The following is a 57,671-nucleotide window of genomic DNA, read 5'->3' as shown; positions in this document are numbered from 1 at the left end:
TGCGTGATACGATTCCTTTTGGTACTCAACTTGACGTTTATGCCGAAGGCTATGAATGGATTTGTCATTCAATAGCGCCAAAGGCTTTTGAAACGCTAGATCACGATCCCCGAGTAATAATTGGTAATAAAGATTGTACGCAACCGTATTCTGCTAGTATATTGAATATTTCAGCTATGAGTTTTGGTGCGCTTAGCTCTGCTGCAGTTGAGGCGCTTAATGGCGGCGCTAAAATTGGAAATTTCGCACAGAATACCGGAGAAGGCGGGTTAAGTGACTATCATTTAAAGCACGGTGGTGATTTGATTTGGCAAATTGGTACAGCTTATTTTGGATGCCGAACAGAAGAAGGAAAATTCAATCCAGAACTCTTTTCCGAAAAATCGCAACATCCTCATATAAAAATGATTGAACTCAAAATTTCGCAAGGGGCAAAGCCCGGACACGGTGGTATTTTACCAGCCGAAAAGAACTCCGAAGAAATTGCAAGAATCAGACATATTGAGCCGCATACTAAGGTTAGTTCTCCACCCTATCACTCCGCTTTTGATACACCAATTGAAATGGTAAAGTTTATTAAAGAACTAAGAGATTTATCGGGAGGGAAACCGGTGGGGTTTAAATTGTGTATTGGCTATAAAAGTGAATTTATATCCATTTGTAAAGCTATGGTAGATTTGGATATTTATCCTGATTATATTGCTGTAGACGGCGGTGAAGGCGGTACAGGCGCTGCACCACCAGAATTTAGTAATTATGTAGGTGCACCTTTGATTGATGGTCTTGATTTTGTCCATAATATTCTAACCGGAATGGGGATACGACAACATATTAAAATTATTGCTTCGGGAAAAATCACTTCTGCTTTTCATATTGCGCGTGCAATTGCTTTGGGAGCCGACGCTTGTTATCAAGCCCGCGCTATGATGTTAGCATTGGGGTGTATTCAAGCCTTACTGTGTAATACAAATAAATGTCCTACAGGTATAACAACACAGGATCCTAAACTTACTGTAGGCTTGGTTCCTAGAGATAAAAAAATCCGTGTCGCTAGTTATCACGAAAAAACACTTAAAAATTTCGTTGAACTTTTAGGAGCTACAGGTTTAGATGAAGTGAGAAATTTAACACGTTCTCATATTTATCGTCGTATTTCATTTAATGACATGATAACTTATGAAGAACTTTTCCCTTCAATAAAACCAGGATCGATGGTTAATGGAGAGATTCCAGAGAAATACAATATGGACTTTGCTTTTGCCGATAAAACACGCTGGGGAATTCATCCTGAAGCAGCCGTCTAATTTTAGTTATTAATTACTAGACCTCGTGTTTTGGTAAACTATACGTCCGTTACAGCGAAAGATTCAGAATTTTGAAGGCTTAATTTAGATTGGTTTTTATTTTCAAATCTGGAGGTATTGTCTAATTCACGTCATTTTTCCCTTATGAACTTTACGTTTGCGGTGTTAACGAGAATTAAAATTGCTGTGATGATTAATTAATGTTGGCCAAGGTATAGAAACACGCGTTTACAATTGTCACATCCAGATTGCTATTGGGTGATGCATATAGTAGTTCTCTAGTGAAAAATAAATGTGCTTTTTCTTGTTTTTTTACCACAGTACTTTTTATTAACTATGGCAAATACTTTTAAAAACACAGCCAATTCCTCTCTTTTTTATAGAAAATTTAAATGCGCTATTACCTAATGTGAAGACTCACAAAAGCCTTGGCATTCTATTATATACGTTGATTCACATAGTAATCTTCTAGTATCTTTTGCGATAAGGGTTGAGGCTTTGTTGGAGCTCTCTCGATTTTTTAAATCGGGAAGCGACTGCCGAAAACCTGTCCACTATTGTAGGTAGAAAATAGTGGAACGCCCAAATTAAAAATCACTTTTAAAAAGTAAATCAGCGCATAAAAAAAGCACGATTTAACGTGCTTTAATTTTTTAGTCTTCTAAATGTTTCGAATAGCCTCGCCATTTCTCGATACACTGCTGTATATCTTCTGGAATTGGAGCGCTAAACTGCATAAACTCTCCCGTTTTGGGATGCTCGAAACCTAAGGTTTTTGCGTGTAGTGCTTGACGCGGCAATATTTTAAAACAATTATCTACAAACTGTTTATATTTGGTAAAGGTTGTCCCTTTTAAAATGCGCTCTCCGCCGTAGCGTTCGTCGTTAAAAAGGGTGTGACCAATATGTTTCATATGCACACGAATTTGGTGCGTACGTCCGGTTTCTAACTTGCAAGTTACCAAGGTTACATACGTTAAACGCTCTATGACTTTAAAGTGCGTTACAGCAGGTCTTCCTTTGTCTTCGTCCTCGCCGAAAAACACGGTGTTTTGCAATCTATTTTTAGGATGGCGGCCAATATTACCTTGTATAGTCCCTTCATCCTCTTCCATATTACCCCAAACAATAGCTACATATTCGCGCTCGCTAGTTTTGTCTTTAAATTGCTTAGACAAATGTGCCATTGCGTGTTCGGTTTTTGCGACAACTAGCAATCCGCTAGTGTCTTTATCGATACGGTGTACCAACCCTGGTCGGTCGCTAGAGTTTTTCGGTAAATTCTCGAAGTGATAAATTAAGCCGTTTATTAAGGTTCCTGAATAATTTCCGTGACCGGGGTGCACGACAATTCCTGCGGCTTTATTTACTACTAATAAGGTATCGTCTTCGTACACAATATCGAGGGGCATGTCTTCGCCAACCAACAAATTCTCGAATGGCGGATGCGAAAAAAGCACCCGGATACTATCGTCTGGTTTTACTTTATAATTGGCCTTTACAGGGGCGTCATTAACATGTATATTGCCCTCTTTAGCAGCGGCTTGAATTTTATTACGCGTGGCGTTTTCTATAAAATTCATTAAATATTTATCGATACGAAGAGGTGTTTGCCCTTTATCTACGGTAAATGCGAAGTGCTCGTAAAGTGTCTCGTTTTCGTTTTCTGGTAATTCTGGTGTATAGTCTTCTGTCATTATAAGCTTAATTACCGTTTCCGTTTCCTAAAACGAAGTCAATAGTTGATGTTTTTGATAGTTGTTCTCCTGGCGCGATTGGGTTTCCTTCAAAACGTAAACCTAACACCATATCTTTACCAATATTATCGATATATGTTGTCTTTCCTATTTTAAAGCCTAGCGCTTCTAAGGTTGGTTTTGCTTGTCTAAAAGTACGCTGACGTAAATCTGGAACGGCTATTTTACGATATCCTGAAGGGTTTAAAGTAATATATATTTTACGGTCTTCTTTTACCTGACTTCCTGCTTTTGGCTCTTGTTCGATTACCGAATATTTTGGATAGTCTGGATTATAATTTGCCGAATCTTGTATTTCTAGGGTTAGCGTTTCTTGTTCGAGCTCTATTTGTGCTACCCCTAATGATTTCCCTGTTAAATCGGGCACAGATTTAAATTCGCCGTGATTAGTAGAGATGTTTAACCACTTTAAAACAAGAAAACATAAAACGATAACTACTACAACAGCTAATACGAGTTGTTTTACAAACACTTTACTCGTTAAAAATTTGACTAGACTCATTAAAAATTATTTAGTTCAACTATTTAAGTATTATATAATCGTTTTTTTACTCTAAATAGTATGGCAAATATATAAAAACTAAAAGGTTTCTGTTTCAAATAAAATAAATGATATTTTTACGTTCTGTAAATAAAATGCTTTATTTTAAAGTAGCGCAACTCAACAGACATTAAATACAGCTTCAATGAAAAAAAACATAGCGATAATTATGGGAGGATATTCTAGCGAATATCAAATTTCCTTAAAAAGTGGAAACGTTGTTTACGACACGCTAAAAGCGTCTAACTACACTCCATATCGCATACATATCTTTAAAGACAAATGGGTGCTTGTAGACCACCAAGACCAAGAATTTCCAGTGGATAAAAACGATTTTTCGGTAGTGGTAAATAGTACAAAAATAACATTCGATTGTGTCTTTAATGCTATTCATGGCTCGCCGGGAGAAGACGGGTTTATGCAAGCCTATTTTAAACTCCTTAACAGACCACAAACCAGTTGCGGTATGTATCAAGCAGCGCTGACTTTTAACAAACGAGATTGCTTAAGTGTTTTAAAACCGTATGGTATTTTAACTGCTGAAAGCTATTATCTTAATTTAGGCGATGCCATAAACGAAGAAGACATCATTAAAAAAGTGGGCCTACCGTGTTTTGTAAAAGCAAATAAAGCCGGAAGTAGTTTTGGTATTAGCAAAGTGTATAAACAAGATGCTTTACAAGAAGCAATTACCGTGGCTTTTAATGAAGATGACGAAATTATCATAGAATCGTTTTTAGACGGTACAGAAGTGTCTGTGGGTGTGATCACTTATAAAGGAGAAACAAAAGTATTACCACTTACTGAAATAGTAAGCGATAACGATTTTTTCGACTACAAAGCTAAATACCTCGGGCAATCGCAAGAAATAACACCGGCAAGATTAACAACGGTACAGGAAGAAAAAGTGGTTACCGTAGCTAAAAAGGTATACGAAATCTTAAAAATGAAAGGCTATTCACGTAGCGAATTTATTTTTAAAAACGGAGAGCCACATCTATTAGAAGTCAATACCGTTCCGGGATTAACCAACGAAAGCATTTTACCTCAACAAGCAACGAAAGCCGGCATTTCTATGCTGGAATTATTTAGTAGTGCCATTGAAGAAGCACTGAAGAAATAAAACTGCAATTTATCTAAAAGCTAATAAACAAAAGGATAACACGACAAATTATGAAACGAGCACTATTCCCGGGATCTTTCGACCCTATTACATTAGGACATTACGACATTATAAAAAGAGCCATCTCTCTATTCGACGAAGTAATTGTGGCCATCGGCATTAATTCAGATAAAAAATATATGTTTTCTTTAGAGCAACGTTTAGAGTTTATAAAAGAAGCATTTAAAGACGAGCCAAAAGTAAAAATAGAAACTTACAAAGGCTTAACAGTCCATTTTTGTCAGGAAATCGATGTGAAGTTTATTTTACGCGGATTAAGAAACCCTGCAGATTTTGAATTTGAAAAAGCCATAGCACATACCAATAGAGATTTAGCAGCCATAGAAACCGTGTTTTTACTTACAGCGGCAAGCACTTCTTACATTTCATCTTCTATTGTTCGCGATGTCATTAGACATCATGGAGACTACACCAAACTAGTTCCAGCTAGCGTTCGTGTTTAAATATTTATCTATAAAATAAAATTTACAAAAACAAAAAAAGTCTACAGTATCCGAAATAGGAAATGTAGACTTTTTTTTATGAGAAATACCGAACTTCGGTATTAGAATTTATACTCCGAGAGCGGTTTTGGAAACTCCTCTGGGTTTGCTGCCAAATGGTACCGCGGGTCTTCGACATCTTCGATGATTACATCTTTAAATTTCGGACTCGCCTTATACATTAGCACTTTACAATCTTCACTTAAATGCTTAAGCCTAATCGTTTTTCCTGCAGCTTCATATTTTTCAACCAAAATAAAAATAGCTTCTAGCGCCGAGTGGTCGCTTATTCTACTTTCAATAAAATCTATTTCTACGTGATCTGGATCGTTTTTAACATCAAATTTATCATTAAACGCCTGGATACTTCCAAAAAATAATGGTCCCCAAATTTCGTACACTTTCGTACCATCGGTTTTTACGCGTCTTCTAGCTCTAATTTTCTTGGCGTTTTCCCAAGCAAAGGCTAATGCCGAAATAATAACACCAACAAATACTGCAATGGCTAAATCAAAAATAACGGTTACTGCCGATACTGTAATCAGTACAAAAGCATCCGATCTTGGTATTTTCTTTAAGATTCTAAAACTTGACCACGCAAACGTTTCTATAACCATCATAAACATTACACCTATTAAAGCAGCAATTGGTACTTGTTCAATGAATTTATCGGTAAATAAAATAAACGTTAATAAAGTCACCGCCATCATAATCCCCGATAGGCGACCACGACCACCAGCATTAATATTAATTACCGTTTGCCCAATCATACCGCAACCACCAGTACCACCAAACAATCCGCTTACCATATTTCCTGCTCCTTGAGCAATACATTCGCGATTTCCGTTTCCTCGTGTTTCTGTTAGTTCGTCGACTAAGTTCATTGTCATTAACGACTCAATTAATCCCACCGACGCTGCTAAAAACGCATACGGCAAAATAAAAGATAAGGTATCAAGGTTAATTGGTAAGTTTTCCCAAAGCTCTAAATTAGGGGTTGGAAACTCTCCTTTTAATCCCGTACCACCACCTTCTATAATATAAGAACCTACAGTAGTAACATCAAGTCCAGAAAAAACAACTAACAGCGTCGTTACTAAAATCGCCGTTAAAGACGCTGGTATCTTGGTTGTTAATTTTGGTAATAACCAAATTATAGCCATGGTTAAAGCGACTAGCCCAATCATAATGTATAATTCGGTACCCGTCATAAACGTAGTAATATAATTTTTTACACCATCGCTAGAGACTTCCAACGATTTATGGGAAAACATTTTTACCTGAGCCCAAAAAATAACGATAGCCAAACCGTTTACAAACCCCATCATTACCGAGTGCGGAATTAAACGTACAAAACGTCCTAATTTAAAAACACCTGCAAAAATTTGGATAATACCCATTAAAATCACACAGGCGAATAGGTAGAAAAAGCCCATATTTTCCACAGGTTGATCAAACAACATCCCTCGCGTATGTCCTTCAGAAATCATTGTTACAAAAATAACGGCTACAGCACCAGCAGCACCCGAAATTAACCCTGGTCTACCACCAAAAACAGCAGAAATTAACCCTACAATAAAAGCCCCAGAAAGTGCGACTAGCGGATCTATTTGCGCAACGAATGCAAAGGCAACAACCTCAGGAATCATCGCTAACGATACAGTAATACCTGCAAGCACATCGTCTTTTGCATTGGGCACTATTTTTCTTATAAAATCTGTCATTTTTTAACTTTTTTCAGGGTGCAAAAGTACGCTTAAATAACAGATACCCAAATGCTATTTACTATATTTGTTTTTATAAAATTAATTTGGGCGTGCCCTAAAGGTCGCGCTCTCGCAAGTCGCTTCTCGATAAAAAAATTGGGAAAGCTTCAACAATTGCTCCATCCCTCACGCTAAGAATAAGAAAATTAAGACCTTATGAAGTTTATTATTTACTGTTTACTAAGCGTACTTTGTGCTTGTCATTCTTCCGAAGAAAAAATATTACAGCCTTTAAATGTGTCCACCCATTTCGAAGTATCTAACGGCACCGAAACAGGAACCTATTACGACGTAATTAAGTTTTACAGTAATTTAGCAGCCACTTACCCGAGTATTGCAATGGACTCTATTGGCAACACAGACGCCGGTAAACCACTTCACTTTATTACGTACAATCCTGATGCGGAATTTAATTTTGAACAATTAGCAAAACACAAAGCTATTGTCCTTATTAATAACGGCATTCATCCGGGAGAAAGCGATGGAATCGATGCTACGATGTTACTGTTTCGCGATTTGGCACAAGGCAAATTAGAGACTTTAAAAAACACCGTTTTGGTAACCATACCCATTTATAATGTGGGGGGAAGCTTAAACCGAAACACGGCGACGAGAACCAACCAAAACGGTCCAAAAGAATACGGGTTTCGCGGAAACGCTCGTAACTACGATTTAAATCGCGATTTTATAAAAAGCGATACTAAAAATGCTAGAGTCTTTGCCGCATTGTTTCATAAAATACAACCAGATATTTTTGTAGACAACCACGTCAGCAATGGCGCAGACTACCAATACACGCTTACCCATTTATTTACGCAGCACAATAAATTAGGCGGGGAATTGGGGGCGTATCTTCACGAGAAAATGATGCCCGATTTAGAGCTAAATCTTGCTAATAAGAATTGGGATATTACACCATACGTTAATGTTTTTAATACTGTTCCAGACAACGGCTTTTCTCAATTCTTGGATGCGCCTAGATATTCTACTGGATATACCACTTTGTTTAATACGTTAGGAATAATGGTAGAAACCCATATGCTAAAACCTTACAAACAGCGTGTGGAAGGTACTTATGAGCTAATGAAAACACTCATCGGTATTACAGAAACCGATTATGCTTTAATTAAAGAGGTCCGCAATAACAACATAAAGCAATTTAAGCGCGATACAACCTATAAGTTTAATTGGGTGGTGGATACCACTAAACATTCTGTATTAAATTTTAAAGGCTACGAAGGAGAAATAATAACAAGCGAAGTTACCAATCTAAAACGTTTAAAATACAACCGCGACAGACCATTTACCAAAGCCATTATTTACAATAATTATTTTAAAGCCACACAAAAAGTAACAATACCCGTGTATTATGTCATTCCGCAAGGTTGGCATAACGTGTTGTCATTATTACAGCTCAATAACATTAAAACAGAACCTTTAGCTAAAGATTCCATTATTGAAGTGGAGCGTTATAAAATTGAAGATTTCAAAACTAGAAGACAGCCGTACGAAGGCCATTATTCGCATTATGACACAACTGTGGTTACCGATACTTTAGAAATAGCTTTCCGTGCTGGCGATATTTTGGTTAACACAAACCAAGACGGCCTTCGTTATGTATTGGAAACATTAGAACCTTCAGCAATCGATTCCTTTTTTAATTGGAATTTCTTCGATACTATTCTACAACAAAAAGAAGGTTTTTCGCCTTATGTTTGGGAAGATAAAGCTTTAGCGCTTTTAGAGACTAATCCAGAATTAAAAACAGCATTTGAAAAACGTAAAACAGAGAACAAAGCGTTTAGAGAAAACTGGTACTCACAACTTGATTGGTTACATAAACGCAGTGTGAATTACGAAAAAGCGCACTTACACTACCCTATCTATCGTATTACAGAATAAGAGTGTGCTAAAAAGACACCTTCTATTAAAGACCAGTGATGCTCCTTTTCAGTTTGTTACTTAAGTTTTGAATGTTTTGTTTTCGTTCCATTAATTCGATTAATTCACCCTCGAATGATTTGCTTTTTCTAAGGTTTGGAAACGAGAGCTTTCCCTTTGCAAAAGAACTTGAAATCAATAGAGGTAAATAGTTAAATACAAGAATAAACTTTTGAAGGAAGTCTGTTTTAATAACTTTTAACCCTATTCTATTAGCAGTTCTTTCGTTAAGAATATAAGACGTTCCTTGTATTTTGACCGCTGTATTTTTCTTCGCTTCAAAATCATTTATCAAATTTAAAAGCCCTTCCAGGTATTGCTGAAGAATAAAATTAGTTCTTTGAGTTCCGTTTAAAGCTCTATCAATTACAAAAACATAATCAAATAATGATCCGCCGTGAATTTTCACTACTCCTTTTTTTTCTCTTTCAGCAACCAAAAGAGAGGAATAGTATACTAAACTTCCTTTTTGCTTAAGTGATGGTACATCAAAAAAAGGAGCAACTATAGAGAGTGTAATCGCTAATAACAAGAAAAAAACAAGATAGAATCCGCTAAAAAAAGACACGGATAGCGCTAGTGAATTAATGAGTAGCGCGAAGCTACCTATTTTTAATTGGATTTGATTTTGTTCTCTTTTAGATTTTGAATAGAAGTGGTGTTGCATTGTTTAGCGTTATACATTCTTCGTGTAAGAGAATGCGGATTTAAAACAACAATTTAATGTTAGCGTAAGAGTTTTCTAAGGCTTTTTGAGAGTTTTCGTTATTTAACCATTCTACTTTAGTAATCCCTTCATTTTCTTGCGGTAATAATTCACCAGAATACTTCGTTTTCATTTCGAACCAATGGGTGATCTTTATTTTAAGTTTACCGTTACGCTTAAAAATATGATAGGTAATGTCTAATGGTTTTATAATTTCAAGTCCAGAAACACCGGTCTCTTCCTCAACTTCTCGCAAAGCCGTTTCTTCAATAGTTTCCTTTTTTTCGGCTTTTCCTTTTGGCAAATCCCATTTATCATTTCTATAAATAAATAAAATGTCGCCGTTTTCATTGTGTACTTTTCCACCGCCAGCAATAACATTTGGTAATTTCTTTAGAAACTTTTTAAGCAGTGTTTCTTCGTTATGATGTATTAAGCGTACAGAACTCATTTTTTTCTTAGATAAAGTCTGCACTACAGTCTCCATATTAGCATCCTTTAAAAGAAAATTTTTAAAGTCGGTTTCTTTTTCTACTATTGTATTTAAAAAAATAGGTTTGTCATTAACAAAAATGCGATACATATATAGGTATAAGTGTTTATTTACTGCTTGTAAAAATATCATTTTTTAAAGAACTGAACAGATTATTAAAAATATTTTTTTTTATCGAACATATAACTAGTAAATTAAATTATTCCTACTTTTGTACTTATGATTATCGACAAATATACTGCCAGACAAACCGCTAAGGTATTACTACAAGTTAATGCCATTAAATTACAACCAAACGACCCGTTTACTTGGGCATCAGGTTGGAAATCTCCAATTTATTGCGACAATAGAGTGGTACTTTCTTTTCCGTTAATAAGAAATTATATTCGTGAAGAAATGGCCAAGTTTATTGAGCAAGAATACGGTAAGCCAGACGTTATCGCCGGTGTTGCTACAGGCGCTATTGCCATAGGCGTACTAGTTGCCGAATATTTAGGTGTACCATTTGTTTATGTACGCCCTGAAGCTAAAAAGCACGGTCGCCAAAACCAAATTGAAGGCTTTATTGAGAGCGGACAAAACGTTGTCGTTATCGAAGATTTAATTAGCACAGGAAACAGTAGCTTAAATGCCGTTAAGGCTTTAAGGGAAGCCAATGTAAATGTTAAAGGAATGGTTGCTATTTTTTCTTATGGCTTTGAAGTGGCTTCAAAAAATTTCGAAGACGCCAACATTACCTTACATACGCTAAGTAATTACGACAGCCTATTGCAAGAAGCTGTTGAGGCTAATTATATAAAACAAGCAGAATTAACAACTTTATCCGATTGGAATTCCAATCCGAGCGAATGGAACGCTAATTGATACGCTTGTAAAAAGAACATAAAAACACTACTATGAAATTAGAATCTCCTAAAGTAACGGTACCAAAATCAGTAGAAGACACTTTTGCTTTTTTAAGCGATGTGAAAAATTTTGAAACCCTGATGCCCGAAAACATTAGCAAATTTGAAGTTTTAGATAACGACAAGTTTTTATTCGCTTTAAAAGGAATGCCCGAAATTATATTGAAGAAAAAAGAAACCGTGCCACCAAATAAAATAGTTTTAGGGGCCGCTGGTGGTAAATTAGATTTTTCTTTAATAGCAGACATACATGCTATCGATGAAAATTCTAGCGATGTAAAACTGCATTTTGAAGGTGAGTTTAACGCTATGATGGCTATGATGATAAAAGGGCCAATAAGTAAATTTATTGAAACGTTAGCCACTAATATGAAAACGGCCGTTTAATACAGTAACGAAATTTCCTTTAGACTAAAAGTTTCTAAAATAGCATCTTCTAAGAGTACTTGAAGGTGCCCTGAAGGCGACACTCCTTTTATAAAACCAGAAAACACTAGACCTTCAGCATTTTTAAATGTTGAAGGTTTATTATTTCTAAACAGGTGGGTTTCGTAAGTTGTATGCAGCTTAGACAACAACCCCGCTTCCAAGTCCTTAAAATAGTCTTTTAAATGTTTCAAAAACACTAATAACACTTCATCTAACTCAAAAAGATGCTGTTCTTGTAAAGCCATTGACGTCGCTCTTGGCAAATTAATGAATATTTTTTGGTTAACATTTAACCCGACTCCTATTATAGAAGAGTCTAAGGCGTTGTTTTTTATGACATTTTCGATAAGAATACCACACAGTTTTTTATTTTCTGACAAAATGTCGTTGGGCCATTTCACACTTACTTTCTTAATCTTAAAAGCATTTAATGCGTCCACTAAAGCCAAAGATATAGCGATGCTTATATAAAACTGATGTTCTATTTTTAAGTCTAAAAAGTCCTTAAACACGCTAAAAGTTAAGTTTTCGCCTGGGTTTACATTCCAAACAGTTCCCCTCTGTCCTCGCCCTTGTGTTTGCTGTTTAGCAACCACAACCGTATAATCTTCTAAGCTATTTTTATTGCTTAAATCTCTTAAAAAAGAGTTTGTAGATTCGGTGGCATCAAGTTTGATTATACGCATATAAATTGGTTATCTTCGCGTTAAATATAAATCATAAAGATATTATGATTTTTTTAAAGTATAAAGAACTAAAAAATAATAACTTTGCACAAATTAAATTAGATTAATGGCAATAAAAGAAATAAATACAGATGCACTCATAACGTCTATTATAGGTGGAATTGAAGATGTAAAGGGTAACGAAATAAATATTCTAGATTTAAGAAAAATTGAAAACACGGTATGCGATTATTTTATTGTTTGCGAAGGAAACTCCAACACTCAAGTAAACGCTATTGTAAGCTCTGTTCAGAAAAAGGTAAGTAAAGAATTAAAAGATAAGCCTTGGCATATTGAAGGAGAGGATAATGCAGAATGGGTTTTAATGGATTATGTAAATGTTGTGGTACATGTCTTTCAAAAGCATATTAGAGAGTATTATGATATTGAAAGCCTTTGGGGTGATGCCAAAACAACTAAAATAGAATCAAACTTATAAAAAAAATTCATGGCAGAAAATAAAAAAAACACAACACCAAAGAAACCTAAATTTAATCCATATTGGATTTATGGAGGTATCATACTTGCTTTAATCGCAGTACAATTTTTTGGAAGTAGTAACTTTAATGAAAGTGCGAAAATATCACCTTCTCAATTCTTCGAATACTTAAGAAACGGCGATGTTGACAAAGTTGACATTGTAAATAAGAGAGAAGCAAAAGTTTATTTAACTAAAGATGCGGAAGGAAAATCGGTTCACGAAAAATCAATTTCTCAACCGTTTCCTTTTTCTTCAGCAAAAGAAGCTAATTATAGTTTCGAATTTGGAGATCTCCAAAATTTCGAAAACAGAATTCAAGAAACTAAAAATAACTCTACAATAAGTACCGTTATAAAATATAAAACAGAATCTAACCCTTGGGGAGATTTACTGTTTAGTTTACTTCCTTTTGTTTTACTAATAGGAGTTTGGATCTTTATAATGCGTCGTATGTCTGGTGGCGCTGGAGGAGGTGCCGGTGGTCAGATTTTCAATATTGGAAAATCGAAAGCCAAACTATTCGATGAAAACACAAAAGTAAAAACATCTTTTAAAGATGTTGCAGGATTAGAGGGGGCTAAAGAAGAGGTACAAGAAATTGTAGACTTCTTAAAGAACCCTGAAAAATATACTTCTTTAGGTGGTAAGATACCAAAAGGAGCCCTTTTGGTAGGATCTCCAGGAACAGGTAAAACACTGTTAGCTAAAGCCGTTGCCGGTGAAGCTAAAGTACCTTTCTTCTCCCTATCAGGTTCAGATTTCGTTGAAATGTTTGTGGGTGTAGGAGCTTCTCGAGTTAGAGATTTATTTAAACAAGCCAAAGAAAAATCACCCTCTATAATATTTATAGATGAGATTGATGCTATTGGACGTGCGAGAGGTAAAAACGCAATGTCAGGAAGTAACGACGAGCGTGAAAACACGTTAAACCAACTGTTAACAGAAATGGACGGTTTTGGCACAAACACAAACGTTATTGTTTTAGCAGCAACCAATAGAGCCGACATATTAGATAAGGCTTTAATGCGTGCTGGACGTTTTGACCGTCAGATTTTTGTAGACTTACCAGATATTCGTGAGCGTAAAGAAATTTTTGAAGTACACTTAAGACCGTTAAAGAAAGCTGAAGGACTAGACGTTACCTTTTTAGCAAAACAGACGCCAGGATTCTCTGGTGCAGATATTGCTAATGTATGTAACGAAGCAGCCCTAATAGCTGCCAGAAATGGTAAGAAAGCGGTAGATAAACAATCGTTTTTAGATGCTGTAGATAGAATTGTTGGTGGCCTAGAAAAGAAAAATAAAATTATTACCCCAGACGACAAAAAAGCCATTGCTTATCACGAAGCAGGACACGCTACGGTAAGTTGGATGCTAGAACATGCAGCACCCTTAGTAAAAGTTACTATTGTGCCTCGTGGTCAATCTTTAGGAGCAGCTTGGTATTTACCAGAAGAGCGTTTAATTGTTAGACCAGAACAAATGCTAGACGAAATGTGTTCGGCACTGGGTGGTCGAGCAGCCGAGAAGGTTATTTTTAACCGCATCTCTACTGGAGCACTAAGCGATTTAGAAAAAGTAACGAAACAAGCACGTGCTATGGTTACTATCTATGGTCTAAGTGAGAAAGTTGGAAATTTAACGTATTACGATTCTTCAGGAGAACAAGAATATGGTTTCTCAAAACCTTATAGTGAAAAAACTGCTGAATTAATAGATCAAGAAATCTCAAGTATTATTGAAGAACAATATTTAAGAGCAATCAAGTTGTTGGAAGACAATAAAGATAAATTGACTGAATTAGCTAATGTATTATTGGAGAAAGAAGTTATTTTCAAAGATAATCTAGAAAAGATATTCGGAAAAAGAGCTTTTGAAAAAGACATTCAAAGAGACCTTGAAGAAATCGAAGATGCTAAGGTAGCTGAGGCAAAAGAAGAATAAACACTATAAAATATAGTTGCATTACTTTAAAAATCTTAAATTAACTCTTTAGTTAGTTTAAGATTTTTTATATTTGAATAAATCGGTAAAAAATTTGATAATAGCAAGATCTTAATGAGTCTATTTAGAAAACTATTTCCTTCTAAATCTGATAAAGAAAAGGAAGAAGTAACAGCTGCAAACAGGGGTAAGTATATGCCTCCTGTAAAATTACCAATCGACGAGAGTTTTACAATAAACTTTAAAGATAATGGAGGTAAGTTCTTGTACTGTGATAATATGAATGAGGTTTACGATAACTTGTCTTTAATTATTGAAGAAAATAAATGGCAAGATAAAACGGCCTACTTCTACGACCAAAATTTAAAACAACGCTTTAACGATCTGTACTTAAATCCAGGCACTTTAAATGATGCTACGTACTTTGTAACGACTTGCGAGAATTTAATTTCAGACGATGGTGCTATATTAATTTCTTCTAATCAGCTAGCTGAAAAGAAGTTGGCGGAATTTCCAGGCAACATTATAGTTTTCGCCACGACGAGCCAGATTGTAGGTAATATAGGTGAGGGCTTAAAAGAAATCAAGATTAAAAACGCCAATAAAATCCCTACCAACATTACGACAATAAAACTTTTTAAACCTGTTGCCGAAAAAGATTTTTTAACCTACGGTAGTCCTTCAAAAAACTTATATTTGCTGCTTTTAGAAGACTTATAATACATGAAGGAAACACTTACTCGATCCCTTTCAGGTTTACTTTATGTAGCCTTACTCATTATATCGTTATATAATATTCATACTCTAATTATTTTGTTTTTTGTCTTCGGGTTAATCTCCTTACAAGAATTTAATAAATTAATAGGGGTAAGAAACGGTGTTCCCTACATTATTTTCACCGTCTTATACTTCATTTTCGGGTATTGGCAGCTTCTTATAAAAACAGATGTCGCTATAGACGCCGCAACTCAAGTACTACAAGTAATTACTATTTTTGTACAATTATTCTTAATAAAGGACTTGTTTTCAGAAAAGGAAATCCCTCTATTTTCTTCTAAACGCTTCCTACTCACTACCTTCTATTTATCTAGTGCTTTTGTCTTTCTTATTCTCATTGCCAACTACGATAACAACTTTAACCCGAAACTTCTATTAGGTGCTTTCATTGTGGTTTGGGTTAATGATACCTTTGCCTATTTTGTAGGTAAAAATTTTGGTAAGCAAAAGTTGTTTCCTAGCATTTCACCTAAAAAAACAGTCGAAGGTTTTCTAGGCGGTTTGTTTTTTGCTTGTGTTTCTAGTTATTTTATTGCTACCTTTACTGGCACATTAACAACAAACCAATGGCTCCTTTTAAGTGTAATAATTAGTGTTTTTGGCACAATTGGCGACTTAATAGAGTCTAAGTTTAAAAGACAAGCAAATGTTAAAGATAGTGGTGTTATAATGCCAGGTCATGGCGGTTTATTAGATCGTTTTGACAGTATTATTTTTGCCGCTCCTTTTATATATTTATTCTTAAGAATTTTAAAATATGTTTCATAAAGAAGGCCATAAAATTATAGCACTAACATTTATTATTGTTATTGGCTTATTTTTAATTGTAGACAACTTTGTTAGTACAACTTGGTTAAACTATCTACTAATGTCGTTTCTTTTTGTTTTTTTAATTTTAATTCTTCAGTTTTTTAGAAACCCTAAAAAGAAATTAGTGATTAACGATAGCACGATAATATCTCCTGTAGACGGTAAGGTTGTAGTTATTGAAGAAGTTTTTGAACCCGAATATTTTAAAGATAAACGTTTACAAGTTAGTGTCTTTATGTCTCCGATAAATGTTCATGTTACACGATATCCTGTTGCTGGTAAAATTACGTACAGTAAATACCATCCTGGAAAGTTTTTAGTGGCTTGGCATCCTAAAGCTAGTGAAGAAAACGAGCGTACAACAGTTGTTGTAGATAATAAATTATATGGTGAAATACTATACCGCCAAATTGCTGGCGCTTTAGCGCGACGTATTGTTAATTATGCTGTGAAAGATCAAGAGGTTGAAAAAGGATCAGATTCTGGTTTTATTAAATTTGGTTCGAGAGTAGATTTATATTTACCTTTGGACACCAAAATTAAAGTTCAGTTAAACCAAAAAGTAAGTGGTGGAGAAAGTATTATTGCGGAAATGTAAACAAATGACTTCAGAAGATCTTGAAATACTATTTAAAGAGACTGTGGATCGTATTAACGATCATACAGAACCTTTTCCTGCAGATTTCTTATTAAGGCTTTATGCGTACTACAAGAAGGCTACAAATAATTATGAAAGACCAAACAGTCGAACGCCAATTATTAATGCCTTTAAAACAAATGCCCTTTTCCAGATAGAAAACATCTCTACAGATGATGCAAAAAAAACGTATATTGAATTAGTGAATAATTATTTTTTATACCGAAAATAACAACTAATTTTTAATTCGTTCATGAATTTTGTTGCTTCTATCTTACCTATGCCAGCCCTAGTGGGAGTAATTTTTGTACTTGTGGGTTGTATAATGCATCTCTTTCCTCCTAAGATAATTAATCCTCTCTATGGGGATAGAGCCAGACGCCCTATGAAAAACCAAGACCAGTGGGATTTCGCACAAACATACGCTTCTAAACTTTTAATCTTTTGTGGAGTTACACTCACTTTCATTTCTCTATTAGGATTTGTTTTAGAGGTATCCCATGATATCGCGGCCATCCTGAGTACTCTTTTAATTATAGGTTCGATAATACCGGTCTTAGTAAAACAGAAAAAGCCATCAAAACTAAATTTGACGGCTAATTTTTTATTATTTTTTTTTAATATTATCTCATTCTAGAACAAATTCTAGAGGCTGACCTGTAGCGGCATTTGGAAAATTAATCCCCAATAACGCTGAAAGTGTTGGCGCAATATCAGTAATAATTGTTTTCTTTAAAGTATTTCCTTTTTTAATTCCGTTTCCATAAAACAATAAAGGTACGTGTGTGTCATAGTTTAAAGTCGACCCGTGTGTAGACCCCGTTCTACTATAACTAATAACCGCAGGATCCAATACATAAATAACATCCCCAGAGCGTTTTTGGTTGTATCCGTTTTGAATTAACTCTTCTATACCTGTGGTAAAAGACGCATTTTGCATTGTTTTTGCCGTGTAGGCTTTGTCAATTTTTTCGTAGTGAATAATTTCGTTCACAAGTGCCTCTTCAACAGTTGCTAAATCTAAATCCAATTCAATAATCCGTTTATGATTCAAAAATATTTGATTATTACTAATACTTTCAACCAATTCTGAATCAGAAAAACGGTCCGCTATAAACCCTTTCACGTGCTTTCTAAATAATTTATTATTAAAATAACCTGAAGGTATTTTTAAACTCTGCAAGTAAGCAGGCACATTTACTGCAGCATGATCTGCGGTTAAAAACACCGTATAATTTCCTTTACCTACTTTTTCATCGAAGGCATTTAATAACCGTTCAATATCTTGATCTAAACGAATGTAAGTATCTTGCACTTCTTTAGAATTCACTCCAAAATTATGACCAATATAATCGGGGCTAGAAAAACTTATTGTAAACACATCGGTAACCTCATCTTTACCTAATGCTTCGCCTTCAAGTGCGGCAATAGCAAAATCGGCCAAAATACTATTTCCGTAAGGCGTGCTTTTTAAAATATCATAGCCTCCATTCTCGGTACTTAATGCTTTTAAATCGTAAGGAAATGTAGCGTCTTCTTTTCCTTTAAAACCACCTTCAAACGTATTTAAATCAGTTCCACTTTCAGTATAAGAATTAATATCATATAATGTATTCCACGTTTTTAAATAACTGTCACTTTTTCCCGAAGCATTAAAATTAGATACCCATTTTGGTAAAGCATCCACATAAAAACTGCTCGTTACAAAAGCCCCTTCATCATCGCCAACAAACCAATAAGCGGCATTAGCAGAATGCCCTGCAGGTAAAATAGCACCACGATCTTTAATAGAAATCCCTATTGTTTTTCCTTTGGATTGCGTAAATAATCTATTTTCATCACCAATAGTCGTTGTTTTCATTCTATGCGGTGACATTTTACCCGCAGCTGTCGTTGTCCCCACAGAATTAACAATAGAATCACCAACACAATATACGCGAGATCCTTCGTGCTTGTCATACCAGTAGTTGGCTATAATACCGTGGTATTTTGGTGTTGTACCCGTATAAATAGAGGCATGACCTGGCCCTGTATACGTAGGGGCATAATTGTAATGATTATTTTTACAATTAAAACCTTCACTAATCATTCGCTTAAATCCGCCCTCCGAAAATTTATCATTGAAACGTGTTAAATAATCGTAACGCATTTGGTCGACTACGATTCCAACAACAAGTTTTGGCTGCGTAGACGTCTTTTCTGCCACGCTAACTAAAGGAGTTTGATTCAATTGACTTTGGGCACGACACCCAAAAAGTATGGTTATTAAAAATATACTGACAAAAATTCTCATAGTATTCGTATTTGTTAAGAACTACCAAAAATACAGCTTTAAACACATCTTAATTTAAAATTATCGTTAAATACGACCAATAATTTTATACTTTAGCAGTATATTTTTTTCTATGCAGTACCTACATAATATTGGAACTTATTTTTTAATGATTGTTGAGATGTTTCGTAAACCGACCAGATGGTCTGTAATGAAACAACTGATTTTAAAGGATATAGACGACTTGGTAATTGGATCTATTGGCATCGTAGCTTTTATCTCTTTTTTTGTGGGAGGTGTTGTTACCATACAGACCGCCTTAAATATGGATAACCCACTTATCCCCAGATCTTTAGTCGGTTTTGCTACGAGACAGTCGGTTATTTTAGAATTTGCACCTACTTTTATCTCCATAATAATGGCTGGAAAAGTGGGCTCTTTTATAACCTCTAGTATTGGTACGATGAGAGTTACCGAACAAATTGATGCTTTAGAAGTTATGGGAATAAACTCATTAAACTATTTAGTATTCCCTAAATTTATAGCACTTACACTCTACCCTTTCGTTATTTCCATCGCCATGTTTTTAGGTATTGTCGGGGGATTAGCCGCTTGTGTTTTTGGAGGTTACGCTAGTATAGATGATTATATTACGGGATTACAACAGGATTTCGAACCTTTTCATATGGTGTATGCCTTTTTAAAGACCTTATTATTTGCCTTTGTCTTAGCAACCGTTCCTTCCTATCACGGTTTCTATATGAAAGGTGGTGCCTTAGAAGTAGGAAAAGCGAGTACGACCTCTTTTGTTTGGACAAGTGTTGTAATTATTCTTTTAAACTATATACTAACCCAAATGTTATTAAGCTAATGATAGAAGTTACTAATTTAGAAAAATCGTTTGGTGATGCTCATATATTAAAAGGCATCAGCACCACATTCGAAAAAGGTAAAACAAACCTAATTATTGGCCAAAGTGGCTCCGGTAAAACCGTGTTTTTAAAATGTCTCTTAGGACTTTTCGATTATGAAAAAGGAAAAATCGCCTACGAAGGGCAAGTTTTTGCCGAATTATCTGAAGCTGAGAAAAGAGATTTGCGTGCTAAAATAGGTATGGTGTTTCAGGGCGGTGCCTTGTTTGATTCTATGACTATTGAAGAGAATGTAATGTTCCCTCTGCAAATGTTTACTAAACAAAGTAAGAGTGAAATGCAAGACCGCGCTAACTTTGTTTTAAACAGAGTAGAATTGAAGGACGCTAATAAAAAAAAGCCAAGTGAGGCCTCTGGAGGAATGCAAAAACGGGTGGCTATTGCTCGTGCTATTGTAAATAACCCTAAGTATTTATTTTGCGATGAACCGAACTCTGGTCTAGATCCTAAAACAGCTATTGTTATAGATAATTTAATTAAAGAAATTACCGAAGAATACAATATTACCACGGTTATTAACACACACGATATGAACTCGGTGATGGAAATAGGCGAGAAAATAGTGTTTTTAAAAGATGGCTTAAAAGCTTGGGAAGGATCGAAAGACACCATTTTTCAAACCGATAACGAAGTGGTTACTGATTTTGTTTACTCCTCTAACTTATTTAAAAAAGTGAGACGCATGTATATTGAAGAGAATGAAAATTCTTAACTAAAAAAATCTGAGATAAATAGTTTATCTGATATGTTGAAACTTTAGTGATTTTTAGAATCTACTCTCTTACCCTTGTACAGATGCGGGCCTACTAGAATAATTTCACCTTAAATGTTTCTTTACTAATATAGAATCTGTTTTAACGGTATTCTTCAACCATATTTTTAATTCTTTCTCTTTTCTTAATTTTACTGAGTCCTGTAATCGTTTATCCCATTCTACATCAATTACAGAAACCGTGTCTATTTTAATAAAATCTTTTGTTTCTAACATTTTAGAATAACCGAAATATTCTAAATCTCTAAATCTAATTTTAGCATCCTTAGCTAAAGTAGTAAATGAAATAGTTCCAAAAGGATTCCCCTTCTTCTCCATCTGGATATTTAAGTTCTTAACAGTTTCCTGTAAACTTTCAATTTCTGTTTGAAGTCCGTGGATTACGTTATCCTTTCTATCTAAATCAGCATAAGCGCGATCCAGAGACTCAGAAATACGGTCTACGCTTCTGGTTTCATTACTATTAATAACCAATTCGAAATCTTTAATATTATTATAGTCTGAGCCGTTTCTTAGTTCATTTCGTAAAGCGGTAATAATAGCATCGCTCATTTCACCATTAAAATAAAGACTAATTTTATGCTCTTTAATGTCTAACTTTTTGCGTTGCAACCATAAATCGTCGTTAGTTTCAATCTCGTTTTCTATGAAGTTTTTATAAGACATTTCGTACTTACTTTCTTGTAATACCGTGTAAAATGAAATCGCCGCAGGAATCATTACAATAATTGCTACTACTGAAGCTATTTGAGAAATACGTTTCCTTTTTGCCGAGTTAGCATATTTAAGCATTGGAAATCGCAATATTTTTAGTACCAAGAACGTCGCTAATGCAATAAATATAGTATTGATACTAAACAAATACATCGCACCACTAAAATAGCTCCAGTTTCCTTTTGCCAAACCATAGCCGGCCGTACATAAAGGCGGCATTAAGGCTGTTGCAATAGCCACCCCAAATATTACCGAGGCAATCGTTCCTTTTTTGGTACGTGCAATAATTAAAGCCAAACCACCAAAAAAGGCAATTAAAACATCGCGAATATCTGGTCGTGTACGTCCTAGAAGCTCGGAAGTATCTTCACTTAACGGGAAAAATTCAAAGAACAAATACGCTGTTAATAAACTTAAAATAAGCATTATAGCTAAGTTTATTAGAGACCGTTTTAAAGTGTCAATGTCGTTAATGGCAATAGATAAGCCTATTCCTAAAATAGGCCCCATTAACGGAGAAATTAACATCGCGCCAATTACCACTGCTGTAGAGTTAGCATTTAAACCAATGGAAGCCACAAAAATAGAACAAATCAAAATCCAAGCTGTTGCGCCTTTAAAAGGAATATCCGCTTTAATCGCTGCTATAGTTGCATCGCGATCGGTATCACTTCTAAAGTCTAAAAGTTCGACTAGAAAGGCTTTTATACTTTCAAAAAGTCCTTTGGCATCTTCTTTTACTGCTTCTTTAGAAGATCCTGTTGCTTTTCCTTCAGTCTTTGATTCCGCGTTACCCTTGGATCCATTTTCTTCCTCTTCAGAAAAATTAAATTTATGTTCTTCGCTCATATTCTAACCTAAATGATCACCAAAATTCTCTTTTACTTTATTTAATACAATTTTAATATCTTGCTCTTTGTCTTTAGGAAAGATAAGCAAAACATCTTTTTTATCTACAATGATGTAATCTTTTAATCCGTCGACAATAACCACCTTATCGTTTTCGGTTCTAATCATATTACCAGTGCTATTTTCGACTAACGTTTTCGCATTTACAATGGCATTATTATTATCGTCTTTTGGTAATTTATCGTATAAACTTCCCCAAGTTCCTAAATCGTTCCAGTCGAATGCGGCTGGAAGTACAAACACATTTCTCGATTTTTCCATTATGGCGTAATCGACTGATATGTTTTCGGCTTTAGGATAGTTTTCTTCAATAAAAGCGGCTTCTTCTTTAGTGTTATAAAGGGCTTGCCCCGATTTAAAAAGAGTAAACAAATCCGATTGATTCTCTTTAAATGCTTTTAGGACATTTTGAACACCCCACATAAAAATTCCAGCATTCCACACAAAATTACCTTTGGCTATAAATTCTTTTGCCGTGTTATAATCTGGTTTTTCTCGAAATTGCTTAACCGGTTTAATGGTATCTGTATTTTCTTTATCGAATTCGATATAGCCATACCCTGTATTAGGAAATGTAGGCTTAATACCTAAGGTCATTAATGCATCGTTTTCTTGGCAAAACTCGAACGCTTCTTCAACATTGTTTGTAAACGCCATCTCATCTTCAATCCAATGATCGCTAGGTGCTACAATAACGACCGCATTGGGATTTATTTTTTCAATTTTAAGGGACGCGTATAAAATACAAGGCGCTGTATTTCGCATTGCAGGCTCTAACACCACTTGCTTGGACGATACTTCTGGCAACTGTTCTAAAACCAAATCGTTATAACATTCATTGGTTAAAATAAAGATATTTTCTTTGGGAATAATTTTAGATAAGCGACTAAATGTTTTTTGAATTAATGTTTCGCCTGTTCCCAACATATCGTGAAACTGTTTTGGAAACTCTTGAGTACTTACTGGCCAGAATCGAGATCCAACACCACCAGCCATTAAAATAGCGTAATAATTTTTATTCATATTTATAATTTCTTTGTAAGAGAAATACTTTTAATTTTAATTTAATTAAGCTGAAGCTATGATTTCAACTTCTGCATTGGGATTGAAAAGATACACTTTTCCCGACTTAACTTCTACACATTCATAACGTTTTGTGCGTATCCCCCCTTTTTTAAACACTCTGCCATTATATAATTTAAAAGTGCTTCCTAAAGGCACCTCAAACACAAGGGTTTTGTCATTTGGGGAGTCGTATTGTTTAAGCGCATAAACCAATGCCGTATCAGTATCGCTACTGGCTTTAGGATTCTTAAAATGGTGTGCTAATAAGGGCAATAAAGTGACAGGAAAAATAGCTGGATTTAAAAAGGGCAACATTAAATGCTGAAAGGTGTACTTCCATTCTTTACCGTGCGGTTTTATAAATTTACCATAGGTTTTATACGCTTCGTAATGTGCTATTTCGTGTATTAATGTAATTAAAAACCGATAGCTATTTAAATTGCTATTTATCGTTATTTGATGCTTTCCGTTTGGTAACTTTCTATAATCACCATGACGTGTTTTACGCTCTTTTTTTACTAAAACACTTAAACCATCTTCTTCTAAAAGTTGTACAACTTGAGCTTTTGCTTGTTTAGGAATATGGTTTGAAATAGTATTTTGCATGCGTTAATTTTAAGCATTTATGTGATAAAAGAACGAAGATTTTAAAATTTTAAAATCGCATATAGCGTTCCGTTAACACTATACACGAATCGCTTAACTGTTTAGGCTTCTGTAAAATTACAGACGTTATTACATACGTTCTGGCACATTAATGCCCAATAAACCGAAAGCATTTTTTATAGTTTGCGCTACCATATTCGATAATTGCACTCTAAATACTTGAGATTGCGCGTCGTCGTTACCTAAAACAATAGGTACGTTTTGGTAAAAAGAATTAAAATCTTTTACTAAATCGTAAGTATAATTGGCTAATAAAGCAGGACTATGTTGTGTTGCCGCATTCTGAATGACTGCTGGAAACACTTGTAATTGCTTTAGTAATGCTTTTTCTTTATCGTGTAATTCGTAAGCAAAATCTGTAACAAGACCTTCAGTTTCTAAATTCGCTTTTCTTAAAATAGACTGAATTCTAGCATACGTATACTGAATAAAAGGCCCTGTATTTCCTTGAAAATCGATAGATTCTTTTGGATCGAATAAAATTCGTTTTTTAGGATCTACCTTTAAGATGTAATATTTTAAGGCGCCTAAACCAATAGTGCTAAATAATTCGTTTTTTTCGTCTTGAGAATAACCGTCTAACTTTCCTAATTCTTCTGAGATTTCTCCTGCTGTGGTAGCCATTTCAGCAACCAAATCGTCGGCATCGACCACTGTTCCTTCTCTACTTTTCATTTTTCCCGAAGGTAAATCTACCATTCCGTAACTTAAATGAAATAAGTTTTTAGCCCAATCAAAGCCCAATTTCTTCAATATTAAAAACAATACTGAAAAGTGATAATCTTGTTCGTTACCCACAGTATAGACCATTCCACCAACATCTGGATAATCTTTAATACGCTGTATTGCCGTACCAATATCTTGCGTCATATAAACGGCTGTACCATCGCTTCGTAACACGATTTTTTCGTCTAAGCCATCTTCGGTTAAATCGCACCACACCGAACCGTCTTCTTTTTTAAAGAACACCCCCGTTTTTAAACCTTGATCTACGAATTCTTTTCCTAAAAGGTACGTTTCACTTTCATAGTACAAGCAATCGAAATCCACCCCGAGGTTTTTATAGGTTACATCAAAACCTTTATACACCCATTGGTTCATCGTTTTCCAGAGTGTAACCGTTTCTTCATCTCCCGCTTCCCACGCTAAAAGCATTTGTTGCGCTTCAATTAAAATAGGCGCCTCTTTTTTTGCTTCATCTTCAGTTTTTCCTTCCGCTTTTAAAGCTTCAATCTCTTTTTTATATTCTTGGTCGAACTTTACGTAGTAATTACCAACTAGTTTGTCGCCTTTCAATCCTGTAGACTCTGGTGTTTCATTATTACCATAACGTTTCCAGGCTAACATACTCTTACAAATATGAATACCACGGTCGTTTATAATTTGAGTTTTATAGACTTTTTTTCCCGACGCTTTTATAATTTCAGAAACACTATATCCTAATAAGTTGTTTCTAACATGGCCTAAGTGAAGTGGTTTGTTGGTATTAGGTGAAGAGTACTCGACCATAACCGATTTACCTTCTACTGAAGGCAACACAAAGCCGAAGGTACTATTATCTTTTACCGCATTAAAAAACGCGATATAATAACTATCTTCAATCTCTATATTTAAAAAGCCTTTAACAACATTAAAGGCTTTTACGTCTTTAACATTATCGACCAAATAGCTACCAATTGCTTCACCAATTTGTACCGGATTGCCTTTTATTACCCGCAGCATCGGAAATACAACTATAGTAATATCTCCGGCAAACTCCTTACGAGTCGCTTGAAATTCTACCGTTTCTAGGTTCGCTTGATACAGTTCGTGTACCGCTTTTTGTACTTGTTTTGATACTGTTGCTTGAAGGCTCATTTATAACGTTTTTTAGACTTGCAAAGATACTATTATTATTACAAAAATACCGGATTCCGCTTGCATTCAGTCTTAAGAAATTAAAGAAACCGTCTTCAAAGAACCTTGTTTTAAGCGTCGTTATAAAACGTTAAAAGAAGTACGGCATTTTAACGTTACCACCGAATGATTATATTTCACATCTTAATTCAACGAGGTAATCCTACCGTATGTCTGTTTAATCTGATTTACTTGTTTTTTAACCTTTAAATTAGTTTTTTTATAACATTTTTCTAATTTTTGTTACTGCTAATTAACTGACTTTAAATACTTTTACTTTTTTTAACCCCGAATATGATTTAACATTTGTTAATTAGCGATAAATGTATGAAGCATCTATTCGTTTTATTTTTAGCTCTAGTTTCCTTAAACTGTTTTTCTCAAACTGAAGAATTAGATAATCTTGCTATACAATTAGCTTACGAAAGCTCTGAGTCCTCAAAAGTTGCTATTTCTATTGAAATTATTAAAAACTTAATAGCTCTAAAGGATTTTGATAAAGCCCTAAAGCATATTAAGCAAAGTGAGAAATTATCTAAAAAATTAAATTCGGATAAAAAACTAGCGCAACTGCTGTACTATAAAGCATTAATTCTTTCTTTAAAAGACGACTATATTACTTCGGTAAACCTACTAAATAAATCAAAAGCACTTTCCATTAAATTAAACGATTCCCTTTTCACTGCGGAAATTAACAGCAAATTGGGAGCTATACAAATTGAACACGGCGATTATAAGCAAGGTATTATTAATATTAAAAAAGGAATTATTCAATTAGAAAGTAAAAACGATTCGCCTACGCTTTCTGAGGCTTACAATACACTGGCTTCTGCTTATAAAAACATTAATCAATTTAAAAATTCTCAAAAGTTTTATCTTAAAAATATTGAAATAAATAAAAACCTGGGAAACCGAGAGGCCATACTACAGACACACATTGATTTAGCAGAATTATATATTGAACACAAGCACTATAAAGAAGCTGTATTTAATTTTGAAAACGCACTAACCCTCCTCGACACTAAGAACGAGGAATATAAAGGTAGAATACAGCCGCAACTGGGTACAGCATATATTAATTTTAAAAATTTAGATTTAGCAAATAGACATCTTATTGAAGGATTAGAAATTAACAGACGATTAAAAAACACAGAAGGAACGATACACTCTTTAAATGGTTTAGCCGAATTAAATAGGATAAAAAGACGTTTTAAAACGGCGAAAAAATTAGCCTTAGAAGCCAAAACACTGGGAGAATCTATTAATGATAAACAAAAACTATTATATAGTTACAGACTTTTAAAAGATTTAGATTCGTTACAAGGTAATTTTAAGCAAGCGTATTTATGGCAATCAAAATACTTCACTATTAAGAATCGTTTAGACCGAGAAAAAGAGAAAAAAGAGCAACTCGCGAGAACTTTAGATGCTATTACTATCGAAAATGATGACCTTAAAGTATCGACCTTATCAAAAATAAAGGTTAGCACTGTTGCTAACACGCAAGCTAATACCCCCTTTAAACTAGCTTTTTACGTCTTAATTATTGTATTTGCTATAGCCCTTTTATTTTTAATTTCAATTTCAATAAAACGTAATGGTCTATTAAAAGACATAAGACGCCTCGAAACAAAAAATAGAGACATAGAACTTGAGAATAAATCAATATTAGAACAAAAAGAACATTTGGAAAGTATTAATGATATTAAAGACAAGCTGTTTTCTATTGTCTCTCACGATTTAAAAGATTCCTTAATTTCAACAAAAGAGTTTATAGATTTATTAAAGGATGGGTCTATCTCACAAGATGAGTTTCGCAGTTTATTACCGGAATTGAGTGATAATGCTAATAATGCATCGCTACTCCTTTTTAATTTATTAAACTGGTCCAAATCGCAAATGCAAACCTTAGTATCTAATCCTTCCCTATTTGATATTCAAGAGGTGTTTTACGAGAAAATTAAACTAATCGATTTAAAACTACAGAGTAAAAACATTCAACTCGTTGATAAAACGGTAAAAGACGTCGTGTATGCCGATAGAAGTATGGTTGAAATAATTATACAAAACCTTTTAGCGAATGCTGTTAAGTTTTGTAAATCTGGAGATATTATTACGCTTTCAAACCACATAAGTAACGGCTACGCTTTGATTACAGTTGCCGATTCGGGAATTGGTATTACAGAAGAAAATCAACGCCAATTATTTAGCAAAAATTCAATTTCAACTATTGGCACAAACAACGAAAAAGGTACCGGTTTAGGATTAAGTATCTGTAAAGACTTGGTAGAATTAAATAATGGAAGAATCTGGGTGGACAGCACCATAAATAAAGGGAGTTCGTTTTACATAGAACTCCCTAAAGATAAGGTTAAAACACCCGAATTAGTTTAAATTAAACTTTTGGCAAAAACACTTCAGCCATCATACAACGTGCACTTCCGCCACCGCAAACCTCGATAGTTGGTAACGGACTATTAATAATCTCACAATGTTTTTCTATTAAAGTAATCTGTGCTGGTAATAACGACTTGAAGGCCGCTTCACTCATTACCAAATAGCGCTTATCTTCAGCACCAAGCACTTGTAACATATTTCCTGCGAAGTGCTCCATTTGCTCCACAGAAATGTTAATAATTTCTTTATTATCTTCTTGTAGATTTTTAATAACGAGATTGCGTTCTTTTTTATCGTCTATAGTATCTAAACAGATAACGGCAAATGTTTCTGCTATACACATCATAACATTAGTGTGGTAAATAGGCAATCGCTTTCCCTCTACCGTTTGGTATGCTGTAAATACTATTGGAGTAAATTCAAAATCTTCGCAAAATTCTATAAATAACGTTTCGTCTGCTCTAGGAGATAATGCGCAATAGGCTTTTTCGTTTGCGCGGTCTAACAATAAGTTTCCAGTACCTTCTAAGAAAACACCTTCTGCTTCCGCAGACGTGTAATCGATAATATTTTTTATTTCGAAACCTTCTTTTTCAAGACGTTCTAAAACCTCTTCTCTTCGTTCTCTTCTTCTATTTTCTGCAAACATTGGATATAAACCAACAGTTCCATTCTCATGAAAACTCACCCAATTGTTTGGGTAAATAGAATCTGGAGTATCTAATTCAAGAACATCATTTTCAACAATTACAGTTACACCAACCGCTCTTAGTTTTCCTACAAGATTATCAAATTCGTCTTGAGCTTGAGCATTAACTTCGGCGTTTTTCAACTGTAATTCTTCTTGAAAATAATTATTAACAGCAGTTTGTTCATTCATCCTAAAACTTACAGGACGAATCATTAAAATTGTATTTGTTGTTTGTTGCATTTTATAATTTTTCACAAAAGTACTTTAATTTAACACCATCGGTGTTTAAATACTCTTATTTTTACGTTAACTCTTGCTTCCATTTAATATTACACCCAATACTTGGCTTCTGATTTTCGGGTGGTGCACCGTGACTTAAAATACGGTCTAAAGCATATTGTACATCGTGCCCTGTAACGGGCCTTCCATTTCTAGGTCTAGAATCGTCGAACTGGCCGTGGTACGTCGCTTTCAAACGATTATTAAACACGTAAAAATCGGGTGTACACGCCGCATTATACGCTTTCGCCACTTCCTGACTTTCATCGTATAAATATGGAAATGGAAACTGTTCATTTTGCGCTAATTCTGCCATTAATTTGGGGGAATCCTGAGGATAATTCTTAACATCATTACTGCTAATAGCGATAAACGTAACGCCCTTTTTAATATACTTATTAGCCACTGCTACCATCATTTTATTAATATGGATGACAAACGGACAATGGTTGCACATAAACACAATAACCGTGGCGTGTTCTCCTTTACATTCTTCCAGCGATTGCTTCGCGCCAGTCAACGGATTTAACAGTTTAAATGAAGGTGCTAAAGCGACCACAGGAAACGGGTTAGATTGTGTATCTGCCATATTTTATTTATGTTGAATGCTGCATTGCAAGCTGCCTTAAACCTAAGGTGTAGAGTTAGAAACTTGCAACACTTTACCGTTGTAAAATTTTTGCGCGGTTAATGAAAACTGTGCGATATATTCGGCCATATGCAACGCTGAAGTGGGCACCTCTAAGCCCGGAAAAGCCTCTGCTAACATTTCGGTTTTTACTGCTCCCAAAGCCAACACGTTAAAGCTTGGTCCTGTTGCTTTATATTCTTCCGCTAAAAGCTCGGTAAGCGTTATAACAGCGCCTTTACTAGAACTATAAGCAGATAACCCCGGGAACTTTACACTCCCTTGAATACCGCCCATTGAACTGATAGTAACAACGTGAGAATCCTTTTTCATAAACGGTAAAACGGTACGTGTCATTTCGGCAACTCCAAAAACATTTGTTTTATAAACGGCTTCAAATTCCTCCCTAGTTGTTTCCATAAAAGGCTTATTAATTAAAGCACCCGCGTTATTAATTAAAATATCAACGTGCTTCCATTCTGTTTCTATAAAGTGTGTCACTTTCTCATAATCTTCAGGCTTGGATAAATCGAACGCAAAAGCATTAAGAGTCTTAAAATTAAGATTACTTATAGGCTCATTATTTCTAGACAATGCCAATACATTGTGGCCTTGACGCGCTAATAATTGCACCAATTCGAAACCAATACCCCGACTAGTTCCCGTAATAATTATATTTTTAGTTTCCATATAACTGTATTTCGTTTGTTGAGGCATTCGCCGTTTTTTCTATAACTGGCCCTAAGGCATTTATTAAATTAGCCATAAATGTATAATCGAGTTTATCGATTTCGTCGTGTACGTGGTGGTAAAAATCAAAGTTGGTTAAATCGCATGACGACACCGTGTGTGCAGGAACATTAAACACTTTAAAAAACGGATAGTTATCTGAGCGCTTAAATAAACCGTATTTTTTAGCAACCTCCGAAGAGCCAATCAATTCCTGACCCGCATACGTATTCATTACTTCGGCTAAATTTGAACGGTCGTATCCTGTAAGAAACGCTTGATGCTCTGTATTAATTAATGGTACACCTATCATTTCTAAGTTAAACATCGCATACAAATTAAAATTATTTTCTTTTAATGTATTGGCTAGGTGTTTAGACCCTAACAAGCCTTTTTCTTCTGCGGTAAACGCCACAAATAATAAGCTACGTTTTGTTTTCTTAGTGGAAAAATATTTAGCTAAAGTCATAACAGCACTCGTACCTGCGGCATTATCGTTAGCACCGTTTGCAATGACATCACCTTCTACAGCTGCAATTTCTCCAATATGGTCGTAGTGTGCACCGATAATAATAAATTCATCTTTTAAAGTGGCATCGTTTCCTTCAATATACCCTACCACATTAAAAGCATCGACACCTTCCATTTTAAAAGTATCGCGATACTCCTCAAAATAAGGTTTTATACCTAAAGCTTTAAATTCATTAGCTATATAAGTCGCCGCTGTATTTATACCTTCACTACCGGTATCTCTTCCTTTTAATTCATCTGAAGCTAAAAAAGAAACCATTGCTTTAACCTCATCTGCTGTAACTGTGTAATTTTTATCAGTGGTAACCCCTGATGATTTACAAGCAGATACATTAATAAATAAAAAGGGAATTAAAAATAATACTAGTAGTTTTCTCATAATTATTGGATTGTTTGGTAATTGAATTTATTAAAGTTTAAAGATAAAAAAATCCTGTATCAAAAAAATTGGTACAGGATTAATTATAGTATGATTTGTAAATTATACTAACATCGTTACTGGATTTTCAATATATCCTTTTAATGTTTGTAAAAACTGAGCTCCCGTTGCACCATCAACTGTTCGGTGATCGCAAGCCAAGCATAATTTCATTGTGTTTCCAGCTACTACTTGCCCGTTTTTAACTACTGGCTTTTCAAGAATCGCTCCCACAGATAAAATCGCAGAGTTAGGCTGATTGATAATGGATGTAAAACTTTCAATGCCAAACATTCCTAAGTTAGAAACAGTAAAGGTACTTCCTTCCATTTCTTGAGGTGTTAACTTCTTACTTCGTGAACGACCAGCAAAATCTTTTACCGCTGCATTAATTTGAGGTAACGATTGCTCGTTTGCAAATTTTACAACCGGCACGACTAAACCATCTTCGACAGCTACCGCGACGCCAATATGTACGTGATTGTTTAACTTCATTTTATCTGCAAACCACTGAGAATTTACTTGTGGATGCTGACGTAATGCTAAAGCACACGCCTTAACAATCATATCGTTGTAAGATATTTTTGTATCTGGTAACGAATTGTATTGTGCTCTAAAAGCCATAGCGTTCTCCATATCGAACTCCACATTTAAATAATAATGTGGTGCTGTAAATTTAGACTCTGCTAAACGTTTCGCTATTACTTTTCGCATTTGCGAGTTTGGTTTCTCGTCGAAATCTTCTTGGCCAGTTGGTACAAACTTCGCTGCAGAAGCAGACGATGCTACCGAACTAGTAAAGCTTTCTATATCGCGTTTTACAACACGACCGTTTTCTCCAGAACCTTGAACTTCATTAATATCGATTCCTTTTTCTTCGGCCATTTTTTTGGCTAAAGGGGAAATAAATATACGTCCAGAATTATTTGTTTTTGGTGCCGGTTGCGCTTCGGTTTTTTTGTCTTGTGCTTTTGGCGTTGCAACCGCTGTTGTTTTTCCTTCCTTTTTAGGCGCTTCTTTTTCTACTGGCTTTTCAGCTTTAGCAGACTCACCTCCACTATTATAGTTTTTAGCAATTCCGGAAACATCTGTTCCTTCTGGGCCAATAATAGCTAATAAGGCATCTACTTTAGCAGAATCTCCTTCTTCTAGACCGACGTATAATAATATACCCGATTGGAAAGATTCAAATTCCATTGTTGCTTTATCTGTTTCGATTTCGGCAAGAATATCTCCTTCTTCAACGGTATCTCCCACGTGCTTTAACCACGTCGCCACAGTACCTTCTTCCATCGTATCGCTTAAGCGAGGCATTGTTACCACGGTAACACCTTCAGGAATTTCGTTAGTTTCAGCAGTTTTTGATGCGTCTTTTATATTATCTTCAGATGACGTATCTTCAGTTTCATCTTGAGAGCTTTCAGATTTTTCTTTTTTATCTTCCAAAGTACTTTCGCCTGCATCTAATAACGCAGAAATATCTTCACCTTCTTCACCAATAATTGCCAAAAGCTTATCTACTTTGGTTGTTTCTCCCTCTTGAACACCAATATGAAGTAACGTCCCTTCGTGAAAAGACTCGAATTCCATCGTTGCTTTATCGGTTTCAATTTCGGCTAAAATATCTCCTTCCTCAATTTTGTCACCCACTTTTTTTAACCAGCTAGCAACTGTTCCTTCTTCCATCGTGTCGCTTAAACGCGGCATATTTATTACTTCTGCCATAGCTTATTTTATTTTATGCTCTATAAACGGATAATCTTTTTGTTCGTAAACAGCGTCGTACATTACGTTTTTCTCAGGGTATGGTGATTCGTCAGCGAATTTCTCACATTCATTAACCAACTCTTTAACACGTTTGTCTATGGCTTTAAGATCCTCTTTTGTAGCATATTCGTTTTCTAGAATACTATCTTTTACTTGCGTAATAGGGTCTATTTTCTTGTACTCTGCTACTTCGTCTTTAGTTCTATAATGTTGTGCATCACTCATAGAGTGTCCTCTAAATCTATAGGTTTTAAGCTCTAAAAATGTTGGTCCGTCACCACGACGTGCTCTTGCAATAGCTTCGTCGAATGCTTCGGCTACTTTTACAGGATTCATTCCATCTACTGGTCCACAAGGCATCTCGTAACCTAATCCTAATTTCCAAATATCGGTATGGTTAGCGGTACGTTCTACAGATGTTCCCATCGCGTAACCATTATTTTCGCAAACGAAAACAACAGGTAACTTCCATAACATTGCCAAGTTGAATGTTTCATGTAGTGATCCCTGACGTGCTGCGCCATCTCCAAAACAACAAAGTGTAACGGCATCTCTATCGTGGTATTTATCTCCAAAAGCAATACCTGCTCCTAAAGGAATTTGACCACCAACAATACCGTGTCCACCATAAAAACGGTGTTCTTTAGAAAAAATATGCATAGAACCTCCCAAGCCTTGAGATGTTCCTGTTGCTTTTCCGTACAATTCTGCCATAACACGTTTAGGGTCTACACCCATACCAATAGGTTGAACGTGGTTACGGTAGGCAGTAATCATTCTATCTTTCGATAAATCCATAGCATGTAGCGCTCCTGCTAGCACTGCTTCTTGACCATTATATAAGTGAAGAAATCCTCTTACTTTTTGTTGTATGTAGACCGCAGCTAGTTTGTCTTCAAACTTTCTCCAGAAATACATATCTTCATACCATTTAAGGTAAACTTCTTTTGTTATTTTTTGCATTTGGAAACGTTATTTTTAATAAACGAATAGCAAAAGTAATACATTAGTCACTAATGAAAAAACTGTAAAACGGAAAATGTTACGAAATCGTTATAGAGCGGCTTTATCGAAAAGCAAAGGCAATAAATTTGCTAGAGAATTAGAGACTGCAACAGCACCTGTTTCACCCATAAAATAAATTTTTATTGGCACTTCTTGTTTTACTTCGTACTCCGCAATAGCCTGTCTACAAGCACCACATGGTGGGATTGGGGCTGTTGTTTTATTAATTTGTGACGCTGCGGTAACTGCCATTCTTACAATTTGAGCCTTAGGATATTTTGCGCCCGCATAATAAATAGCGGTTCGCTCTGCACATAAGCCCGAAGGGTACGACGCATTTTCTTGATTGCTACCCGTTATTACTTCGCCATTATCTAACAATAAAGCGGCACCAACATAAAACTTAGAGTACGGCGCATACGCTTTGTCTCTTGCTTCAACGGCCTGCTCCATTAAATCCTGCACCTCTTTATCTAGTTCGCTTAACGCATCGTAGACGTATAATGTGGTTTCTATTTTTAATTCTTTCATAACTTATCTTATTGCTATTATAAAAAGTGGTGTTAGACAAAAAAACTATTGCTTTTACACAATAGTTTTTTTCTGTTTTAACGATTCTTTCTTAATACTCGGTATATGAACCTTCTCCTAAATTAAATGTTAGAGAGAATCGCAATGTGCTTTCTAACGGACTTGGCACTTTAGACGCCGAAAATAAGTATGATAAATCTACATTAATAACATTGTACTTAAACCCTGCTCCCAATGCAAAAAACTTACGCGCTCCTTTACTTTCGTTTTCATTAAAATAACCCAATCTAAACGCAAACGCATCTTGGTACATATACTCGGCTCCTAAGGCATAAGTAAATTCTTTTAACTCTTCGCTGACCCCTCCCGGAGCATCACCAAACGATTGAAAAACACCAGAAATAAAACTAACATCTGGATCTTTACCGTCTATAATATAACTGGTATCTCTGTCTACAAACTCATCGCCGTTTTCGGGATCGTAAACACCATTATTGTTATTATCTACATATTCTGTTTGTGTACCATACACTGGAGGTGTTGGCACTAAAAGTTTAGAAACCTCTACAGTAACACCTAATGTATTGTATTGATCGAATATAAAATCGAAACCACCTCCTAAACGCAAGTTTGTTGGTTGAAAGTTTTCTTGACCACCTTCGTCGTATTTAAATTTTGGTCCTAAGTTTTGGATGGCAAAACCACCTCTCCAGCGCCCGTTAAAATCGTTATACGCTTCTTCTTCACTCTGGTAAAACCCTGTAATATCTACGCCAACAGTACTTGCTGGTTTAATATCATTTCCTCCAGTGTTTAATTTTAAATCCGATCTTAAATAACGCATAGCAACCGCCATAGCAAATTGATCGCTTAAACGTAAAGTATATGAGACATCTAAAGCTAGTTCGTTCGGTTTTTGAACTAACGCCTCTTGATCTGCAGTTTCTCGAAACTCTATCTCACCTAAACTAAAGTATGTTAAACTCGCTCCAAAAGCGCTTTGTTCGTTTAACCTATTAAAATAAGATACATAACCGACACCTATATCATTAACTAACTTACTTAAATACGGTGTATAACTTAAAGAAATTCCAGATTTTGCTGTCGAGAATACATATTTAGCGGGATTCCATTTCTGAGAATACGCATCTACAGATGTCGCTACTCCCATATCTCCCATAGCCGCTGCTCTTGCATCTGGCGCGATTAATAAAAAGGGCATACCTGTAGTTATCACCCGTGAATCGGGGTTTGGTGTTACTTCGAATGAGTTCTGCGCACTTAATTGAAAAGAGGCAGTAAGCAACGCAGCTAATGCTATTATTTTATTCTTCATATATAATTTTTATTAGACAAATATAATTTATTATTAGAGGATTACAAGTTTCTCTATTTTTTCGACGGTATCGTTAGTTAATGTCGATTGTACTTTCAATTTATAAACATAGGTTCCTTTTCCTATTTTATCGCCAAAATCGTCCCTTCCGTCCCACACAATATCGCGAGACGTTGAGGTCGTTATTTTAGAACCCGCCCCTGAGGTTTGACCATTAATTGTTCTTACTATTTTTCCAGAAATAGTAAAAATTTGAACAGAAATATTTAATATTTCTGAACTGTTATGATTAAACCAAAACTCGGTATAATTTACAAAGGGGTTAGGATAATTTAAGACTCTATCTATTACTAAACCATTATCTTGATCGTAAACGACAAACTGTATTTCGGCAATCGAGGAATTATTATACACATCCCAAGCTTTTAAAGTTAACGTATGTAATCCAGGTTTTAAATCTCTAAATGGAAAACTTAATCCTCCGCGCGTATAGTCGTCTAATTCTGTAACATAATAGTTATTTAAAACAAATGGATTGACTTCGTCGCCATCAATAGTAGCCACGATATCGTGCCCAATTCCGCTGGCGGTATTTATACCGTTTTCATCTTGAAGTTTTACTAATAATGTTGGTGACTCGTTGGTAATTCCGCCGGAAGCAAAGTTTTCATCATTGAGATATAAATTTATAACGGGCCCTATATTATCTTCTGGCGCGTTCTCGTTAATGCCCCCTATTTGTAAATTGGTTGTTGTTGCACCCGATTGATCGGACAATGGTGTTTCTCGATACGCATAAAAGCTCACTTTACCGTACCCAACAGGAATACCTATATCTTTTGGTACAATAAAATCGAACTCAAACTGACCATTAGTAACTGTAGCTAAACCTCTAAAAATAACCTCGCCTAATGTTTTATAATTTAAGATTATAAGTTGTCCACCTTGCGTCGTATTATCGTTTCCTAGTGTTTCGCGGTCTATAGGTTTATCGTAAATTGTTGTGATTACTTTACCATTATAATTAGTAAGTACGTTTCCTGCTAAATCGGTTACTTCTCCTGCTAATTTCGCATAACTTAGAGCCTCTAAAACCTCGGTGTTTTGAGCCACTGGAGCATCGTTAATTTTTGTAAGTCTAACATTTGGCTCTGGAAAGGCTAATTTTAAGGCCGGATCACCAATATAAAAAACTAAGTGTTTTTGACCAATGCCAGAAATGGAGGGATCACTTTTAGTAAGCCTTAGAGCTTCAGCCATCGATGGGTATTCATAATCGCCATAGGTATCTAAATCACTAAATGAAAACAAATACTCTTCTAACTTTACATTAAAAGTAACTCCAACACCTAGAAAAATCTGACGTGTCGTTGTTATTAAACTCACGGCACCTCCAGAGGTATTCCAGTAAATTAATTCTCCAGCGGTTTCGCGCAACGGGTTATCGAATCGTGTATACTCGCAGGTTACGGTAACAAAACAATTTAATTTGCATTCGTTACGCAATGCTTGAGCATCGGTTTTTTCAAAAATTCTTTCTTTTGCTAATCCATCTTCCCCACCGTGACCAAAATAATTAACGACCAACGCGCCGTTTTCTATAGCATTTGCAATAGCGGTGGTTACCTCTGGATAACGGTCTCCTCCTACCGACGATTCTTGTTTATACGAATCGGTGTGGATTTTAACGACATTTATAAAAGGTTTGTTTTCTGAAATTAAATCACCAATATTATCGGTTGTTTCTTGCAAGCTAGATTCGTAAGATTCGTCAACATCATCGGAAATTACGACGACATTATTTCTCCAACTTCCGTACGCCTCTTTTGTGTAATAGCTTTCTACTTTATCTACTAATTCTTTAGCACGTTGCGGGGAGTCGGCTAACATACGACCTATAGCTATATCTAATTTATCACTTATATATAACTCTCCTTCTTCGGGATCCATCATCCCATAAAAATCGTCTGTTACAAAAGAATTGATTAAATTAAAACTACTATAAGCGTGCCACGAAGGAACGTAATAGGTGTTTTCGGCAATCCTTCCTTTATAGTCAAAAGAACTATCTCCAAACAAACACAAATATTTCAGTCGTTTATCTGGTGTACTGGCATTATCGTAAACATATTTCACCAAGTTTCTAATGGCTGAAATGTCTTTATTTCCTGTACTGAATTCAGAATATATCGTTTCTAAACTAACTACTTTTACATTTAAATTATTTCTAGTTCTATTTATTTGCGCTAAGCGTTCTGCCTGATTATAATTTCCATTTGGCGTGACAATTATATAATCTATATCTTGAAAATCTCCTTGACTATTTTTAAATATTTGTCCTTTTATATCTTGGTTTTGAACTAAAGAGTTAGCAGCTAGTACAGGTGTGTAGAATCCCGAATTTGAAATAGCAACATACTCTCTAACTGTTCCTAAAGCCGATTTAAAATTGATATTAGAGTTCCCGAAATTTTGTTTTGTTCTTACATTATTAGCATCGGTAACCTCCCAAATTTCTTTTACGTTAGCACTATTCGACACAACATATTCCCCAATTCCAGTAGTTTGTGCTGTTGCATTCTTTTTAAAACGCATTTGACTTCCTGTAAAGTTTAAAGCGCGAGTGGCCTCTAATGCAATGTAATCTAAATAGCCCACCGCTCCTGGATTACCTTCCTTGTTATATGTTATTTGAATAGCGACAGCATCGGAAGTAGAATTCACATCCTCTTCAAGTGAAGCTTCACTAACATAATTTGGAGTGGTAACGCCCGGTAATATCATCGTCGAAACATCGGTACCGTTCAATTTAACCGTCATAGTAGACGTGTTTGCAGACGTAGAAACGCCAATCACCTTTACTTTAACAGGTTGGGACGTTACTAAATTAGGAAAGTTAAAATTGAAGGTTTTAGTAGTTTCTACATCAAATTTATCTCCAAACCAACGACGACCTACAAAAGCGAGATTAAATTCATCTACTTCGTGAAATTTATAATCATCGAAACTCGTAATCACTACATCTGAAGCGCCTACAGGCTCGATAAGCGATTGCATACGTTTTCCTAAACCAGAACTTATACTTATATAATAATACGCTAAATTACTATACGGATTTAAATTTGTATTCACTCTCGTATCCTTTACTATCCCGGTGGGGCCAACACCATAAAACAAAATATAATCGCTATCGTGAAATACACCGTCACTTTCACCAACAATTGTTATGGCATTTTCAATAGGGTCTATAGGATAATTAATATCATTTTTATAAGGTATCATTTGTCCACCATTACCAAATATTTTAATCTGTCTAGGATCGATAGTATTGGTATTGATTCCCATTTGATTTAAAAAATTCTTAGATATTTTAAATACACCCGTTTTATCGACCGCGAATTTATACCAAGCCCCCGACCTTAAAACGGAATTTGAGACACTTTGATTTGCTGAAAAATTTGCCACCCCCATTCTACTAGCCGTATTAAATTGCAAAGTAAAAGCAGCCACTTTATTATAACCTCCAGTTTGCGATTTTACTATCGCCGAAGCATTAAGCATTACATACTTTTTATTTCTACCTGTCGAGTTTTTAACTGAAAATTTAAAGGCGTCTGGAATACTTTTTAAATTGACTCCCTTTAATTCTGAAATAGAAATAGGACTGTATTTGATAGCACTTACAGAAACCGAGTTTTCATTAATTGAAGAACTTACTTCCCATTGAGACACTATTTTTAATCCCGCATCAACGTCATAACTATACTGTTCTTTAGGAGTGAAAACGGGTACTTGTACACGATAACCATCCGTAGTCATCAATGTCGTGCCATTCCAATCTAAATTAAACTTTTTTTGCTGAGAAAACAAAGCGGTGCAAGCCAATAGAGTAAAAACAAATAAAATCTTTTTCATTGACTAAATAACGTTATTATAACCTTGTTAGTATTGGTTTCTTAAAAATTTCTTAAAAACATAGCAAAACTACAATAATAAATTATAAAGTCTCCCGTTATAGTATTCCAATATGGCGCTTTAAAAAGAGGTTTTAAAATCGACATACTGTAAATAAAGAGGTCAAAGTGAATATAAATTTTATTCAAATTTTATAAAATTAGTTGTAGAGTTATGTAGAATTGTTATATTGCGTCTCTTAAAAAAAACTTAATTATCTTACTTAAACGTATGAATATGAAAAAAGTACTTATATCAAGGTTATTAGTGATCTTAGCGATATCTTTAACTTTGGTTGGCTGTAAAAGATCGGGAGGTTCTAACACATCTAGAGCTACTGGTTGGCAAATTAACGCTAAAGAAGGTGGATTTCAATACAATACACAATACAAGGGACAAGAGAATGCCCCAGGTTTAGTTTTTGTAGAAGGAGGAACATTTACAATGGGTAGAGTTCAAGATGATGTTATGCACGATTGGAACAATACACCAAATCAACAACACGTAATGTCTTTTTATATGGACGAAACTGAGGTAACCAATAAAATGTACATGGAGTACCTTGATTGGGTTAAAACAGTATTCCCACCGGAAGAAGAAAATTTTAGAAAAATCTACGAAGGTGTTGTTCCAGATACCTTAGTATGGAGAAATAGATTGGGTTACAACGAAGTTATGACAAACAATTACTTACGTCACCCAGGCTATGGTGAGTACCCTGTTGTTGGTGTTAGCTGGATGCAAGCTGTAGAATTCGCTAAATGGAGAACAGACCGTGTTAACGAATTAAAATTGCAAAAAGAGGGTTACTTAAAACAAGGAAGCCAATACGAAGCTACCGCAGATGCTAACTTTAACACAGAAACTTATATTAACGCTCCTACACAATCTTTTGGTGGAAACGAAGAGATTTTAAAAGGTGGAAAAATAAAACCACAAGTAGATGCGGAAGGAAACGAATCTGGTGTTTATGCTTCTAGAGAAACGGGTGTTATTTCTCCAAAATACAGACTTCCAACTGAAGTTGAATGGGAATATGCTGCTTTAGGTTTATCTGAATTAAGAAGTTACAACACATATAGAGGTAGAAAAAAATATCCTTGGGACGGACAATATACTCGTTCAGGATCTCGTAAAGTAAGAGGAGATCAATTAGCTAACTTTAAGCAAGGTAAAGGGGATTACGGTGGTATCGCTGGATGGTCTGACGATGGTGCTGATATTACTGCTCAAGTAAAATCATTCAAACCAAACGATAATGGACTATATGATATGGCTGGAAACGTTGCAGAATGGGTTGCAGATGTTTATAGACCAATTGTAGATGATGAGTTTAATGACTTTAATTACTACCGTGGAAATGTCTATACTAAAAACGCTATTGGAGAAGACGGTACAGTGAAAATTGTAACGACAGACGAGATTGTATATGATACGCTTCCAGATGGAAAAGTAATCGCTAGAGATTTACCAGGAGCAATTGCGCAAGTGCCAGTAGATGAAAACGAAACGTACTTACGTACTAACTTTGACACTAGTGATAACAGGAATTTTAGAGATGGTGACGTCGCTTCTTCTCGTGATTACGATCAAGGTTTTTATGACGATGTAGAAGGTGAAGATGCTTCTGTAACAGGAAAAATGTATAACGCTCCAAAACATAATGTTGAAGTAGATTCTGCTGGAACATTAATTAGAGAATACGATAAGTCAAGTAGAAGAACATCTCTTGTAAACGACGAAGCTCGTGTTTATAAAGGTGGGTCTTGGAAAGACAGAGCATACTGGTTAGATCCAGCACAAAGACGCTATTTCCCACAAAATATGGCAACAGACTATATTGGGTTTAGATGTGCAATGTCTAGAGTAGGTTCAAAATCGAAAAGTTCTAGAAAAACAAAAAACTAATTTATATAAAATATATATTTTAAAAAGTCCTGACATTTGTTGGGACTTTTTTTATACTTTTATTTTATGAAAATAAATTTACTTCACGCCCTGTTTTTAGAGTGCGATAACGTCTCTACAGACACTAGAAAAGTTGCCAAGAATGATATGTTTTTTGCTTTAAAAGGCGACCATTTTAATGGCAATACATTTGCACATAAGGCACTAGAAAATGGAGCGAGTTATGTTATTGTTGATGACGCAGAATACCAAACTTCAGAAAACATAATACTGGTTAATAATGTGCTTGAAACGCTACAAGAATTAGCCACATTTCATCGTTCGGCCTTAAATATTCCCATTATAGCATTAACTGGTAGTAATGGTAAAACAACGACCAAGGAGCTTATTAATGCTGCACTTTCTCAAAAATATTGCACGACGGCAACCGTTGGTAATTTAAACAACCATATTGGCGTACCACTTACCCTATTGTCTATGACAAAACATACCGAAATTGGTATTGTAGAAATGGGTGCAAATCACTTGGAAGAAATTTCCTTTTTATGTCGCATCGCAAAGCCAGATTACGGCTACATTACTAATTTTGGAAAGGCGCACCTAGAAGGATTCGGAAGTATTGAGGGTGTTATTAAGGGTAAAACAGAATTATACCGATATCTTGAGAAGAACAATAAACTCATTTTTGTTAATACAAACGATACGCTTCAAATAAAACATAGTAGTAACATAAAAATCTTTAGTTTTGGAACCGAAAATAACGCTGATGTTAGAGTACTCTTAGAGGCTGCAGCTCCTTTTATAGCCGTAAATTTTAAAAATGAAAAGTTAATAACACAACTAATAGGGGCTTATAATTTCAATAATATTTCCGCGGCAATTTGCATTGCAACGTTTTTTAAAGTAAGCAATGCTGCCATTAAAAAAGGATTAGAACGGTATGTCCCTGCCAACAACCGCTCGCAAATTATAAACAAAAGCGGCGCTAAAATTATTTTAGATGCTTACAACGCAAACCCTACGAGTATGACGGCTGCTTTAGAAAGTTTGAGCACTCTAAATGGCGCATCAAAAATAGCTGTTTTGGGAGATATGTTTGAGCTTGGTCATGAAGCCAAAACAGAGCATAACGCTATTGCAGCTTTAGCCTCTAATCTAAACATAGATGAAGTATTACTTGTAGGCGAAAACTTCTATATCACGAACGTCCACTCTAATAAAATTAAACGCTACCGTACGTTTGAGGATTTTAAAAATAATTTTGACTTTAGTAGTATTAAGAACACTACTCTTCTAATTAAGGGATCTCGCGGGATGGCTTTGGAACGCGTATTAAACCTGCTGTAAAAATGGACCTAACACGTTTATTTTTCACCATTTCCAGCAATGCTTTTCAATAAACCTTTACTAAGATTTAGCCATATAAAATTAAATACAGATTTGGTTTTATTTCGCACTACCTCCGCGCTGGCTTCTCTAAAATTATCGCTCTTATCTTGACTGTCTTTAGACACAAATAGATTAGCCACGGTAGACAGTACCCAGTTCTTCTTATTTCCTTGTTTATTAAGTACGCTAATCTCAAAATTTTCATATTTCACTTTTAAGTCAACACTGGAAGTCGTTCTATTACCATCAATAGTATAATAGATTTTATCGGTTTGTCCTCTTAAACGCATCTTTAAATTAGGTTCCGTAAATGTATTCAAGCGATCGGCTTGCAGCTCCCCAATTTGCATTGAGAAAACAAAATCGTCATTAGGGTTATTGACATCAAAATCCCACTGACTTTTGAAAGGTGCATTCTCCATAAAAGAACCTTCAATTTCCAATTTAGTATGCTCAGGCGCCTTATAAGTATTGCTAACGTTAGCTATTTTTACATTAAGTTGATTCAAATAAATGGAACCACCATTATTTTCTGGTTTCACTTTCTCTGTATATTCGATCGAAGCATTATTGATTACCACGGAATCGACAGTTAATTGAAACGGTAATTCTCGTAACGATTGGCTGTACAATTTTTTAATAGTTACATCATCAGCGACCAATTTATCTCTAAACATTTTTAAGTCAGGAGTGTCAATCGTAACATACGCGCTAGATAAAAAAAGCATTCTATCCTCAAAACCGAACGCAATGGCATCAACCGTCAGTTTTTTGGCTTCTAAATCGAAGTGATCCCGCTCAGTTGTAATTTTCTGTGATAGCTCATTTTTTGAATATTTTGTTTTCAGTTTAATAGTGTTGAAAACTGCTTTTTTAGCATCCAAATTAAAGTCGGTTACCGTAAGATTTTCAAAAGCATTTGTTTTTACAAATATAGAATCGGCACTTGCTTTATACTTTTTAAATTCTACTGGCAATCGACGGTTAATAATGTCTTTATCAATCGTTATATCATTGATAGTTACCGCGCTGTTTTCGACATACACTACTAGCGAATCTTTTTCGTTATCGTAAATATAAAGCAGCGCATTATTAATACTCAATGCATCCACACGAATGGGTTTATATAGCTTTATAGACCCTGACGTTACAGCAGCGTCTTGCTTTCTATGGACCCTGTGCGTGTAATACGACATAGTAGGAGAATTTATTTTTATATCCTCAATATGAATTTCAGAATGCATTAAATAATCCCAATAAGACACATTTTCTACAATCAACTTAGCTACCGAGACTTTTGTGTGTACCACACTATCCGTTTTATTGCCGAGCATAATAGTTAACTCATTCACCGTTATTGTGCCCCCCAAAGTATTTAAAGAAATACTTTCATAATCTTGGGTGATATGATTGGGCAGCCTAGAAGTTAAAAACTTCTCAAATTTATTCTTAACGAGTATATTAGTTATTACAACTACCCCTAGAAACAATAAAATTACAGCCGAAACAGAATAGGAGGCGATTAAAACTGCTTTTTTCATAGGTGAGATCTAATCTAAAAGGATGGTTATGCTTGTACTAATTATATATTTAAAAGTGGAAATATACCCTTCGGAATGGCTTTTATTTTAAGCTCATTTACTGCTTTTTCGATCACATTATTCTTAATTAATTTAGTAGTATGTACTATAAATTCTTTTGGATACACTTCTTTAATTAAAACCACGTCTTTTACCCCGTCAATTTTTTCGACAATAGACTTTAACTCTTCCATTTCGGCTTCGCTACTTGCATTTGTGGTAAAAATTCTTCCGTGATTCCCTGGTATTACGTTTTCTGTTATAACAGTCATAGTCTTATTTTTTTAGTTGTTTTATTTGTGATAAACGGAATAGATACGACTCCTTTTTATTAAGGAATAAACAAAAGCGCTACAATTAATGACTTAAAGTATCAATGATGAGATTAAATACTCCTTAAAAATTGCCCCACTCGTTTTATATATTCTGTACACCTAAAGTTCGACAGAAAAAATGATATATAAAAAGAATATCTACTAATTAAGTGTTAAGATTTAAAACAAAAAAAATCCCAAAAGATAGAAATCCTTTGGGATTATAGTGGGCGATAAGGGATTCGAACCCCTGACCCCTTGGGTGTAAACCAAGTGCTCTGAACCAACTGAGCTAATCGCCCTACTAATAGGGAGTGCAAATATACACTAGTTTTTTAATTTGTCAAAGCTTTAATAGAAGTGTTATTCATTATTTCTAATAACTCTAAACACTCATATGTTAGCTAAAAAACTCAAAACGTGTTTGAGATTCTGTGGGCGATAAGGGATTCGAACCCCTGACCCCTTGGGTGTAAACCAAGTGCTCTGAACCAACTGAGCTAATCGCCCTATTTATTAGGTGTGCAAATATACATTAGTTTTTGAATTTCGCAAAGGTTTCAAAGAAAATAATTAAATTATTTCGGCGACCACAAACGTACTACCACCAACGTATATAACATCCGTTGTATCGGCATTTTGTAAAGCCGTTATATAGGCCTCATTTACAGAATTATAAGATTCTCCTTTGCATCCGTGCGCATTTAAATCGATTTTCAAATCTTTAGCATTATAGCCTCTAGGAATATTAGGTTTACAAAAATAATAGGTCGCTTGTTTAGGTAATAAATCTACAATAGTACTTAAATCTTTATCATTTACAACACCAAAAACAATATGCATTGCGTTGTGAGGCTCTTCTAAAAGCTGTGTTATTGTGTATGTTAAACCTGCTGTGTTATGTGCAGTATCGCAAATAACTTTAGGCTGTAATTGCAAAATTTGCCAGCGCCCTAATAAGCCTGTATTTTTTACCACACTTAATAAGCCTTGGTTTAAAGCTCCTTCTGAAATATGAAATCCCTTATTTTGTAACTGTTTTACACATTCTACAACCGTTTTTATGTTTTTTACTTGATAGCTACCCATTAAATCACTTCGATACGTTTTAGTTTTAAATGAATCAGCAAAGGTGATGCTTGCTTGTTGCTCTTCAGCGATAGCTTTAAAAACAGCCTTTATTTCGTCTTGAGTCTCTCCTATAACTACGGGAGTATTTTGTTTTATAATACCACCTTTTTCTTTTGCAATAGCGTGTAAAGAGTTCCCCAAAAACTGCGTATGATCTAAACCGATATTTGTAATAACGCTGAGCTCTGGCGAAATAATGTTAGTAGAATCTAATCGGCCTCCCAAGCCCACTTCAATAATAGCGATATCGACGTCTTTTTCGGCAAAATATTGAAAGGCTAAACCGACAGTCATTTCAAAAAACGACAATGCGTTACTCTCAAAAAACGACGTGTTTCTATCTACAAATTGAACCACATAATCTTCATCGATTTCTTTACCGTTAATCTTTATGCGCTCTCGAAAATCTTTAAGGTGGGGCGAGGTATACAAACCTACTTTATAACCCGCTTCTTGCAAAACAGAGGCGAGCATATGGCTTGTAGACCCCTTGCCATTTGTACCTGCTATATGAACAGTCTTAAAATGATCTTCTGGATTATCTAAATGATTTGCTAAAAGTAACGTGTTAGATAAATCTATTTTATAAGCCGATTTACCTTGATTTTGATACATTGGTAATCGAGAGAATAACCAATTAATAGTATCTTGATATGTCATTATTATTGACCGAGTTTAAAATTGATACTTACAAAACCAACTTGACGCGTTGGTGCTTTAGCATCGGGTTTCCATTTATGCGATACTGCAATTTTTCTAGCCGGTTCTAACAAGCAAGGCGCTGTATTTTCTGTTCCTTTTACTCCAGCTTCTGCCTTAACAACTTGTCCGTTTTGGTTTACCTCTATTCTTACCACTACCAAACCAGACTCGTTACAATCTTGTTTAAACACTTTATTAGTGGGGCTACCTCTACCTTTTAAACCATAACCTACACCTCCGCTTCCAGTGCCCGGATCTCCAAAATAACTCGTTGCATACGGACTTCCGTTTAATTGTCCTTTATCTCCTGCTTGATTATCGGTGCCTTCGCTACCAGAGCTTTCACCATCGGAATTATTTAATCCGCCCATCATAGCATCCAATTTCGCTTTTTTATCAGCTTCTTCTTTTTTCTTTTTCGCTTCGGCTGCTGCTTTGGCTTTGGCTAGTTTATCCGCTTCGGCTTTTGCCTTTGCTTCGGCTGTGGCCTTTGCCTTTTTTGCAGTTTCTTCTTTTTTAATAGCTGCTGCAGCTTCTGTCTCTTGCGTTAAAACATCTTCTTTTAAGGCTTCTGAGGCGGCTTGAGTAGGCTCCTCTACTTTTTCTGAAGTTGTAGGTTGTGCTTGTACTTCTTCTGGTGGTTTATTGATATTAAGGTCTTTCGACTTTACCGGTTTGTCTGGCTGTATAGTACCACTCCCAACATTAGAATTTCCGAAATTTACCGCCACACCATATTCTTCTGGAGGGTCCATATAAGGGGGGCCCACCACAAATAGTAGCAATAGCAAAATAAGCACGATAAGTGCCGTTATTTTTGCAGAATTACGTTCGTGTTTAGTGTTAAGATATTTCATTTATTGCACTGATTTCACCGCTAATGTTGACTTTATTTTATTTCTATTCGCAATGTCCATAATATAAACCACGTGTTTCATTTCGACATCTTGGTCTGATCTAATAGTAATTGTTGGAGTGTCTGACTGCCCTAATTTCGCTAACACTTCAGCCTCTAAACTACTTTTTGGTACCTGCTTCATATCTACAAAATACTCTTTGTTTTTATTTACCGAAACAGAAACATTTTTAGTCTGAGTTGTTTTGCTCGTAGACTGTGGTAGCAATAAATCGATGGCTTCAGCTGACACTAAAGTTGATGCTATCATAAAAAAGATAAGTAACAAGAATACAATATCGGTCATTGACGACATATTAAATTCTGGTGTTATTTTATTTCTTCCGCGTAAATTCATAGTAACTATTTTTTAGATTAAACTTCTGTAATTGTAAATATCATTTTACGTTTACATTGGCTCGTTTAGAAGGTCTAAAAACTCTAATGAATGTGCTTCCATTTGGTACACTACTTTATCAGTTTTTACCACTAAATGGTTGTACGCGATATAAGCAACAATACCAACAATTAAACCACCAACGGTCGTTGTCATTGCTGTATATAATCCGTCGGCTAACGTTTTAATATCGATAGAACCACCTGCATTTGCTATTTCGAATATAGATAAAATCATACCGATAACTGTACCAAGAAACCCAATCATAGGTGCGGCTCCAGAAATTGTTGCCAATACGCTTACGTTTTTTTCTAGACTGTAAATTTCTAAACGTCCAGCATTTTCTATCGCAGTATTAATATCTTCTAAGGGCTTCCCTATTCTAGAAATACCTTTACTAATTAAGCGTGATACTGGCGTGTTTTTTTGCGCACATAAGTTTTGAGCTGAATCGATTTTGCCATTCGTGACATAATCTTTTATCTGATTCATAAAGTTTGCATCCTTTTTAGACGCTTCTTTAATGGCCAGAATACGTTCGAAATAAATGTATAATGCCACAATTAATAAAACAAATAGTAAAGCTATAATTATAATTCCAGCCGTCCCTCCTGTTGTTATTAGTTCTATTATAGATAGTGTTTTTTCTACTGGTTCACCATCGGCTAGCGCTGTTGCATCTTGCGCCGTTTCTTGTATTAATGTGCTTAGCATATTTTATTTTTTATTACTAATATAGTATAACGTTATTTTTAAGTTTAGCGTATGTTAAAACAATGTTCTTGTATAAAAGAAAACTGCTGTTCCGGCTAAAAAGCCTATTAATGCTAACCAAGATATTTTTTTAAAGTACCAGAAAAAGTCAATTTTCTCCATTCCCATTGCTACTACACCCGCTGCAGAGCCTATAATTAACATACTTCCACCAGTTCCAGCAGAAAATGCTATAAAGTGCCAAAGTTCATTATCCATAGGTTCAGAGAACATTCCTAAACTGGCCGCTACTAACGGTACGTTGTCAATTACTGCAGATCCTAATCCTAATAAGATAACTACTAAATCTGATACGCCTGAATGGTGTAATTCTGTACCTAACATTGGTACTGATTCTTTTAAGGACGACGCAAAACCAAATAGTGTTCCTATAGATTCTAAAGCAGCAACCGCCATTAAAATTCCTAAGAAAAATAAGATACTTGGTAATTCGATTTTTGATAATGAATAATGCACAGGACTGTGTTCGGCATGTGCATCACTTATCTCTGAGTCTGTACTCGTTAAACTAAATTTAGAAAAACTAAAGTACTCAGCAAAAACGGCTACAATCCCCAAAGACAACATCATCCCTACATACGGTGGTAAATGCGTTACCATTTTAAAAATTGGCACAAAAATAATGGCACCTAATCCTAAATAAAGCATTGTACCACTAAATCTGCTTTTGGGCTTTGTTACTACACCCCCATCTTCTTCGAGGTTCCCTTTAAAAGCGGGCATAAAAGAAGCGATAAATGTTGGTAATACCATACAAACTAAAGAAGGTAACAATAAATAACCAAATAAATGATCAGTACTTACCTTTTTACCTATCCATAACATAGTAGTTGTAACGTCTCCAATAGGAGAGAACGCCCCACCAGCATTGGCTGCGATTATAATTAAACCTGCATACCAAATACGCACATCTCTATTACTAACAATTTTCTGTAAAATTGAAATTAAAACAATAGTTGCCGTAAGGTTATCAATTATAGCAGATAAACAAAACGCTAAAATGGTGAATATCCATAAAATTTTGCTTTTCTTTTTTGTTCTTATAAAGTTCTTAATCGTTGAAAAACCATCGAAATAATCAATTATTTCTACAATCGTCATTGCACCTAAAAGAAACACTAAAATTTCGGCCGTTTTACCTAAATGATGCAATAATGTTTCTTCCATTAAATGCATTCTTTCGTCGTGGCCCAATGCTGGAAAATTGTCGACTAAGGCATGCTTTGCGGAATCAAACCAGATAGGAAAAGTATCGATTCCTAACGAAATCAATGCCCAACTTATAGCCATCATAACTAAGGCCGGAATTAATTTATCAATTTTCAAAGTGTGTTCTAGAGTAATTCCTAAATACCCAAGTACGAAGACTAAAATTATTATAGTTTCCATTTCTTTTTACAGTGATTGTTTGTTAAGGGATTGTTTTTACACTAATTGCTTTAAAGCTATTTCGAAAGCTGTTTTGCTAATTTCTTTAGGATTTGGATTTCTCTCGTGGACATCTTGAATTGCTTTTTTTATTGTATTCGAAATATCATTAAAAATCGCTTCGTCAGTTACTTCTACATTTGTCTGCATAAAATAAGCAAATACACGTGCCATACCACAGTTAGAGATAAAATCTGGTATTAAACTTACGCGCTCGTCCGAATACTCCATAATAGATCCAAAAAAGATTTCTTTATCAGCGAAAGGTACATTTGCCCCGCAAGAGATAACTTCTAATCCTGAAGCAATCATTTTTGAAATTTGATCCTGCGTAATTAAACGAGAGGCTGCACAGGGTGCAAAAATCTCGGTTTCTAAAGACCAAATACGACTGTTCATTTCTTCAAATGAGATCATATTATCTGTTTTTAGTGTGTTACCATCTTTAGTTAGGAAGAGCTCTTTTATCTCTTCAAAAGTAAATCCTTCTTCATTAATAACGCCTCCAGAAATGTCTATAATACCAACAATTTTAGCTCCCATTTGTGCTAAGTAATATGCTGCTGCCGACCCTACATTACCAAAACCTTGAACAATCGCTCGTTTTCCTTTAACACTTCCTCCAAAGGCATCGTAATAATGTTTTACCGTTTCTGCTACGCCATAACCGGTAACCATATCGGCTATTAAATATTTTTTAGTAATATCTGGCGAATATTTCGCGTCTTCAATAACTTTAATTACACCGTGTCTTAGCTGACCAATTATATTTATTTTTTCAGATTCAGAAGGTTTAAAATGCCCGCTAAAAACGCCCTCTTGTGGATGCCATATTCCACAAGCCTCCGTCATTGGGATAACCTCGTGAATTTCGTCTACATTTAAATCTCCACCTGTGCCATAATAGCTTTTTAATAATGGCGTCACCGCTTTAAACCAACGCTCTAAAACACCTTTCTTTCTAGGATCTTTAGGGTCGAAATTAATTCCAGATTTAGCACCTCCAATAGCTGGGCCAGAAACTGTAAACTTTACTTCCATCGTTTTAGCTAGAGATAACACTTCGTTAATATCTAACCCTTTGCGCATTCTTGTTCCGCCACCAGCGGCTCCACCTCTTAACGAGTTTATTACCGTCCAACCTTCAGCTTCCGTTTCTGAATCTTTCCAATTAAAAATTATTTCAGGCTCTTTATTCTCGTATTTCTTAAGTAAATCTTTCATTTATTTTTTAAGTTGTATGGTCGTTTTCTATTTTAAAATTATTAATCTGTAATTCTCTTTAATCCAGATATTATTGTTTGCTTTTTTTGTTTCTAAAAATAATTGCAACAAATATAAAAAAACAATGAATGGCTTTAATTGGAAAGTCCTTTTAATTGTAAATATTTCTAAGAAATTCCTTAGCATATCTGTTGGTTTTGTGGTGTATATATTTTCCCGGAGGAATGGTCTCTCCCTGCTCCTGTTACTGATTTTAGACAATTAATCTCGTTTCTTAATCGTAAAACGCCTAAAAACCCAAAAATAAGCGCCTCTTTAAACTCGATGATTTTTGGTTCTGGCACTGTTATTTTTGTAGCACTTAGGTGCTCAATTCTAGAAAGGAGGTAGGTATTATAGACACCGCCACCCGTTATTAAAACCGAAGGCGTCTTTGTAGTATTAATTACTCTTGAAATTTGTATGGCGATATGCTCGACCATCGTTTTTAAAATATCCTTTATCGGTAGATTAAACGAATCAATTAATGGATAAATATTAGCTTCCGTCCACTCTACACCCAACGACTTAGGGTACGTTTGCGCATAAAACTCCAAAGCATTTAATTGTTTCAAGAGCGTTTCGTTTAGAGTTCCTGATTGTGCTATTTTGCCGGCATTATCAAAATCGCGACCTAACGTTCTAACATATTCGTTTAAAACGTTGTTTGCTGGACAAATATCAAAAGCAATTCTTTCCTTTTCTATCGTCGTAGACACGTTTGCAAAGCCGCCCAAATTAATACAATAATCGTATTCTGAAAATAGAAGTTTATCACCTATCGGAACTAATGGCGCACCTTGACCTCCCAACTGAACATCTTGAATTCTAAAATCGCATACCACAATGCTGTCTAAAATATCTGATATGCATTCTAAATTTCCAATTTGGTAAGTTACCCCGTTTAAAGGTTGATGTAAAGCGGTATGACCGTGAGAACAAACAGCATCTATTTGTGTAATATTATGCCTAGTTATAAATTGTTTAATTGTTTGTGCTAAAAAAGCAGAATATTCAATATCCAACTGATCTAATTCTGCTAATGTTTTGTGTGTTACTGTTTTTAATTTATCAAACCACACTTTAGAATACGCAATTGTCTGCGATGTATTAATAGTAAATCGCCAAACGATCCCTTTAATAAAGGTTATATGTGCTAAATCTACGCCGTCTAATGAGGTACCAGACATCACACCAATAACGCTATACTTCTCTTTTATCATATTCCGTAAAATTAGTAATATCTATTGAATAAAAAATAATTATACGCTATATTTGCAGTCTTTATTTATCACATTAATAATAATTTACAATATGAATTTTAGTCTTACAGAAGAACATATAATGATTCGTGACGCAGCACGAGATTTTGCTCAAAACGAATTACTTCCAGGAGTTATAGAAAGAGATAATAAACAAGAGTTTCCTGATGAATTAGTAAAGAAAATGGGGGCGCTTGGTTTTTTAGGAATTATGGTAGACCCAAAATATGGAGGAAGTGGTATGGATGCGATTTCTTATGTATTAATCATGGAAGAGCTTTCTAAAATTGATGCTTCTGCTTCTGTAATTGTATCCGTAAATAACTCATTAGTATGTTACGGTTTAGAATATTATGCTAACCAAGAACAAAAAGATAAATATTTAACAAAACTAGCCACTGGAGAATTTCTAGGAGCATTTTGTTTAAGTGAACCTGAAGCGGGAAGCGATGCGACTTCGCAACAAACTACAGCAATAGATAAGGGAGATCACTACGTTTTAAACGGGACTAAAAACTGGATTACAAGTGGTGGTAGAGCCGACGTGTATTTAGTAATCGCGCAAACAGATAGAGACAAAGGACACCACGGAATTAACGCTTTCATTGTTGATAAAGGTTTAGAAGGTTTCCACGTAGGACCAAAAGAAGATAAATTAGGAATTAGAGGAAGTGACACACACACACTACAGTTTAACGATGTAAAAGTTCCCAAAGAAAATAGAATTGGAGTTGATGGTTTTGGGTTTAAATTTGCTATGAAAACATTATCTGGCGGAAGAATCGGTATTGCGGCGCAAGCTTTAGGTATTGCTTCGGGAGCTTACGAATTAGCTTTAAAATATTCTAAAGAACGTAAATCATTTGGAACAGAAATCTGTAATCATCAAGCTATCGCTTTTAAATTAGCAGATATGTATACAGAAATTGAAGCTGCAAGACTGTTAGTAATGAAAGCAGCTTGGGACAAGGATCAAGGTAATAATTACGACATGTCTAGCGCAATGGCTAAGTTATACGCCAGTAAAGTGGCAATGGAACAAACCGTAGAAGCTGTGCAAATACACGGTGGAAATGGTTTCGTAAAAGACTACCACGTAGAGCGTTTAATGCGTGATGCTAAAATAACTCAGATTTATGAAGGAACTTCTGAAATTCAGAAAATTGTTATTTCGAGAGGCGTTATCAACGGGTAAAAACGTTATGGATATAATTAGAAAGCTTCAAAAGAAATTTTGAAGCTTTTTTTATGCCTTTTATTCTTTTTTTAATTCATCAACAACCAACCGCAATTCACCATAAGAGAATTTATGATTTAACTGCTGTTTTAAATCTGAAAGATTCTCGAATGTTTTTGTGGGAATAAGAGTTTGTAATTTTTTATAATGTGATGTCGTCATAACATCGGAAACACTGATTTCTCCAGAAGAAATAAAACTTGCTAAATGTCCAAATACCGTGTTTACATTTAGTTCGCGCTCTAAAGCTATTTGATTGATAGATTTCCCCGATTGAAATAACTCTAAAGAAACCGTCTTAGTTTCTCCTTTCTTTAATTTAATTGTGTCGTCTTCAATTAAGGAAGCATCGCTGGTCATTTCAATATCATTTTCTTCACAAAAGGTTTTAATGACAGCAATAATCGCGGAGCCATATTTATCAACTCGTGTTTTCCCCATACCTTCAATGTCCTTCAATGCAACTAAAGTAGTTGGTAACGTTTCACACATTGCATATAATGATTTTTGTGAAAATACTTGAAAATGGATCAAATCGTTTCGTTGGGCTATTTGATTACGTAACAGTCGTAATTCTTCAAATAGTTCGACGTTAACCGTACCATCTATAATTGTTTTACGCTCTTTTTTTGGTGCACTTTTTTGTAAAAACACGGCTTTCAATCGCAACTTTAAAAAATCAACTGTAGTAAATTTCGTACTAAGTTCCTTAAAATATAAAGTCTTAACCGCTAGTAATTCCTCCAAAACATCTAAATTTTTATTAATATCCTGTTCCACAGTTTTATTATCTGTTGTAAAAGAAACGGTTCTTAAGGGTGCTTGAAGAAGTATTTCTGTTTGTTCTTTAAAATACTGAATGGCTTTAGTAAAACGTTCTTGAATATCTTTATTATTTTCGGGCGTGGCATCTTCCTTCTGAAGTCTTTGTAATTGTGCTTTAAAGGCGGTGCTAATTTTTACTAATTGTGTACTGTTATTTTTAAGACCTATTAAACCTGTTTCGATATCCCCTTCAATTCGTGTTTTATTTTTATAATAAATATCTAGTAAGCGATTAATAGGAAAAAGAAAGTTATAAAAGTAAAATACCTCTGAAATTAAATCTAATTGATATTGAGATTTCGATTGTTGAAGAATTGTGGAATCGGGAGAATTTTCTTCGGCGCTCTTATTAAAAGAGATCACATTATGATCACTAATAATCTGTTTCGATTCAATTTTGCTTTTTAAAACCAAGCCTTCCAAAGTTTTACATCTACTAAGAGCGACATAGGTTTGGCCATGAGCAAAAGCATCTTCCGCATCAATAATTGCTTTCTCAAATGTTAATCCCTGACTTTTATGTATGGTTATAGACCACGCTAAACGTAACGGAATTTGAGAAAAGCTCCCTATTTTGTCCTCAGAAATTGCTTTGGTTTCAGCATCTAAGTTATATTTAATATTCTCCCAAGTCTCTAAACTAGTTTCAATATCGTCGGTATCGTCTGGACAGCGCACGGTCACTTTACTCTTGTTTAGAGCTACGACTTGCCCTATTTTACCATTAAAATACCTTTTTTCAACGGTACTATCATTTTTAATAAACATCACTTGTGCCCCAACTTTAAGTTTTAACACCAATTCGTTAGGGTAAGAATGTTCGGGGAAATTACCGGTGACTATTGCATCATACTTAATAGATTTCCCTTTTAATTCCTTTAATTTACTTTGGTTCGTCTCATTAGCTTTACTATTATGGGTCGTTAAGGAAATATAACCTTCTTCGGTTTCAGGTCTAAAATCAGGATTGAAGCGCTTATTTAATTCTTTAGCTGACGATTCGCTCAACTTATTATTTCTAATCTCGTTAAGAATAGTGATAAACAGCGGATTTTCTTGTCGGTATATATGTTTTAATTCTACAGTAATAGGGTTACACTCGCGAAAAGAACGACTACTAAAAAAAAATGCGTTTTTATAAAAGGGTTGTAACAATCGCCAATCGTTATCTTTTACCACAGGAGAGAGTTGCTGCAAATCGCCAATCATTAATAATTGCACGCCACCAAAGACCTCATTTTTATTTTTAAAGCGTCTAAGTGTTTTATCAATACCATCTAGTAAATCGGCACGAACCATACTTATCTCGTCAATAACCAATACATCTAAAGACTTAATGATATTAATTTTAGTTTTACTAAATTTTCTATTGAATTGCGCTGAGCCCGCTAAATCAGCATCTGGTAAAATTGGGCCAAAGGGCAATTGAAAAAAAGAATGAATTGTAACTCCTTTCGCGTTGATAGCCGCTACTCCAGTGGGCGCAACAATTACCATCCGTTTATTAGACTCCTGTTTTATTTTATGAAGAAATGTAGTTTTACCGGTTCCTGCCTTTCCAGTTAAAAAAAGTGTTCTGTTGGTATGCGTTACAAAATCCCAAGCTAAATCTAATTCTTTATTGTCTGCCATAAATTTAAAAACATTAAGGGTGAAATATAATAAAATTTAAAACACAAAACTTGATATTTTTTAAAGTTGAAGAATTAAATTAACTGATTATAGTGTAAAATAGCACGTATATTAGTATACCTATTACATAGTAAGCATTGTGGGATATTTCATTGGGTATTCGAAGGACGGTTTACGAGAGTTTATGGTATAAAAAAACCCTTCATATTTCTATGAAGGGTTCTTTAAAAAAGGCGACGACCTACTCTCCCACGAATGTAGTACCATCGGCGCAATTGGGCTTAACTTCTCTGTTCGGAATGGAAAGAGGTGAGCCCCAACGCTATAATCACCTTAAACTTGCGGTGTATGTAGAACATCTCTACTTGACCGTATAAAATAACATATTGAAAAAAGCACGCTTAGCGTGAAAATACAGAAAAAATATAATAGTAATGTGTACTTAGTAAAAAAACAGGCGTACAATAAGCCTATGGGTTATTAGTATCACTCGGCTATGACATTACTGCCTTTACACCTATGACCTATCAACGTGGTAATCTCCCACGACCCTTTAAAGAA

General features: G+C 35.1%; 49 protein-coding genes, 2 tRNA genes and 2 rRNA genes (1 of these 53 running past the window's edge). 19 read left to right on the top strand and 34 right to left on the bottom strand.

Annotated elements, in window-relative coordinates; translation table 11 throughout:
• Window positions 1–1,304, top strand: partial view of an FMN-binding glutamate synthase family protein gene (locus tag ES677_RS03350; protein WP_148380436.1) — the 3' portion only. The gene continues 304 nt to the left of window position 1, outside the view; the window shows 1,304 of its 1,608 coding nt (coding positions 305–1,608); its start codon lies off the left edge, out of view; the stop codon is at window positions 1,302–1,304.
• Between the two features lie 653 nt (window positions 1,305–1,957).
• Here the strand turns inward: ES677_RS03350 and ES677_RS03345 are convergent.
• Complete coding sequence (locus ES677_RS03345) at window positions 1,958–3,001, bottom strand: RluA family pseudouridine synthase (protein WP_148369621.1); 1,044 nt, start codon at window positions 2,999–3,001, stop codon at window positions 1,958–1,960.
• Window positions 3,002–3,008: 7 nt separating this feature from the next.
• Window positions 3,009–3,563, bottom strand: a complete 555-nt coding sequence (locus ES677_RS03340; protein WP_148380435.1) for a PASTA domain-containing protein — start codon at window positions 3,561–3,563, stop codon at window positions 3,009–3,011.
• A 184-nt stretch (window positions 3,564–3,747) separates the two neighbouring features.
• Between ES677_RS03340 and ES677_RS03335 the strand changes: the two genes are divergently transcribed.
• Together ES677_RS03335 and coaD are read left to right on the top strand one after the other, a co-directional pair.
• Window positions 3,748–4,725, top strand: a complete 978-nt coding sequence (locus tag ES677_RS03335) for a D-alanine--D-alanine ligase (RefSeq protein WP_148380434.1) — start codon at window positions 3,748–3,750, stop codon at window positions 4,723–4,725.
• 50 nt (window positions 4,726–4,775) lie between these two features.
• Window positions 4,776–5,228 carry a pantetheine-phosphate adenylyltransferase gene (coaD, locus tag ES677_RS03330; protein WP_148380433.1) on the top strand — a complete coding sequence of 151 codons (453 nt, stop codon included), beginning with the start codon at window positions 4,776–4,778 and terminating at the stop codon, window positions 5,226–5,228.
• Window positions 5,229–5,329: 101 nt separating this feature from the next.
• Here coaD and ES677_RS03325 read toward each other — a convergent pair whose 3' ends face one another.
• The gene (locus tag ES677_RS03325; protein WP_148380432.1) at window positions 5,330–6,991 is read right to left on the bottom strand and encodes a SulP family inorganic anion transporter; all 1,662 of its coding nucleotides are present in this window, start codon (window positions 6,989–6,991) and stop codon (window positions 5,330–5,332) included.
• A gap of 198 nt (window positions 6,992–7,189) precedes the next feature.
• Between ES677_RS03325 and ES677_RS03320 the strand changes: the two genes are divergently transcribed.
• Window positions 7,190–8,935 (top strand): M14 family metallopeptidase, encoded by a 1,746-nt coding sequence (locus ES677_RS03320; protein WP_148380431.1) that lies wholly within the window; start codon window positions 7,190–7,192, stop codon window positions 8,933–8,935.
• Between the two features lie 25 nt (window positions 8,936–8,960).
• Here the strand turns inward: ES677_RS03320 and ES677_RS03315 are convergent, their stop codons facing one another.
• Both ES677_RS03315 and ES677_RS03310 read right to left on the bottom strand, forming a co-directional pair.
• On the bottom strand, window positions 8,961–9,641 hold the full coding sequence (locus ES677_RS03315) for a hypothetical protein (RefSeq protein ID WP_148380430.1): 681 nt from the start codon (window positions 9,639–9,641) through the stop codon (window positions 8,961–8,963).
• Between the two features lie 40 nt (window positions 9,642–9,681).
• Window positions 9,682–10,263: an NUDIX hydrolase gene (locus ES677_RS03310; RefSeq protein WP_148369751.1), complete on the bottom strand. Its 582-nt coding sequence runs from the start codon at window positions 10,261–10,263 to the stop codon at window positions 9,682–9,684.
• Window positions 10,264–10,392: 129 nt separating this feature from the next.
• Between ES677_RS03310 and pyrE the strand changes: the two genes are divergently transcribed.
• Together pyrE and ES677_RS03300 are read left to right on the top strand one after the other, a co-directional pair.
• A complete protein-coding gene (gene pyrE / locus ES677_RS03305) occupies window positions 10,393–11,037 on the top strand; it encodes an orotate phosphoribosyltransferase (protein WP_148380429.1) in 645 nt (214 codons plus the stop codon).
• Window positions 11,038–11,069: 32 nt separating this feature from the next.
• A complete protein-coding gene (locus ES677_RS03300) occupies window positions 11,070–11,465 on the top strand; it encodes an SRPBCC family protein (RefSeq protein ID WP_148380428.1) in 396 nt (131 codons plus the stop codon).
• Here ES677_RS03300 and ES677_RS03295 read toward each other — a convergent pair.
• Window positions 11,462–12,193, bottom strand: coding sequence for a biotin--[acetyl-CoA-carboxylase] ligase (locus ES677_RS03295; protein ID WP_148380427.1), 732 nt, complete (start codon window positions 12,191–12,193; stop codon window positions 11,462–11,464). The two genes, ES677_RS03300 and ES677_RS03295, sit on opposite strands and share 4 nt — an antisense overlap.
• Before the next feature lie 106 nt (window positions 12,194–12,299).
• On the opposite strand from ES677_RS03295, the gene rsfS reads away from it, so the two are divergent.
• The 7 genes from rsfS (at window position 12,300) to ES677_RS15860 (ending at window position 17,518) form a co-directional block, all read left to right on the top strand.
• Complete coding sequence (gene rsfS, locus ES677_RS03290; RefSeq protein WP_148380426.1) at window positions 12,300–12,671, top strand: ribosome silencing factor; 372 nt, start codon at window positions 12,300–12,302, stop codon at window positions 12,669–12,671.
• A gap of 9 nt (window positions 12,672–12,680) precedes the next feature.
• Window positions 12,681–14,657 (top strand): ATP-dependent zinc metalloprotease FtsH, encoded by a 1,977-nt coding sequence (gene ftsH / locus ES677_RS03285; RefSeq protein ID WP_148369610.1) that lies wholly within the window; start codon window positions 12,681–12,683, stop codon window positions 14,655–14,657.
• 114 nt (window positions 14,658–14,771) lie between these two features.
• Window positions 14,772–15,377: an LUD domain-containing protein gene (locus ES677_RS03280; RefSeq protein WP_148369609.1), complete on the top strand. Its 606-nt coding sequence runs from the start codon at window positions 14,772–14,774 to the stop codon at window positions 15,375–15,377.
• 3 nt (window positions 15,378–15,380) lie between these two features.
• Window positions 15,381–16,202 (top strand): phosphatidate cytidylyltransferase, encoded by an 822-nt coding sequence (locus ES677_RS03275; RefSeq protein ID WP_148369608.1) that lies wholly within the window; start codon window positions 15,381–15,383, stop codon window positions 16,200–16,202.
• Window positions 16,192–16,842 (top strand): phosphatidylserine decarboxylase family protein, encoded by a 651-nt coding sequence (locus ES677_RS03270; protein ID WP_148380425.1) that lies wholly within the window; start codon window positions 16,192–16,194, stop codon window positions 16,840–16,842. The genes ES677_RS03275 and ES677_RS03270 overlap by 11 nt, the downstream gene beginning before the upstream one ends.
• A 4-nt stretch (window positions 16,843–16,846) precedes the next feature.
• On the top strand, window positions 16,847–17,113 hold the full coding sequence (locus ES677_RS03265; RefSeq protein WP_148369606.1) for an acyl-CoA-binding protein: 267 nt from the start codon (window positions 16,847–16,849) through the stop codon (window positions 17,111–17,113).
• A gap of 21 nt (window positions 17,114–17,134) precedes the next feature.
• Window positions 17,135–17,518, top strand: coding sequence for an SdpI family protein (locus ES677_RS15860; protein WP_148380424.1), 384 nt, complete (start codon window positions 17,135–17,137; stop codon window positions 17,516–17,518).
• Here ES677_RS15860 and pafA read toward each other — a convergent pair.
• On the bottom strand, window positions 17,510–19,174 hold the full coding sequence (gene pafA, locus ES677_RS03255) for an alkaline phosphatase PafA (protein ID WP_148380423.1): 1,665 nt from the start codon (window positions 19,172–19,174) through the stop codon (window positions 17,510–17,512). The two genes, ES677_RS15860 and pafA, sit on opposite strands and share 9 nt — an antisense overlap.
• 112 nt (window positions 19,175–19,286) lie before the next feature.
• Here pafA and ES677_RS03250 point away from each other — a divergent pair, with 112 nt between their 5' ends.
• Entirely contained in the window at window positions 19,287–20,024 is a 738-nt protein-coding gene (locus ES677_RS03250; protein WP_148369603.1) for an MlaE family ABC transporter permease, read from the top strand.
• Complete coding sequence (locus ES677_RS03245; protein WP_148369602.1) at window positions 20,024–20,797, top strand: ABC transporter ATP-binding protein; 774 nt, start codon at window positions 20,024–20,026, stop codon at window positions 20,795–20,797. The genes ES677_RS03250 and ES677_RS03245 overlap by 1 nt, the downstream gene beginning before the upstream one ends.
• 105 nt (window positions 20,798–20,902) lie before the next feature.
• Here ES677_RS03245 and ES677_RS03240 read toward each other — a convergent pair whose 3' ends face one another.
• From ES677_RS03240 to argS, 4 genes are all read right to left on the bottom strand, one after another.
• Complete coding sequence (locus ES677_RS03240) at window positions 20,903–22,420, bottom strand: DUF389 domain-containing protein (RefSeq protein ID WP_148369601.1); 1,518 nt, start codon at window positions 22,418–22,420, stop codon at window positions 20,903–20,905.
• Window positions 22,421–22,423: 3 nt separating this feature from the next.
• Window positions 22,424–23,503, bottom strand: a complete 1,080-nt coding sequence (locus tag ES677_RS03235) for a mannose-1-phosphate guanylyltransferase (RefSeq protein ID WP_148380422.1) — start codon at window positions 23,501–23,503, stop codon at window positions 22,424–22,426.
• A 45-nt stretch (window positions 23,504–23,548) separates the two neighbouring features.
• Complete coding sequence (locus ES677_RS03230; RefSeq protein WP_148369599.1) at window positions 23,549–24,151, bottom strand: SprT-like domain-containing protein; 603 nt, start codon at window positions 24,149–24,151, stop codon at window positions 23,549–23,551.
• Between the two features lie 129 nt (window positions 24,152–24,280).
• Complete coding sequence (gene argS / locus ES677_RS03225) at window positions 24,281–26,068, bottom strand: arginine--tRNA ligase (RefSeq protein WP_148380421.1); 1,788 nt, start codon at window positions 26,066–26,068, stop codon at window positions 24,281–24,283.
• A gap of 366 nt (window positions 26,069–26,434) precedes the next feature.
• On the opposite strand from argS, the gene ES677_RS03220 reads away from it, so the two are divergent.
• A complete protein-coding gene (locus ES677_RS03220; protein ID WP_148380420.1) occupies window positions 26,435–28,501 on the top strand; it encodes an ATP-binding protein in 2,067 nt (688 codons plus the stop codon).
• A gap of 1 nt (window position 28,502) precedes the next feature.
• Here the strand turns inward: ES677_RS03220 and ctlX are convergent, their stop codons facing one another.
• From ctlX to porU, 9 genes are all read right to left on the bottom strand, one after another.
• A complete protein-coding gene (gene ctlX / locus ES677_RS03215; protein WP_148369596.1) occupies window positions 28,503–29,435 on the bottom strand; it encodes a citrulline utilization hydrolase CtlX in 933 nt (310 codons plus the stop codon).
• Between the two features lie 61 nt (window positions 29,436–29,496).
• On the bottom strand, window positions 29,497–30,063 hold the full coding sequence (locus ES677_RS03210; RefSeq protein WP_148380419.1) for a thioredoxin family protein: 567 nt from the start codon (window positions 30,061–30,063) through the stop codon (window positions 29,497–29,499).
• A 42-nt stretch (window positions 30,064–30,105) separates the two neighbouring features.
• On the bottom strand, window positions 30,106–30,792 hold the full coding sequence (locus ES677_RS03205) for an SDR family oxidoreductase (protein ID WP_148380496.1): 687 nt from the start codon (window positions 30,790–30,792) through the stop codon (window positions 30,106–30,108).
• Entirely contained in the window at window positions 30,782–31,741 is a 960-nt protein-coding gene (locus ES677_RS03200) for a M28 family peptidase (protein WP_148380418.1), read from the bottom strand. Before ES677_RS03200 ends, ES677_RS03205 begins: the two co-directional genes overlap by 11 nt.
• A gap of 102 nt (window positions 31,742–31,843) precedes the next feature.
• Complete coding sequence (locus ES677_RS03195; RefSeq protein ID WP_148380417.1) at window positions 31,844–33,505, bottom strand: pyruvate dehydrogenase complex dihydrolipoamide acetyltransferase; 1,662 nt, start codon at window positions 33,503–33,505, stop codon at window positions 31,844–31,846.
• 3 nt (window positions 33,506–33,508) lie between these two features.
• Complete coding sequence (gene pdhA / locus ES677_RS03190; protein ID WP_148380416.1) at window positions 33,509–34,510, bottom strand: pyruvate dehydrogenase (acetyl-transferring) E1 component subunit alpha; 1,002 nt, start codon at window positions 34,508–34,510, stop codon at window positions 33,509–33,511.
• Between the two features lie 90 nt (window positions 34,511–34,600).
• Window positions 34,601–35,083 carry a cytidine deaminase gene (gene cdd / locus ES677_RS03185; protein WP_148369590.1) on the bottom strand — a complete coding sequence of 161 codons (483 nt, stop codon included), beginning with the start codon at window positions 35,081–35,083 and terminating at the stop codon, window positions 34,601–34,603.
• A gap of 91 nt (window positions 35,084–35,174) precedes the next feature.
• The gene (porV, locus tag ES677_RS03180) at window positions 35,175–36,419 is read right to left on the bottom strand and encodes a type IX secretion system outer membrane channel protein PorV (RefSeq protein ID WP_148380415.1); all 1,245 of its coding nucleotides are present in this window, start codon (window positions 36,417–36,419) and stop codon (window positions 35,175–35,177) included.
• Window positions 36,420–36,452: 33 nt separating this feature from the next.
• Window positions 36,453–40,334 (bottom strand): type IX secretion system sortase PorU, encoded by a 3,882-nt coding sequence (gene porU / locus ES677_RS03175; RefSeq protein WP_148380414.1) that lies wholly within the window; start codon window positions 40,332–40,334, stop codon window positions 36,453–36,455.
• A gap of 270 nt (window positions 40,335–40,604) precedes the next feature.
• Between porU and gldJ the strand changes: the two genes are divergently transcribed.
• Both gldJ and ES677_RS03165 read left to right on the top strand, forming a co-directional pair.
• Window positions 40,605–42,281 (top strand): gliding motility lipoprotein GldJ, encoded by a 1,677-nt coding sequence (gldJ, locus tag ES677_RS03170; RefSeq protein ID WP_211357857.1) that lies wholly within the window; start codon window positions 40,605–40,607, stop codon window positions 42,279–42,281.
• A 66-nt stretch (window positions 42,282–42,347) separates the two neighbouring features.
• Window positions 42,348–43,628 (top strand): UDP-N-acetylmuramoyl-tripeptide--D-alanyl-D-alanine ligase, encoded by a 1,281-nt coding sequence (locus ES677_RS03165; RefSeq protein WP_148380413.1) that lies wholly within the window; start codon window positions 42,348–42,350, stop codon window positions 43,626–43,628.
• A gap of 17 nt (window positions 43,629–43,645) precedes the next feature.
• On the opposite strand, the gene ES677_RS03160 is transcribed toward ES677_RS03165, so the two are convergent.
• The 11 genes from ES677_RS03160 to ES677_RS03110 form a co-directional block, all read right to left on the bottom strand.
• The gene (locus ES677_RS03160) at window positions 43,646–45,211 is read right to left on the bottom strand and encodes a hypothetical protein (protein WP_148380412.1); all 1,566 of its coding nucleotides are present in this window, start codon (window positions 45,209–45,211) and stop codon (window positions 43,646–43,648) included.
• Between the two features lie 41 nt (window positions 45,212–45,252).
• Window positions 45,253–45,522: a heavy-metal-associated domain-containing protein gene (locus ES677_RS03155; RefSeq protein WP_148380411.1), complete on the bottom strand. Its 270-nt coding sequence runs from the start codon at window positions 45,520–45,522 to the stop codon at window positions 45,253–45,255.
• Window positions 45,523–45,791: 269 nt separating this feature from the next.
• Window positions 45,792–45,866, bottom strand: a tRNA-Val gene (locus tag ES677_RS03150).
• Window positions 45,867–45,999: 133 nt separating this feature from the next.
• Window positions 46,000–46,074: transfer RNA gene (locus ES677_RS03145), tRNA-Val, on the bottom strand.
• A gap of 63 nt (window positions 46,075–46,137) precedes the next feature.
• On the bottom strand, window positions 46,138–47,355 hold the full coding sequence (locus ES677_RS03140; protein WP_148380410.1) for a bifunctional folylpolyglutamate synthase/dihydrofolate synthase: 1,218 nt from the start codon (window positions 47,353–47,355) through the stop codon (window positions 46,138–46,140).
• 2 nt (window positions 47,356–47,357) lie between these two features.
• On the bottom strand, window positions 47,358–48,254 hold the full coding sequence (locus tag ES677_RS03135) for an energy transducer TonB (RefSeq protein ID WP_148380409.1): 897 nt from the start codon (window positions 48,252–48,254) through the stop codon (window positions 47,358–47,360).
• Window positions 48,255–48,650 (bottom strand): ExbD/TolR family protein, encoded by a 396-nt coding sequence (locus ES677_RS03130; RefSeq protein ID WP_148369581.1) that lies wholly within the window; start codon window positions 48,648–48,650, stop codon window positions 48,255–48,257.
• Between the two features lie 51 nt (window positions 48,651–48,701).
• The gene (locus ES677_RS03125) at window positions 48,702–49,403 is read right to left on the bottom strand and encodes a MotA/TolQ/ExbB proton channel family protein (RefSeq protein ID WP_148369580.1); all 702 of its coding nucleotides are present in this window, start codon (window positions 49,401–49,403) and stop codon (window positions 48,702–48,704) included.
• 54 nt (window positions 49,404–49,457) lie between these two features.
• Entirely contained in the window at window positions 49,458–50,852 is a 1,395-nt protein-coding gene (gene nhaD, locus ES677_RS03120; protein WP_148369579.1) for a sodium:proton antiporter NhaD, read from the bottom strand.
• A 36-nt stretch (window positions 50,853–50,888) separates the two neighbouring features.
• Window positions 50,889–52,115, bottom strand: a complete 1,227-nt coding sequence (locus ES677_RS03115; RefSeq protein WP_148369578.1) for a Glu/Leu/Phe/Val dehydrogenase dimerization domain-containing protein — start codon at window positions 52,113–52,115, stop codon at window positions 50,889–50,891.
• 179 nt (window positions 52,116–52,294) lie between these two features.
• Window positions 52,295–53,377, bottom strand: coding sequence for an anhydro-N-acetylmuramic acid kinase (locus ES677_RS03110; protein ID WP_148369577.1), 1,083 nt, complete (start codon window positions 53,375–53,377; stop codon window positions 52,295–52,297).
• Between the two features lie 91 nt (window positions 53,378–53,468).
• On the opposite strand from ES677_RS03110, the gene ES677_RS03105 reads away from it, so the two are divergent.
• Window positions 53,469–54,611, top strand: coding sequence for an acyl-CoA dehydrogenase (locus ES677_RS03105; protein ID WP_148369576.1), 1,143 nt, complete (start codon window positions 53,469–53,471; stop codon window positions 54,609–54,611).
• Window positions 54,612–54,671: 60 nt separating this feature from the next.
• Here the strand turns inward: ES677_RS03105 and ES677_RS03100 are convergent, their stop codons facing one another.
• The 3 genes from ES677_RS03100 to ES677_RS03090 all read right to left on the bottom strand — a co-directional run.
• Complete coding sequence (locus tag ES677_RS03100; RefSeq protein ID WP_148380408.1) at window positions 54,672–57,110, bottom strand: helix-turn-helix domain-containing protein; 2,439 nt, start codon at window positions 57,108–57,110, stop codon at window positions 54,672–54,674.
• 228 nt (window positions 57,111–57,338) lie between these two features.
• Window positions 57,339–57,446: ribosomal RNA gene (rrf, locus tag ES677_RS03095) — 5S ribosomal RNA — on the bottom strand.
• A 124-nt stretch (window positions 57,447–57,570) separates the two neighbouring features.
• Window positions 57,571–57,671, bottom strand: a 23S ribosomal RNA gene (locus ES677_RS03090); the annotation flags it as partial.

Origin of the sequence: Bizionia gelidisalsuginis, assembly GCF_008086185.1 — a bacterium.
Lineage (GTDB): Bacteria > Bacteroidota > Bacteroidia > Flavobacteriales > Flavobacteriaceae > Bizionia > Bizionia saleffrena.
This window is presented reverse-complemented; position numbering and strand designations above follow the sequence as displayed.

Bases quoted from the DNA above. Each gene is read 5' to 3' on its own strand.
- ES677_RS03345 (WP_148369621.1), bottom strand. From the start codon at position 3,001: ATGACAGAAGACTATACACCAGAATTACCAGAAAACGAAAACGAGACA.
- ES677_RS03340 (WP_148380435.1), bottom strand. From the start codon at position 3,563: ATGAGTCTAGTCAAATTTTTAACGAGTAAAGTGTTTGTAAAACAACTC.
- ES677_RS03335 (WP_148380434.1), top strand. From the start codon at position 3,748: ATGAAAAAAAACATAGCGATAATTATGGGAGGATATTCTAGCGAATAT.
- coaD (WP_148380433.1), top strand. From the start codon at position 4,776: ATGAAACGAGCACTATTCCCGGGATCTTTCGACCCTATTACATTAGGA.
- ES677_RS03325 (WP_148380432.1), bottom strand. From the start codon at position 6,991: ATGACAGATTTTATAAGAAAAATAGTGCCCAATGCAAAAGACGATGTG.
- ES677_RS03320 (WP_148380431.1), top strand. From the start codon at position 7,190: ATGAAGTTTATTATTTACTGTTTACTAAGCGTACTTTGTGCTTGTCAT.
- ES677_RS03315 (WP_148380430.1), bottom strand. From the start codon at position 9,641: ATGCAACACCACTTCTATTCAAAATCTAAAAGAGAACAAAATCAAATC.
- ES677_RS03310 (WP_148369751.1), bottom strand. From the start codon at position 10,263: ATGTATCGCATTTTTGTTAATGACAAACCTATTTTTTTAAATACAATA.
- pyrE (WP_148380429.1), top strand. From the start codon at position 10,393: ATGATTATCGACAAATATACTGCCAGACAAACCGCTAAGGTATTACTA.
- ES677_RS03300 (WP_148380428.1), top strand. From the start codon at position 11,070: ATGAAATTAGAATCTCCTAAAGTAACGGTACCAAAATCAGTAGAAGAC.
- ES677_RS03295 (WP_148380427.1), bottom strand. From the start codon at position 12,193: ATGCGTATAATCAAACTTGATGCCACCGAATCTACAAACTCTTTTTTA.
- rsfS (WP_148380426.1), top strand. From the start codon at position 12,300: ATGGCAATAAAAGAAATAAATACAGATGCACTCATAACGTCTATTATA.
- ftsH (WP_148369610.1), top strand. From the start codon at position 12,681: ATGGCAGAAAATAAAAAAAACACAACACCAAAGAAACCTAAATTTAAT.
- ES677_RS03280 (WP_148369609.1), top strand. From the start codon at position 14,772: ATGAGTCTATTTAGAAAACTATTTCCTTCTAAATCTGATAAAGAAAAG.
- ES677_RS03275 (WP_148369608.1), top strand. From the start codon at position 15,381: ATGAAGGAAACACTTACTCGATCCCTTTCAGGTTTACTTTATGTAGCC.
- ES677_RS03270 (WP_148380425.1), top strand. From the start codon at position 16,192: ATGTTTCATAAAGAAGGCCATAAAATTATAGCACTAACATTTATTATT.
- ES677_RS03265 (WP_148369606.1), top strand. From the start codon at position 16,847: ATGACTTCAGAAGATCTTGAAATACTATTTAAAGAGACTGTGGATCGT.
- ES677_RS15860 (WP_148380424.1), top strand. From the start codon at position 17,135: ATGAATTTTGTTGCTTCTATCTTACCTATGCCAGCCCTAGTGGGAGTA.
- pafA (WP_148380423.1), bottom strand. From the start codon at position 19,174: ATGAGAATTTTTGTCAGTATATTTTTAATAACCATACTTTTTGGGTGT.
- ES677_RS03250 (WP_148369603.1), top strand. From the start codon at position 19,287: ATGCAGTACCTACATAATATTGGAACTTATTTTTTAATGATTGTTGAG.
- ES677_RS03245 (WP_148369602.1), top strand. From the start codon at position 20,024: ATGATAGAAGTTACTAATTTAGAAAAATCGTTTGGTGATGCTCATATA.
- ES677_RS03240 (WP_148369601.1), bottom strand. From the start codon at position 22,420: ATGAGCGAAGAACATAAATTTAATTTTTCTGAAGAGGAAGAAAATGGA.
- ES677_RS03235 (WP_148380422.1), bottom strand. From the start codon at position 23,503: ATGAATAAAAATTATTACGCTATTTTAATGGCTGGTGGTGTTGGATCT.
- ES677_RS03230 (WP_148369599.1), bottom strand. From the start codon at position 24,151: ATGCAAAATACTATTTCAAACCATATTCCTAAACAAGCAAAAGCTCAA.
- argS (WP_148380421.1), bottom strand. From the start codon at position 26,068: ATGAGCCTTCAAGCAACAGTATCAAAACAAGTACAAAAAGCGGTACAC.
- ES677_RS03220 (WP_148380420.1), top strand. From the start codon at position 26,435: ATGAAGCATCTATTCGTTTTATTTTTAGCTCTAGTTTCCTTAAACTGT.
- ctlX (WP_148369596.1), bottom strand. From the start codon at position 29,435: ATGCAACAAACAACAAATACAATTTTAATGATTCGTCCTGTAAGTTTT.
- ES677_RS03210 (WP_148380419.1), bottom strand. From the start codon at position 30,063: ATGGCAGATACACAATCTAACCCGTTTCCTGTGGTCGCTTTAGCACCT.
- ES677_RS03205 (WP_148380496.1), bottom strand. From the start codon at position 30,792: ATGGAAACTAAAAATATAATTATTACGGGAACTAGTCGGGGTATTGGT.
- ES677_RS03200 (WP_148380418.1), bottom strand. From the start codon at position 31,741: ATGAGAAAACTACTAGTATTATTTTTAATTCCCTTTTTATTTATTAAT.
- ES677_RS03195 (WP_148380417.1), bottom strand. From the start codon at position 33,505: ATGGCAGAAGTAATAAATATGCCGCGTTTAAGCGACACGATGGAAGAA.
- pdhA (WP_148380416.1), bottom strand. From the start codon at position 34,510: ATGCAAAAAATAACAAAAGAAGTTTACCTTAAATGGTATGAAGATATG.
- cdd (WP_148369590.1), bottom strand. From the start codon at position 35,083: ATGAAAGAATTAAAAATAGAAACCACATTATACGTCTACGATGCGTTA.
- porV (WP_148380415.1), bottom strand. From the start codon at position 36,419: ATGAAGAATAAAATAATAGCATTAGCTGCGTTGCTTACTGCCTCTTTT.
- porU (WP_148380414.1), bottom strand. From the start codon at position 40,334: ATGAAAAAGATTTTATTTGTTTTTACTCTATTGGCTTGCACCGCTTTG.
- gldJ (WP_211357857.1), top strand. From the start codon at position 40,605: ATGAATATGAAAAAAGTACTTATATCAAGGTTATTAGTGATCTTAGCG.
- ES677_RS03165 (WP_148380413.1), top strand. From the start codon at position 42,348: ATGAAAATAAATTTACTTCACGCCCTGTTTTTAGAGTGCGATAACGTC.
- ES677_RS03160 (WP_148380412.1), bottom strand. From the start codon at position 45,211: ATGAAAAAAGCAGTTTTAATCGCCTCCTATTCTGTTTCGGCTGTAATT.
- ES677_RS03155 (WP_148380411.1), bottom strand. From the start codon at position 45,522: ATGACTGTTATAACAGAAAACGTAATACCAGGGAATCACGGAAGAATT.
- ES677_RS03140 (WP_148380410.1), bottom strand. From the start codon at position 47,355: ATGACATATCAAGATACTATTAATTGGTTATTCTCTCGATTACCAATG.
- ES677_RS03135 (WP_148380409.1), bottom strand. From the start codon at position 48,254: ATGAAATATCTTAACACTAAACACGAACGTAATTCTGCAAAAATAACG.
- ES677_RS03130 (WP_148369581.1), bottom strand. From the start codon at position 48,650: ATGAATTTACGCGGAAGAAATAAAATAACACCAGAATTTAATATGTCG.
- ES677_RS03125 (WP_148369580.1), bottom strand. From the start codon at position 49,403: ATGCTAAGCACATTAATACAAGAAACGGCGCAAGATGCAACAGCGCTA.
- nhaD (WP_148369579.1), bottom strand. From the start codon at position 50,852: ATGGAAACTATAATAATTTTAGTCTTCGTACTTGGGTATTTAGGAATT.
- ES677_RS03115 (WP_148369578.1), bottom strand. From the start codon at position 52,115: ATGAAAGATTTACTTAAGAAATACGAGAATAAAGAGCCTGAAATAATT.
- ES677_RS03110 (WP_148369577.1), bottom strand. From the start codon at position 53,377: ATGATAAAAGAGAAGTATAGCGTTATTGGTGTGATGTCTGGTACCTCA.
- ES677_RS03105 (WP_148369576.1), top strand. From the start codon at position 53,469: ATGAATTTTAGTCTTACAGAAGAACATATAATGATTCGTGACGCAGCA.
- ES677_RS03100 (WP_148380408.1), bottom strand. From the start codon at position 57,110: ATGGCAGACAATAAAGAATTAGATTTAGCTTGGGATTTTGTAACGCAT.